This is a genomic window from Pseudomonas petrae (genome assembly GCF_021728295.1).
Classification (GTDB): domain Bacteria; phylum Pseudomonadota; class Gammaproteobacteria; order Pseudomonadales; family Pseudomonadaceae; genus Aquipseudomonas; species Aquipseudomonas petrae.
The window spans coordinates 55237-110772 of record NZ_JAKJXE010000016.1 but is presented as its reverse complement, the minus strand read 5'-3'; the positions used below and the strand labels follow the sequence as shown (position 1 = coordinate 110772).

General features: G+C 58.7%; 58 protein-coding genes, 2 tRNA genes and 3 pseudogenes (2 of these 63 cut by a window edge). 21 read left to right on the top strand and 42 right to left on the bottom strand.

Going from position 1 to position 55536, the window contains the following annotated elements; all coding sequences use genetic code 11:
• The 3 genes in view from mksF to mksB are tightly spaced (each overlapping or abutting the next) and all read right to left on the bottom strand, a layout consistent with a single transcriptional unit that may run on beyond the window.
• A protein-coding gene (mksF, locus tag L4G42_RS22900) for an Mks condensin complex protein MksF (protein WP_237259957.1) crosses the window boundary here: on the bottom strand, positions 1-233 show its 5' end (the start). The gene continues 2602 nt to the left of window position 1, outside the view; only the first 233 of its 2835 coding nucleotides appear in the window; its start codon is at positions 231-233; its stop codon lies off the left edge, out of view.
• Positions 230-937, bottom strand: a complete 708-nt coding sequence (mksE, locus tag L4G42_RS22895) for an Mks condensin complex protein MksE (RefSeq protein WP_237254782.1) — start codon at positions 935-937, stop codon at positions 230-232. The genes mksF and mksE overlap by 4 nt, the downstream gene beginning before the upstream one ends.
• Entirely contained in the window at positions 927-2204 is a 1278-nt protein-coding gene (mksB, locus tag L4G42_RS22890; RefSeq protein ID WP_133772577.1) for an Mks condensin complex protein MksB, read from the bottom strand. Before mksB ends, mksE begins: the two co-directional genes overlap by 11 nt.
• Positions 2205-2347: 143 nt before the next feature.
• Between mksB and L4G42_RS22885 the strand changes: the two genes are divergently transcribed.
• Together L4G42_RS22885 and rimI are read left to right on the top strand one after the other, a co-directional pair.
• On the top strand, positions 2348-3154 hold the full coding sequence (locus L4G42_RS22885) for an energy transducer TonB (RefSeq protein WP_237254781.1): 807 nt from the start codon (positions 2348-2350) through the stop codon (positions 3152-3154).
• The gene (rimI, locus tag L4G42_RS22880; RefSeq protein ID WP_237254780.1) at positions 3147-3599 is read left to right on the top strand and encodes a ribosomal protein S18-alanine N-acetyltransferase; all 453 of its coding nucleotides are present in this window, start codon (positions 3147-3149) and stop codon (positions 3597-3599) included. Before L4G42_RS22885 ends, rimI begins: the two co-directional genes overlap by 8 nt.
• A gap of 58 nt (positions 3600-3657) precedes the next feature.
• Here rimI and L4G42_RS22875 read toward each other — a convergent pair whose 3' ends face one another.
• On the bottom strand, positions 3658-4071 hold the full coding sequence (locus L4G42_RS22875) for a serine kinase/phosphatase (protein WP_237254779.1): 414 nt from the start codon (positions 4069-4071) through the stop codon (positions 3658-3660).
• 160 nt (positions 4072-4231) lie between these two features.
• Between L4G42_RS22875 and can the strand changes: the two genes are divergently transcribed.
• Positions 4232-4873 (top strand): carbonate dehydratase, encoded by a 642-nt coding sequence (gene can, locus L4G42_RS22870; RefSeq protein WP_065991764.1) that lies wholly within the window; start codon positions 4232-4234, stop codon positions 4871-4873.
• A gap of 127 nt (positions 4874-5000) precedes the next feature.
• Here the strand turns inward: can and L4G42_RS22865 are convergent, their stop codons facing one another.
• From L4G42_RS22865 to L4G42_RS22835, 8 genes and pseudogenes are all read right to left on the bottom strand, one after another.
• The gene (locus L4G42_RS22865) at positions 5001-6167 is read right to left on the bottom strand and encodes a hypothetical protein (RefSeq protein WP_237254778.1); all 1167 of its coding nucleotides are present in this window, start codon (positions 6165-6167) and stop codon (positions 5001-5003) included.
• 195 nt (positions 6168-6362) lie between these two features.
• Positions 6363-7151 carry a methyl-accepting chemotaxis protein gene (locus tag L4G42_RS26470; RefSeq protein WP_419789401.1) on the bottom strand — a complete coding sequence of 263 codons (789 nt, stop codon included), beginning with the start codon at positions 7149-7151 and terminating at the stop codon, positions 6363-6365.
• Between the two features lie 69 nt (positions 7152-7220).
• Positions 7221-8036: pseudogene (locus L4G42_RS26465) on the bottom strand (MCP four helix bundle domain-containing protein); the annotation flags it as partial.
• Positions 8037-8178: 142 nt separating this feature from the next.
• A complete protein-coding gene (locus tag L4G42_RS22855; protein ID WP_237254777.1) occupies positions 8179-8829 on the bottom strand; it encodes an HD domain-containing protein in 651 nt (216 codons plus the stop codon).
• A gap of 141 nt (positions 8830-8970) precedes the next feature.
• Complete coding sequence (locus tag L4G42_RS22850; RefSeq protein ID WP_237254776.1) at positions 8971-9858, bottom strand: metal ABC transporter substrate-binding protein; 888 nt, start codon at positions 9856-9858, stop codon at positions 8971-8973.
• 27 nt (positions 9859-9885) lie between these two features.
• Positions 9886-10755 (bottom strand): metal ABC transporter permease, encoded by an 870-nt coding sequence (locus L4G42_RS22845; protein WP_133771835.1) that lies wholly within the window; start codon positions 10753-10755, stop codon positions 9886-9888.
• A complete protein-coding gene (aztA, locus tag L4G42_RS22840) occupies positions 10752-11504 on the bottom strand; it encodes a zinc ABC transporter ATP-binding protein AztA (protein ID WP_237254775.1) in 753 nt (250 codons plus the stop codon). The genes L4G42_RS22845 and aztA overlap by 4 nt, the downstream gene beginning before the upstream one ends.
• Entirely contained in the window at positions 11501-11638 is a 138-nt protein-coding gene (locus L4G42_RS22835) for a hypothetical protein (RefSeq protein WP_237254774.1), read from the bottom strand. Before L4G42_RS22835 ends, aztA begins: the two co-directional genes overlap by 4 nt.
• Positions 11639-11820: 182 nt before the next feature.
• Here L4G42_RS22835 and L4G42_RS22830 point away from each other — a divergent pair, with 182 nt between their 5' ends.
• Positions 11821-12429: a flavin reductase family protein gene (locus L4G42_RS22830; RefSeq protein WP_237254773.1), complete on the top strand. Its 609-nt coding sequence runs from the start codon at positions 11821-11823 to the stop codon at positions 12427-12429.
• Positions 12430-12527: 98 nt separating this feature from the next.
• Here the strand turns inward: L4G42_RS22830 and L4G42_RS22825 are convergent, their stop codons facing one another.
• Both L4G42_RS22825 and L4G42_RS22820 read right to left on the bottom strand, forming a co-directional pair.
• On the bottom strand, positions 12528-14108 hold the full coding sequence (locus tag L4G42_RS22825; RefSeq protein ID WP_237254772.1) for an aldehyde dehydrogenase (NADP(+)): 1581 nt from the start codon (positions 14106-14108) through the stop codon (positions 12528-12530).
• Between the two features lie 141 nt (positions 14109-14249).
• Positions 14250-14954, bottom strand: a complete 705-nt coding sequence (locus L4G42_RS22820; RefSeq protein WP_237254770.1) for a hypothetical protein — start codon at positions 14952-14954, stop codon at positions 14250-14252.
• 189 nt (positions 14955-15143) lie between these two features.
• Here L4G42_RS22820 and L4G42_RS22815 point away from each other — a divergent pair, with 189 nt between their 5' ends.
• Positions 15144-15488, top strand: coding sequence for a hypothetical protein (locus tag L4G42_RS22815; protein WP_237254769.1), 345 nt, complete (start codon positions 15144-15146; stop codon positions 15486-15488).
• Between the two features lie 126 nt (positions 15489-15614).
• On the opposite strand, the gene L4G42_RS22810 is transcribed toward L4G42_RS22815, so the two are convergent.
• Positions 15615-15691 (bottom strand) — tRNA-Met (locus tag L4G42_RS22810).
• Positions 15692-16122: 431 nt separating this feature from the next.
• Between L4G42_RS22810 and L4G42_RS22805 the strand changes: the two genes are divergently transcribed.
• Positions 16123-18180, top strand: a complete 2058-nt coding sequence (locus L4G42_RS22805; RefSeq protein ID WP_237254768.1) for a methyl-accepting chemotaxis protein — start codon at positions 16123-16125, stop codon at positions 18178-18180.
• Between the two features lie 89 nt (positions 18181-18269).
• Complete coding sequence (locus L4G42_RS22800; RefSeq protein ID WP_237254767.1) at positions 18270-18992, top strand: class I SAM-dependent methyltransferase; 723 nt, start codon at positions 18270-18272, stop codon at positions 18990-18992.
• Positions 18993-19108: 116 nt separating this feature from the next.
• Here L4G42_RS22800 and L4G42_RS22795 read toward each other — a convergent pair whose 3' ends face one another.
• From L4G42_RS22795 to L4G42_RS22780, 4 genes are all read right to left on the bottom strand, one after another.
• Positions 19109-19555: an Rrf2 family transcriptional regulator gene (locus L4G42_RS22795; protein ID WP_237259958.1), complete on the bottom strand. Its 447-nt coding sequence runs from the start codon at positions 19553-19555 to the stop codon at positions 19109-19111.
• Between the two features lie 70 nt (positions 19556-19625).
• Complete coding sequence (locus L4G42_RS22790) at positions 19626-20105, bottom strand: nuclear transport factor 2 family protein (RefSeq protein WP_237259959.1); 480 nt, start codon at positions 20103-20105, stop codon at positions 19626-19628.
• A gap of 79 nt (positions 20106-20184) precedes the next feature.
• Positions 20185-20934 carry an SDR family NAD(P)-dependent oxidoreductase gene (locus tag L4G42_RS22785; RefSeq protein WP_237261226.1) on the bottom strand — a complete coding sequence of 250 codons (750 nt, stop codon included), beginning with the start codon at positions 20932-20934 and terminating at the stop codon, positions 20185-20187.
• A 258-nt stretch (positions 20935-21192) separates the two neighbouring features.
• The gene (locus L4G42_RS22780) at positions 21193-22143 is read right to left on the bottom strand and encodes a LysR family transcriptional regulator (protein WP_237250571.1); all 951 of its coding nucleotides are present in this window, start codon (positions 22141-22143) and stop codon (positions 21193-21195) included.
• Positions 22144-22284: 141 nt separating this feature from the next.
• On the opposite strand from L4G42_RS22780, the gene L4G42_RS22775 reads away from it, so the two are divergent.
• Both L4G42_RS22775 and L4G42_RS22770 read left to right on the top strand, forming a co-directional pair.
• Entirely contained in the window at positions 22285-23142 is an 858-nt protein-coding gene (locus L4G42_RS22775; RefSeq protein WP_237250572.1) for an SDR family oxidoreductase, read from the top strand.
• Positions 23143-23365: 223 nt separating this feature from the next.
• Positions 23366-23929 (top strand): annotated as a pseudogene (locus L4G42_RS22770) (transposase); the annotation flags it as partial.
• 148 nt (positions 23930-24077) lie between these two features.
• Here L4G42_RS22770 and L4G42_RS22765 read toward each other — a convergent pair.
• Together L4G42_RS22765 and L4G42_RS22760 are read right to left on the bottom strand one after the other, a co-directional pair.
• The gene (locus L4G42_RS22765; RefSeq protein WP_237250573.1) at positions 24078-24551 is read right to left on the bottom strand and encodes a hypothetical protein; all 474 of its coding nucleotides are present in this window, start codon (positions 24549-24551) and stop codon (positions 24078-24080) included.
• Between the two features lie 617 nt (positions 24552-25168).
• Complete coding sequence (locus L4G42_RS22760; protein ID WP_237250574.1) at positions 25169-25894, bottom strand: SDR family oxidoreductase; 726 nt, start codon at positions 25892-25894, stop codon at positions 25169-25171.
• A 160-nt stretch (positions 25895-26054) separates the two neighbouring features.
• Here L4G42_RS22760 and L4G42_RS22755 point away from each other — a divergent pair, with 160 nt between their 5' ends.
• Complete coding sequence (locus L4G42_RS22755) at positions 26055-26939, top strand: LysR family transcriptional regulator (protein ID WP_237250575.1); 885 nt, start codon at positions 26055-26057, stop codon at positions 26937-26939.
• A gap of 26 nt (positions 26940-26965) precedes the next feature.
• On the opposite strand, the pseudogene L4G42_RS22750 reads toward L4G42_RS22755, so the two are convergent.
• Both L4G42_RS22750 and L4G42_RS22745 read right to left on the bottom strand, forming a co-directional pair.
• Positions 26966-27058 (bottom strand): annotated as a pseudogene (locus L4G42_RS22750) (transposase domain-containing protein); the annotation flags it as partial.
• Positions 27059-27089: 31 nt separating this feature from the next.
• Positions 27090-28064, bottom strand: coding sequence for a LysR substrate-binding domain-containing protein (locus L4G42_RS22745; RefSeq protein ID WP_237250576.1), 975 nt, complete (start codon positions 28062-28064; stop codon positions 27090-27092).
• Between the two features lie 150 nt (positions 28065-28214).
• Here L4G42_RS22745 and L4G42_RS22740 point away from each other — a divergent pair, with 150 nt between their 5' ends.
• The 3 genes from L4G42_RS22740 to L4G42_RS22730 all read left to right on the top strand — a co-directional run bounded on the left by L4G42_RS22740 (position 28215) and on the right by L4G42_RS22730 (position 30542).
• The gene (locus L4G42_RS22740) at positions 28215-29225 is read left to right on the top strand and encodes an aldo/keto reductase (protein ID WP_237259961.1); all 1011 of its coding nucleotides are present in this window, start codon (positions 28215-28217) and stop codon (positions 29223-29225) included.
• Between the two features lie 74 nt (positions 29226-29299).
• A complete protein-coding gene (locus L4G42_RS22735; protein WP_237250578.1) occupies positions 29300-30097 on the top strand; it encodes an SDR family NAD(P)-dependent oxidoreductase in 798 nt (265 codons plus the stop codon).
• Between the two features lie 37 nt (positions 30098-30134).
• Entirely contained in the window at positions 30135-30542 is a 408-nt protein-coding gene (locus tag L4G42_RS22730; RefSeq protein WP_237250579.1) for an SRPBCC family protein, read from the top strand.
• Between the two features lie 482 nt (positions 30543-31024).
• Here the strand turns inward: L4G42_RS22730 and L4G42_RS22725 are convergent, their stop codons facing one another.
• Complete coding sequence (locus tag L4G42_RS22725; RefSeq protein WP_237250580.1) at positions 31025-31939, bottom strand: LysR family transcriptional regulator; 915 nt, start codon at positions 31937-31939, stop codon at positions 31025-31027.
• A 269-nt stretch (positions 31940-32208) separates the two neighbouring features.
• Here L4G42_RS22725 and L4G42_RS22720 point away from each other — a divergent pair, with 269 nt between their 5' ends.
• Positions 32209-32757, top strand: a complete 549-nt coding sequence (locus tag L4G42_RS22720) for a hypothetical protein (protein WP_237250581.1) — start codon at positions 32209-32211, stop codon at positions 32755-32757.
• A 40-nt stretch (positions 32758-32797) separates the two neighbouring features.
• Here L4G42_RS22720 and L4G42_RS22715 read toward each other — a convergent pair whose 3' ends face one another.
• The 12 genes from L4G42_RS22715 to L4G42_RS22665 all read right to left on the bottom strand — a co-directional run bounded on the left by L4G42_RS22715 (position 32798) and on the right by L4G42_RS22665 (position 43699).
• The gene (locus L4G42_RS22715) at positions 32798-33808 is read right to left on the bottom strand and encodes an AraC family transcriptional regulator (protein WP_237250582.1); all 1011 of its coding nucleotides are present in this window, start codon (positions 33806-33808) and stop codon (positions 32798-32800) included.
• Positions 33809-34033: 225 nt separating this feature from the next.
• Complete coding sequence (locus tag L4G42_RS22710; protein ID WP_237250583.1) at positions 34034-34756, bottom strand: NAD-dependent epimerase/dehydratase family protein; 723 nt, start codon at positions 34754-34756, stop codon at positions 34034-34036.
• An 824-nt stretch (positions 34757-35580) separates the two neighbouring features.
• Positions 35581-35814: a DUF2790 domain-containing protein gene (locus tag L4G42_RS26460; RefSeq protein WP_419789400.1), complete on the bottom strand. Its 234-nt coding sequence runs from the start codon at positions 35812-35814 to the stop codon at positions 35581-35583.
• Positions 35814-36425, bottom strand: coding sequence for a reactive chlorine resistance membrane protein RclC (gene rclC, locus L4G42_RS22705; RefSeq protein ID WP_237250584.1), 612 nt, complete (start codon positions 36423-36425; stop codon positions 35814-35816). Before rclC ends, L4G42_RS26460 begins: the two co-directional genes overlap by 1 nt.
• A 436-nt stretch (positions 36426-36861) precedes the next feature.
• On the bottom strand, positions 36862-37962 hold the full coding sequence (gene ychF / locus L4G42_RS22700) for a redox-regulated ATPase YchF (protein ID WP_074883938.1): 1101 nt from the start codon (positions 37960-37962) through the stop codon (positions 36862-36864).
• 21 nt (positions 37963-37983) lie between these two features.
• A complete protein-coding gene (gene pth / locus L4G42_RS22695) occupies positions 37984-38568 on the bottom strand; it encodes an aminoacyl-tRNA hydrolase (protein ID WP_108120616.1) in 585 nt (194 codons plus the stop codon).
• Between the two features lie 75 nt (positions 38569-38643).
• A complete protein-coding gene (locus L4G42_RS22690; protein WP_237250585.1) occupies positions 38644-39255 on the bottom strand; it encodes a 50S ribosomal protein L25/general stress protein Ctc in 612 nt (203 codons plus the stop codon).
• Positions 39256-39395: 140 nt separating this feature from the next.
• Complete coding sequence (locus L4G42_RS22685) at positions 39396-40337, bottom strand: ribose-phosphate pyrophosphokinase (RefSeq protein WP_037018241.1); 942 nt, start codon at positions 40335-40337, stop codon at positions 39396-39398.
• A 47-nt stretch (positions 40338-40384) separates the two neighbouring features.
• Positions 40385-40459: transfer RNA gene (locus L4G42_RS22680), tRNA-Gln, on the bottom strand.
• 36 nt (positions 40460-40495) lie between these two features.
• Positions 40496-41347 (bottom strand): 4-(cytidine 5'-diphospho)-2-C-methyl-D-erythritol kinase, encoded by an 852-nt coding sequence (gene ispE, locus L4G42_RS22675; protein WP_237250586.1) that lies wholly within the window; start codon positions 41345-41347, stop codon positions 40496-40498.
• Between the two features lie 2 nt (positions 41348-41349).
• Entirely contained in the window at positions 41350-41967 is a 618-nt protein-coding gene (lolB, locus tag L4G42_RS22670; protein ID WP_122622592.1) for a lipoprotein insertase outer membrane protein LolB, read from the bottom strand.
• Positions 41968-41971: 4 nt separating this feature from the next.
• The gene (locus tag L4G42_RS22665) at positions 41972-43699 is read right to left on the bottom strand and encodes a tetratricopeptide repeat protein (RefSeq protein ID WP_237250587.1); all 1728 of its coding nucleotides are present in this window, start codon (positions 43697-43699) and stop codon (positions 41972-41974) included.
• Between the two features lie 258 nt (positions 43700-43957).
• Here L4G42_RS22665 and hemA point away from each other — a divergent pair, with 258 nt between their 5' ends.
• From hemA to L4G42_RS22635, 6 genes are all read left to right on the top strand, one after another.
• On the top strand, positions 43958-45235 hold the full coding sequence (gene hemA, locus L4G42_RS22660; RefSeq protein ID WP_237250588.1) for a glutamyl-tRNA reductase: 1278 nt from the start codon (positions 43958-43960) through the stop codon (positions 45233-45235).
• Positions 45232-46314 (top strand): peptide chain release factor 1, encoded by a 1083-nt coding sequence (prfA, locus tag L4G42_RS22655; RefSeq protein WP_237250589.1) that lies wholly within the window; start codon positions 45232-45234, stop codon positions 46312-46314. The genes hemA and prfA overlap by 4 nt, the downstream gene beginning before the upstream one ends.
• The gene (prmC, locus tag L4G42_RS22650) at positions 46315-47148 is read left to right on the top strand and encodes a peptide chain release factor N(5)-glutamine methyltransferase (RefSeq protein ID WP_237250590.1); all 834 of its coding nucleotides are present in this window, start codon (positions 46315-46317) and stop codon (positions 47146-47148) included.
• On the top strand, positions 47142-47915 hold the full coding sequence (locus tag L4G42_RS22645; RefSeq protein ID WP_237250591.1) for a molybdopterin-synthase adenylyltransferase MoeB: 774 nt from the start codon (positions 47142-47144) through the stop codon (positions 47913-47915). The genes prmC and L4G42_RS22645 overlap by 7 nt, the downstream gene beginning before the upstream one ends.
• Positions 47908-48708, top strand: a complete 801-nt coding sequence (gene murI, locus L4G42_RS22640) for a glutamate racemase (protein ID WP_237250592.1) — start codon at positions 47908-47910, stop codon at positions 48706-48708. The genes L4G42_RS22645 and murI overlap by 8 nt, the downstream gene beginning before the upstream one ends.
• A gap of 113 nt (positions 48709-48821) precedes the next feature.
• Positions 48822-49340 carry an acyloxyacyl hydrolase gene (locus tag L4G42_RS22635; RefSeq protein WP_237250593.1) on the top strand — a complete coding sequence of 173 codons (519 nt, stop codon included), beginning with the start codon at positions 48822-48824 and terminating at the stop codon, positions 49338-49340.
• A gap of 207 nt (positions 49341-49547) precedes the next feature.
• Here the strand turns inward: L4G42_RS22635 and L4G42_RS22630 are convergent, their stop codons facing one another.
• The 6 genes from L4G42_RS22630 to L4G42_RS22605 form a co-directional block, all read right to left on the bottom strand.
• Positions 49548-49859, bottom strand: coding sequence for a YkgJ family cysteine cluster protein (locus tag L4G42_RS22630; protein WP_074883972.1), 312 nt, complete (start codon positions 49857-49859; stop codon positions 49548-49550).
• A gap of 53 nt (positions 49860-49912) precedes the next feature.
• Positions 49913-51358, bottom strand: a complete 1446-nt coding sequence (gene phrB / locus L4G42_RS22625) for a deoxyribodipyrimidine photo-lyase (RefSeq protein WP_237250594.1) — start codon at positions 51356-51358, stop codon at positions 49913-49915.
• A 9-nt stretch (positions 51359-51367) separates the two neighbouring features.
• The gene (locus L4G42_RS22620; protein WP_237250595.1) at positions 51368-52306 is read right to left on the bottom strand and encodes a MerR family transcriptional regulator; all 939 of its coding nucleotides are present in this window, start codon (positions 52304-52306) and stop codon (positions 51368-51370) included.
• A 2-nt stretch (positions 52307-52308) separates the two neighbouring features.
• A complete protein-coding gene (locus L4G42_RS22615; RefSeq protein WP_237250597.1) occupies positions 52309-53289 on the bottom strand; it encodes a 2-thiouracil desulfurase family protein in 981 nt (326 codons plus the stop codon).
• A gap of 169 nt (positions 53290-53458) precedes the next feature.
• A complete protein-coding gene (locus tag L4G42_RS22610) occupies positions 53459-53674 on the bottom strand; it encodes a TIGR02450 family Trp-rich protein (RefSeq protein ID WP_237250598.1) in 216 nt (71 codons plus the stop codon).
• Positions 53671-54657 (bottom strand): NAD(P)/FAD-dependent oxidoreductase, encoded by a 987-nt coding sequence (locus tag L4G42_RS22605; protein WP_237250600.1) that lies wholly within the window; start codon positions 54655-54657, stop codon positions 53671-53673. The genes L4G42_RS22610 and L4G42_RS22605 overlap by 4 nt, the downstream gene beginning before the upstream one ends.
• A 297-nt stretch (positions 54658-54954) precedes the next feature.
• Between L4G42_RS22605 and L4G42_RS22600 the strand changes: the two genes are divergently transcribed.
• Positions 54955-55536: the 5' portion of a TIGR01777 family oxidoreductase gene (locus L4G42_RS22600; protein ID WP_237250601.1), read on the top strand. It continues 321 nt past the right edge of the window; only the first 582 of its 903 coding nucleotides appear in the window; it begins with the start codon at positions 54955-54957; its stop codon lies off the right edge, out of view.

Genomic DNA, 55536 nt, shown 5'->3' with positions numbered 1-55536 from the left:
CTGGTGTCGGAAGCGAAATAGAAGCGACGCGATTGATCGAGGCTGTATTTGCCGAAGCTCATGTCCGACATGCGCGCCAGAATCGGGAATTGCAAAGCGTTGATCGACGCACTCTTGCCCAGGTTGTTCGCGCCGTAGACCGACAGCGGATGCTCCAGTGGAAACAACCCGAGGCTGTAACCGGCAGTGTTCAGCAGCGCGAAGCGGCGTATGCCGTAGCGTTCCTGGCTCATGCGTCATGCTCCTGTTCTTCAGCGATCGCCCGGGCTAGCGCTTGTTCTTCGGTTTCTGTGGCTTCATCGAATTCGGTGAGGTCCAGCGGGTCGTCGGTTTCCAGCAGTCGCTCATCGCTGTCGTCGTCGATCAGCACCGGTGCCGGCAACGGCAGAGCGCTGTGCAGACTGGCCGCCAGGTCACGGTCTTGCTGCACCGACAGGCAGACGTCGAGGAAGCGATGCATGGGCGGCAGGAAGCGATAGATGCCGACTTCTTCAGCGGCGAATCCCAGTTGGGTCATGCGACGCATGATTTTTTCTTCCAGCTCTTCCTGGGTCTGTACCTCAGCTTGCAGGAACAGATCGCGGTACTTTTCCAGCAGCGAGGGCAATTCGTCACGGCCCAGACTACCGCCATCGAGCACGGCGACCGGGTCGCGGCCCTGGTCAGCCAAGTGCTCGACGAGGATGAACGTGAACAGCGCCAGACGTTGAGCCGTCTTGTTGACCTGCGCGGCCGCCAGATCAGGCACGAAGTAGTAGAAACCACGGGTGTCGCAGACCAGCTCGAAGCCCAACGCCTTGAACAGGCCGCGGTACTGGTCCTGAAGATTGGACAGTTGTGCGTACAGCTCGGGGTCGCGACGGCTGACGTGGTAGCCCTTGAACAGCTCGCGAAAGATCGGCGCCAGCTGGGTCATTTCGGATAGATCAAGATGCATGGGCGGTGCCCTCGGAATTCTCTGGGGTGGCGTCTTTGCTCGAGAGCAGGGCGAAGGAGCGCAGGCTGACGCGGTGCTCCTGGGTCAGGTATTCGCGGCGCTCAAGGCGCTCGCGCTTGAAGCGTTTGTCCCGCGACAGGCGCGAAAACCAGTACAGCAATTCATCGGTCGCGCCGGTGGGCTCCTGCTCCAGCAACCAGACCATCAGATCCGGCATGGGCAGGGCGTCTTCGCAACGCTCGACCATTTCTCTGACCGTGCGCGGCGCGCGCGGCGGCTCGCCCTTGCGGGTGACATTGGCCTTGGGGAACCGCGCGGGTTTCGGCTCGAAGCGCGCCAGCGCATACACGTACGCTTCGACCTGATTGGCACTGCCAAGAAACGTGCTTTGCGGACGGGTGAACATCGGCATCGCCGCTTGCGGCACGGCGTCCAGGCCTCGTCGACGGATCGCCGACAGCGCCAGGGCAGCACCGCGCGTCACGGCATTGTGGCGACGCGCTTCTTCACGCAGCGGCAGCAGCAGCTCACGTGCATGGCGCAAGGTCAGTTGCGCGCTGGTCTGCATTTCAAGGATGCGCGCGTGGGTGCGCAGGAGCATGTCGTCGTCGACCAGATGGCCGAGACGTTGCTGGTCGGTGAGCATGCGCAGCAGCACGTTCTCTACCTTGCGCACGCCTTGTTCGAAGGCGCCATCGGCGTTCACCAGCTGGATCATCGGCTCGACGTATTCATCCCAGGTTGCCAGCACTTCCGCATAACGCTGACGCAGCGGGATCTGCCGGTCACTGGTCTTGGCACGTTCGGCCACGGCCACCAGCGCCTGCTCGTCGTTGGCGAGCTTCTTCAGGACGTCGCGCACACGCATGTCGAGCAGGCGCAGTTGCCGCGCAAGGTCATTGGCGTCGCGGGCGTCGAACGCTTCCTGTATATAGCCGGCCAGCCGTTCGAGGTGGCGCAGGTACGCTTCGATTTCCAGGCACAGGCCCAGCCGGTGCTCGCGGCGCAGGTAAGACAGGAAATCGTGGATCTGCGCGTTCAGCTCGAAACGGTTCGGGCTTTTCGCCACCGGGACCAGAATGTCGAGCCGAATCCAGACGTCCAGCAAAGTGGTGATGTCCTGTGGCGTGCTTTCCAACTGCTGGGCCGCCAGTTGCAAGCGCAGTTCGCTCAGGCTCAGAGTGCCTTGGTCGAAGTGCTCGCAGAGTGGCTCGAGAAGCGCCCAGTGTTCGGCAAGGGCGCGCAGGACGCGCTTAGGTTCGATCATCGGATGGTCGCTGACTGGCAAATAAAAGCGGCGATTGTACTGCATCGCCGGGCTCGTTTTTCACCCCTAGTCGATCAACAGCGGCGGGAAGCGGTGAAGGCCTGTAGAATCCCCGCCTGACTTTATCCACAGGTAGCTGACCTTTGCTCAACGAGCCTCGTCGTCGCGCTTATCTGACCGCCATGCAGGTGGTCAGCTGGCTGCCGCGCACCGAATTGCCTTTTGCCGCGCCTTCGCGTCCCGAGCTGCTTGCGCCCGTGCCGCAGATAGTGGATGCGCCCGTGCCGGTGATTCAGGCGGATGCGCCTCGCGCGCCGGACCGCGACTCGCCACCCGCCGCACCCACGCCCGTTGCGCGGACGGTGGAGCGGCCGAAGATCGATATACCCCGCCCTTCCAGCGCACCCAAGCCAAAACAGGCGCAGGAAGAAGACGCCGCGCCTGTCGTGGTGAAAGCGCCGGTTGCGCCGCCGCCACGTTTTGCCCTGCAGCTGCTGCGCGCCGGGAGTTGCCTGCTGCTGGTGGAACTGGTGACCGGCGAGCCGTTTCAGAGCCGCGACCCTTCCTATCTGTTGCTCAAAGACATGCTGCGCGCCGCCGGCCTGCCGGACAGCCCGCAGATCATCGGCGAGCCTGTGCGCTGGCCGCTCCTGGTCCGCGGGCAAATGGATCAAGGGCCCGAAGCGGCGCGGGATTTCGTCCAGGGTTTTCTGTACGCCCGCGTCGAAGAACAGCCCTGCACCTGTTTGTGGCTGATCGGACTGCCGGCGCTGCGGTTTGCGGCTGAAACTGACGCCGAATCCTACAATCTTGAACTCCAGGTCGACGGCCTGGGATTAGCCTGGGCGCTGCCGGGTCTGGAACTGTTGATGGACGAGCCGCAGCGCAAGGCCGAAGTGTGGCGCTCCATGCGTCAATTGATGGGCCGTTGGAAGAGCGTAAATGAATGACGCAGTAACGTTTCGCCGCATGACCGAAGCTGATCTGGACGCTGTCCTGAAGATCGAATACGCCGCATTCAGCCATCCCTGGACGCGGGGCATTTTTATCGATGCGCTGAAGTCATACGAAGTGTGGCTGATGTTCGAAGGCAGTCAGCAAGTGGGGCACGGGGTGATCAACGTGATCATCGATGAGGCGCACCTGCTCAACATCACCGTTAAACCGGAGAGTCAGGGTCGTGGCTTGGGGCTGATGCTGCTGGAACAGCTGATGAAGCGCGCCTACGAGATCAATGGCCGGGAATGTTTTCTCGAACTGCGAGACAGTAACCGGTCTGCCTATCGTTTATACGAGCGCTATGGTTTCAACGAAATAGGCCGACGTCGGGATTACTACCCGGCAGTGGGCGGGCGAGAGGATGCGATCGTCATGGCCTGCACGCTGTTCGAATAATCAAGGCGCCTTTGTGTGGGGCGAACCAGGTTCGCTCCCACAAAATTCAGTCCACTGATCAGACGCCGGGCTTGCCGTCCAGCGGATCCAGAATGGCCATTTCCTCTTCGTCCAGACCATCGCCGCTGCCGATGTCATCTTCGTCGACAATGCTTAGACTCTGATCGGCCGGGCCATCTTCGCCGGCTTCACGAGGCGAGCGTGCGCCGTCTTCCCGGATCAATGTTTCAGGGCTCATGTCGTCGTCGGTCGGGTTGTGATCCTCGGTGGAGGCACCGGTCAGCCCGGCCTCACGTGCGCGTTCATCTGGGATCAACGTTTCAAGCTCGTCTTCAGGGATGACGTCGCCAATGCGCCCGCTCGGCTCATTGTTGTCGTTGAAGTTGAGCTCTTCCATTGATCCCATGCGGTCTTCGTTGTCATCGATGGGCTCAGGTTGAGTAGCATCGAATGGACGGCGTGAATTGTTCATGGCAAATCCTCAGTAATGTCGGTCCTAATGGGTGGACCGGACGACATGGCGAAGATTCCATCCGCTTCCTGATCGGTGCCGTCGATCGATCGATCACCCCGCGTGACCCGAAGCGCGGGGCCCCAGTCATAGCTGAGCATCATTTCCGAGGCATCAACGCATGAACGAACTACAAGACTTGATCGACAACAACGAACGTTGGGCTGCCGCCATCAAGGAAGAAGACCCCGAATTCTTTGCCAAGCTGGCGCGCCAGCAGACGCCGGAATTTCTATGGATCGGTTGTTCGGACGCCCGTGTACCCGCCAATGAAATCGTTGGCATGCTGCCGGGCGATCTGTTCGTGCACCGCAACGTGGCCAACGTCGTGCTGCACACCGACCTCAATTGCCTGTCGGTGATTCAGTACGCAGTCGACGTGCTGAAGGTCAAACACATTCTCGTCACCGGTCACTATGGTTGTGGCGGCGTGCGCGCCTCGATGCAGGATCGCCAGTTCGGCTTGATCGACGGCTGGCTGCGCACGATCCGCGACTTGTACTACGAAAACCGCGAGTTGCTGGCCAAGCTGCCGACTGAAGAAGAACAGGTCGACCGGCTGTGCGAGCTCAACGTGATTCAGCAGGTTGCCAACGTCGGTCACACCAGCATTGTGCAAAACGCCTGGCATCGCGGGCAGAAGTTGTCGGTCCACGGCTGCATCTATGGCATCAAGGATGGGCGCTGGAAGAGTCTGAACGCGACCATCAGCGGCCCGGAGCAATTGCCGCCGCAGTATCGGTTGCGTCCGCAGGGGGAGTGATCGGCCAGGCCAAGCGTTCATCAAATTGTAGGAGCGCGCTTGCCGGCGAATGCATTTTTCCAGATATCACAATGGTGTCTGGCAAAACGCGTTCGCGGGCAAGGGCGCTGCTACACAGGCCGAGGCTTTACAGCTTGGTCTGCTTCATCTCCGGCAACGGCTTCTGCAGCTGCTTGATCTGCCGAGACACCTCGCCCGTTCGGCATTTCGCTGCCGCCTGATCCGGCGTCAACTTGCGGACCGTGGTGAAGAACAACTTGCAGGTTTCAACCTTGTTGGTCACCTGCCAGTTGGTGGTGCACTGGTTCAACAACGCCGCTGGATCGGTCGTCGGTTTCTGGCCCATGCCAGCCTGCCAGCACGCCGCGCTCAGGTCCTGGCCCATGACCTTCAAACCGGCTTCATCCGCCTTGGCTTCGTCCCCGCCGTAATTACTTTTGTCCGCCGCATTCCAGATATAGCTCGGGTGATTCGAACCCAGCACGGCGACGCTTTGCCCGCCAGCCGGGCTGATGCTCGCCAGGCCCAACACCGGAACCGTCACGTTGTATTGCTGCTTGAGCCAGGCGCGCACCGGCGCACCGAACGCGACCATCGGCAGCGATGTGCCCGCCGCGCTTTGCGTTAGCTGCTTGACCATGTTCGTCTGGTAATCGGTGAAGTAGCTGTAAACGTTTTCGAGGTCCTTGCCGGCGTTGGATGGCGCAGCAATGGGCGCGATGTCGATGATGGTTTGATAGGCCGGCGTCTGCTCCTTGGGAATGCCGTTATCCGTGAGCAGCTCGGACCAGCGGTCGGTAGTCGCCGAGAAAAGATAGTCCTGGGCCTGCGTCAGCGAATAGTCCGGCGGGAAATGCAGCAGCTCGACGCTCTTGCGGTTTTCCAGCGCCATGCCCAGCGGCAAAAACAGATACCAGTTGTAGGCGAATTTGTTATCGGCGTTGAGTTTGCTCGCGCCGGCGTAGGCCAGATCGCCGGCGTCGAGCAGCGCTGTAAGTGGTTTGTCGTAGCCGTCCGGCACGCCGGTGATGTCGGCGTAGATCACGTCGTTGTCGTTGTGAACCGCGATCTTGGCCGCGCTGTAGCCGTCACGCTGCACGCTTTGCGTGAGGTAGTGCTCGACGGTCTGTTCCAGCGTCCAGTTTCGGAAGCAGATGACATTGCAGTTGTTCGGGTAGGCAAACAGGTGTGTGACGCGTTCCTTGCTCCCCAGTTTGACGTTGACGTCGGCCTGAGCGGTGAGGCTCAGCGTCAATGCGGTAAGTGCGATGCTCAATGCAGCTGTTTTTTTCATGCTCATGTCCTTGTTGGCGTAGACACCCATCTGCGTGGGTGGTGTTTCGATAATGAAACACTTGGACATGACTGGGAATGGGCGGCGGCGGTCTCGGCGACATTTATAACGAAAGGCACGCCGGTGACGCGGCGTGCCAGAACCTACGGAAGGTTCGACCAGGCTTCCTCGATCTACATCAATCTGGCTAGCGCCTCACAACACAAACCGCTGAACCATCGTGTTCAGGTCGGTTGCCAGCATCGACAGCGCATTGCTCGCCACCGTGGTTTGCTGAGCGCCCGATGCCGATTGCGTCGACAGGTCGCGAATGCTGCTCAGGTTGCGATCGACTTCGTTCGCCACTTGCGCCTGTTGTTCGGCGGCGCTGGCGATTAGCATGTTCCGGTCGCTAATGGTCGAAGTTGCGCTGATGATGACGGTCAGTGCGTGACCGGTTGCAGCGGCCTGCTCCAGGGTGAGATTGGCCTGGGCGGCGGTGACGCGTAACGTTTGCGCGGTGTCCTGAGTACTTTTCTGTACATCGTTGATCAGCGTTTCTATCTCGGTGGTCGACGCGCTGGTGCGTTGGGCGAGTGAGCGCACTTCATCGGCGACCACGGCGAATCCGCGACCCGCTTCGCCAGCCCTTGCGGCTTCGATGGCGGCATTCAGTGCAAGCAGGTTGGTCTGGTTGGCAATCGCGCGGATGACTTCGAGAATCTTGCTGATGCTCAGCGTGCGCTCGGCGAGACCGTCGGCCTGATGAGAGGAATCAAGAACGTTGTCGGTCAGCGCCTTGATCGAATCAATGGTGCCGGTCAGGCGCAGACGCCCCTCGGCGGCCGCTTCGTTGGACGCCTTCGATTCGCTCGACGTGCTGCTGGCATTGTCGGCGACTTCCCCGGCAGCCTGACTCATCTGGTTCACGGCCACTGCCGCCTGCTCGATCTCATCGTTCTGCAGTTGCAGATTCCTGGCGCTGGCTTCGGCGATCGCGCCCATTTCCTGGACGGACTGGCCTAGCTGTCCAGCCGCGGCGTAAATCTGATCGATCGTGCCGTGCAGATTGGCGCGCATCAGGCCCAGGGTTTTCAGCAGTTGAGCCGTTTCGTCCTTGCCTTCCGGAATCGGCTGCGGGCTTAGATCTCCTTGAGCAATGGTGTTGGCGATGTGCAGCGACTGACGCAGGGGGCGGATGATGCTCAGGCTAAGTCGCCACGCGAGCAACAGGGTGAGCACCAGCGCCACCACGATGGCGCTGACGGCGATGATTCGAGTCTGTTGGAACCGCGCGCCTGCAGCGTCGACGGTGCCCGCAGCACTTTGCTTGTTCAGCTCACGCAGCAACTGCACCTGCATGTCCATCAGATCACCCTGCAAGCTCAGCGTGGTATTGAGCAGCATGCGCGCGTCGTCGAGCTTGCGTTGTTCGATCAAGGCGATTTCGTCGTGCAGCCCCGGCATGAAAGCGCCATAGGCGTCTTGAAGGGCCTTGATGGAGTCACGCTCGGTGCTGTCGGTGGCGTGGGCGAGATAATCGACGAAGCCTTTTTCGACCTCGTTCTTAAGCTGTTCGACGTTGATTTTGCTGGTCACCACCGCGCCGGGGTCGTCGGCATTGGCGATCAGCCTGGCGCTCTCGCCGCGCAACTTGATCAGGTCGATGGCGATCGCGTCGGCCATGGCAATGCTGGGCAGCGACCCACTCTCAACCGCTTCACCCTGATCGCGGATGCTCTGCATCTGCAACAGGCAAAACACACCGAGCGCCACCAGCAACAGCGCAGTCACGCCGAAGCACAGCACCAACCGCTGGGTAATCCTGAAGCGGCGCAGGAAAGCAGGCCTGGAAGAAGGACGGACTACACGACGCAATAACCTTTTCACTGCCAATCATCCCATCGACGAAAACACCGGAGAGATGGTTATAGAGGTGTTCCGTGATGTCTTTGTGACATTGCTGGAAATATTTCGGAATTGTTGCGACTCGCGTATTAACCGCTAAGCATCAGCGTGGACGTTGAACATCCTACGCACCAATCTCTTCCATAAACTCGCGCAAGAACCGCTCCGCGCGTGCATGCCTGACCTGCGCCATGTGCTGCCCCGTGGCCGTTTGAAACCCCTGCGCCAAAGTGAAAATCTTGGTTGTGAAGTGATCGACGGCGAAGCGTTTGTCGTCCAGAGCACGCTGTTGCGCCTGCGGGTCGGCCGGGTCGTAGAGGTGGCTGCCCATGCGCCCTGACACGTAGAAGAGCCTCGCCACGCCGACCATGCCAAGGGCGTCGAGACGGTCGGCGTCCTGCAAAATCTTCGCTTCCAGCGAGGTGGGCGTGATGTCGGCGGAATAGCTGTGGGACTCGATGGCGTGGGCGACGGCCTGGGTGCGCTCTTCGTCCCAGCCCATTTCTGCGAGCAGCTCGGTCGCTTTTGCTGCGGCCAGACGCGAGGCGCTTGAGCGAAAGGGCGAGTTCTTTTCCACTGAAACGCAGTCGTGGAGCAGGGTGGCGGCAAGCAGAATCTGGTGATCACCGCCCTCAGTGTCACGAATGGCGCAGACGTTGCTCCACACCCGGTGCAGGTGGGAAACGTCGTGGGAGCCGTCGAGCCTCTCCGCCACGGTGTGGGGAATCAGGAGGTCGGCGAGGGACTGAAAAGGCGCGAAGGAGAGAGCGGTCATGGATCATCCTGTCGATGTCGGCGGACGGTGCGCCAGCATACAGATTGACCCGCGCCTGCGCTGCCGGTTCGCTGAGCCGGTTCGCTGATCTCTGCCACGCACGTTGCGCGGCAGAGGTCAGTTCAGCCGTCGCGCAATAACTCACTGGCCTTTCATGGCCGCCGCCAGCTTGTTCACGTTGTAACGAAACATCGTCACGTAGGTCGCCGCCGGACCATCTGCGGGTGACAGCGATTCCACGTACAGCTCGCCGCCCGGGTGCGCGCCGCTGGCTTTGGCGATCTGTTGCACCAGGCGCGGGTCGCCGGAGTTTTCGAAGAAGTAGGCGCTGACATGCTCCTGCTTGATCTGGTTGATCAGCTTGCCGACGTCAGCCGCCGAGGCTTCGGTTTCAGTCGAAAAGCCCAGTGGCGAGAGGAAGGTCACGCCATAGGTATCGCCGAAATAGCCGAAGGCGTCGTGGGACGTCAGCACCTTGCGCTGTGCGACCGGGATGGCGCTGATCTGCGCGCGGGCGTAGGCGTCCATGTCCTGCAGCTGGGCGATGTATTTTTCACCGTTGGCTTTGTAATCGGCGGCATTGTCCGGGTCGGCTTTCTGCAGGGCCTTGATGATGTTTCTGACGTAAACAATGCCGTTTACCGCGCTGTTCCAGGCATGGGGGTCGGTGATCTTCTTGCCGTCTTCTTCCATGCTGCGGGTCATGATCCCGTCAGACAGCACGACGGGCTGGCCTTTGTAGCCGGAGGCGGTGATCAGCCGATCCAGCCACCCCTCCAGATGCAGGCCGCTGACGAACACCACGTCGGCTTTCTTCAGCGCCTGGGCATCAGTGGGGGTGGGCTCGTAGACGTGGGGGTCGCCGTTGGGACCGATGAGCGCGGTCACGTGCACGTGATCGCCACCCACGTTGTGCACCATGTCGGCGATGACCGTGAACGATGCGACGGTCTCCAGGGTTTTTGCCTGGGCGAAGTTGGCCAGGCCCGACAACGCCAGCGCGGCGGTCAGAAGCGTGAAACGTTTCATGGTGGTTTCCTTACGGTAAGGGGACGATCAGCCGGACAGATGAACCCTCGGGAACAGCCGGCGTACAAAACCGCTGCGTCCAAAGAACAGTGAGAACCCGTAAAAGGCGCTGGCGGTGAGCACGATGGCCGGGCCCGAAGCGACGCTGGCGTGGTAGGAGACGATCAGGCCGATGAAGCCCGAGAGCGTCGCCACTGCGGTCGAAATCACGATCATGCCGGTGAGCGAGCGTGCCCAGAACCGCGCGACCGTGGCGGGCAGCATCATCATGCCGACAGCCATCAGCGTGCCCAACGCCTGAAACCCCGCCACCAGATTGAGCACCACCAGCAGCAGAAATAGCACGTGATACAGCGAACCGCGACCGCCCACCGCGCGCAGGAAACCCGGGTCGAAACATTCGAGGATCAACGGGCGGTAGATCAGCGCGAGCAGAATCAAGGTGAATGAAGCGATGCCGCCGACCATGAAAATCGCTTGATCGTCGATCGCCAGAATGGTGCCGAAGAGTACGTGAAGCAGGTCAACGTTTGAGCCGTGCAGGGAGACGATCAGCACGCCGGCGGCGAGCGATGTCAGGTAAAAACTGGCGAAGCTGGCGTCCTCACGCAGGGTTGTGTAGCGGCTCACCAATCCCGACAGCAACGCCACGGCGAGACCTGCGATCAGGCCGCCAAAGCCCATCGCCGGGAGCGACAAACCGGCGAACAGAAAACCCACGGCGGCACCCGGCAATACCGCGTGACTCATGGCGTCGCCCACCAGACTCATGCGCCGCAGCATCAGCAGCACGCCGACCGGACCGGAGCCGATGCCCAGCGCCAGACACGCCACCAGGGCGCGGCGCATGAAACCGAAATCAACGAAGGGCTGGATCAACAGGCTATAGAGCGTCACAGCGTTTGCTCCGCATCGGCGTCGCACGGTTGTGCGTCAGGGTTCCAGTGCTCGGCCATGTTCTTGGCGCGGCGCAGGTTGTCGTCGTTGAGGATGTCGGCGGTGTCGCCCCAGGCAATGATTTCCCGCGCCAGCAACAGCGTGCTTGGAAAATGCTGGCGCACCTGCTCGATGTCATGCAGCACAGCAATAACGGTGCGGCCTTGGTCGTGCCAGGCGTTGATCAACTGCAGCAAGTCCCGCGTGGTGCGTGCGTCGATGGCGGTGAAGGGCTCGTCGAGCAAAATTACCGAAGCGTCCTGCAATAACAGCCGGGCGAACAGCACGCGCTGAAACTGACCGGACGACAGCGAGCTGATGCTGCGTTGCTCGAATCCCGCCAAGCCCACAGCCCCCAGCGCCTCTTGAGCCTGTTGAGCGTGCTTTCGCGTGGCGCCTCGGAACGCCCCGATGCTGCGCCAGGCGCCCATCATCACGGTGTCGGCCACGCTGAGCGGAAAGCTGCGGTCGATCTCGGCTGCTTGCGGCAGATAACCGATGTGCCGCGTTGCCAGCTGGTTGCGCTCGACGCGCCCGACGGCGGGTTTGAGCGTGCCGGCGATCGCTTTGATCAGCGTGGATTTACCAGCGCCGTTGGGGCCGACGATCGCCGTCAGGCTGCCCGCCGCGAATCGGCCGTTCGCGTGATGCACCGCTGGCCGGCGTTCATAGGTCAGTGTCAGGTCGTGGAGGTCGATGGCGGCACTCATGGAATCGCCACCGCCCAGACAACGCCGATCCACAGCAGGACCAGCATGGCGAGGGAAATCAACACGCGTTTGCCGGCCGATTGAGCCAGTGCGGACGTTGCAAGGGAAGGAAGAAGCCGGGAATCGCGTTTCACAGAAAGGACTGCCTGAAATACTTTGTTATAGTATTACATCACCTTTGGCTTGATCTGCAAAGCGCGATTTGGGCGAAGTTCAGGGAGGCGACAGTTTGCACCACGCTACGGAGAGTGGCGTTTCCCCGCCGCGATAAACCCTGTAGTTTTCGATCACTTTTCTCTTTGCCAGGATGATTTCCATGACCGCTTCCCACCGGCGTTCGGTACCCCTCGCCAAATGCTATCGCCTGCTCAACCACGGCCCGACCGTGCTGATCAGCGCCGCTCACGAGGGTCAACGCAACATCATGGCAGCGGCGTGGGCGATGCCGCTGGACTTTCAGCCGCCCAAGGTGACCGTCGTGCTGGATAAATCCGTGTGGACGCGGCAGTTGCTCGAAGGCTCCGGCACGTTCGTGATCAACGTGCCGACCGTCAGCCAGATCGATATCGTCGAAACGGTCGGCTCGACCTCAGGGCAGGACATCTCTCAGGAGCAGGGCCTGGATAAATTCAAAGCTTACGGGCTTGAGACCTTCGCAGGCTCCCACGTTGAAGCGCCGCTGCTGGAAGGCTGCGCAGGCTGGCTGGAGTGCCGATTGATACCCGAGCCGCACAATCAGAGCGCGCACGATCTGTTCATCGGCGAAGTGGTCGCGGCGTGGGCGGATGAGCGCGTGTTTTCCGAGGGGCACTGGCATTTCGAGGGGCATGACGGGTTGCGCACCCTTCACCATGTGGCGGGCGGGCATTTTCTGGTGATTGGCGATGGCGTTGACGGCAAGGTGTTGCAGCGATCCGCTGAATGACCCAAGCCGGGCTGCATGGGACCGCGCCCCTTGGCTGAAGGGGCGCGGCGAAGCAGTTTTCAGTTGCCAGGCTCGCGCGGGGCGGGCACCGATGCAGCTCAGTCCTTTGACAGTTCGCCGTTCATCAGACGCCAGGTCTTCAACGGATTGCTGGCTTTCAACGCAGGTGGCAGCAGCGAGTCCGGCACGTTCTGGTAACAAACGGGACGCAGGAAGCGATCAATTGCTGTCGCGCCTACCGAGGTGCTGCGACTGTCGGAGGTTGCCGGGAACGGCCCGCCGTGGACCATCGAATAACTTACTTCGACGCCGGTCGGGAAGTCATTGAACAGAATCCGTCCTGCCTTGCGCTCCAGGATCGGCAGCAGCGACTGGGCGGTCGCTTCGTCGCCGTCGTCAAACTGCAGCGTAACGGTCAGTTGCCCATCGAAGCTGGCGGCAACCTTCTGCAGATCGGCGACGTCGGTGCAGACGATCAGCAGCGCGCTTGGCCCGAAGTTTTCGTCCTCCAGCGCAGGGTTGGCGAGGAAGGTAGCCGAGTTGGTGCGGAAGAAGGCCGGGCGGGCCTGGAATGAACCTTCGGCCTCCCGACCTTCCGCTACCAGCGTCACGCCGGATGCGCTGTGCAGATTATTCAGGCCGTTGCAGTAAGCGCCGTGGATGTTCGGCGTCAGCATGGTGGTCGGCAGCTTGTCAGACAGGGCTTTGGCCGATGCGGACACGAACGTTTCCAGCGCGTCGCTTTCAAGTGCAAGCAGGATACCGGGGTTGGTGCAGAACTGCCCCGCGCCCATGACCAGCGATTCAACAAAACCCTTGGCGATGGTTTCCGCACGGGCCAGCAAAGCGGCGGGCAGCAAGAACACCGGGTTAATGCTGCTCATTTCGGCATACACCGGGATCGGCACCGGACGCGCTTGAGCCGCCGCCACCAGCGCCAAACCACCGCGACGCGAACCAGTGAAGCCCACGGCTTGAATCAGGGGGTGACTGACCAGCGCCTGGCCGACAGCAATGTCCTTGTCGATCAACAACGAGAACACGCCTTCCGGCATGCCAGTGTCGCGCGCCGCTTTCTGAATCACCCGTCCCACCAGCTCGCTGGTGCCCAGGTGAGCCGGGTGCGCCTTGACGATGACCGGGCAACCGGCCGCCAATGCTGAAGCGGTATCGCCGCCGGCAACAGAGAAGGCGAGGGGGAAGTTGCTCGCGCCGAAGACCGCCACCGGGCCGAGGCCGATGCGCCGTAGGCGAAGGTCGGCGCGGGGCAAGGGCTGGCGCTCCGGCATTGCAGTGTCAACCACGGCGCCGTGCCAGCGCCCATCACGCAGCAGACTGGCAAACAGTTTCAGCTGATTGACCGTGCGCATCCGCTCGCCTTCAAGGCGTGGCTTGGGCAGGCCGCTTTCCACATGGACGCGCTCGGTGAGCACATCGCCCAGATCCACAAGGCCTTGTGCGATGGCGTCAAGAAAGGTCGCGCGTTGGTCGTCACTCAACTGCCGGTAGCGGTCGAATGACGCCTCGGCCAGTTCGCACGCAGCGTTGACGTCTTCCAGCGTGCTGGCGCCAAACGACGGCGTCAGGGGTTCACCCGTGGCGGCGGCGAGGGCAAAAACCTCTCCGGCCTGGCCACGCACAGCGTGTTGTCCGATGATCGTTTCACCAAGAATCTGCATTGCTCAACACCTCTCGAGGGCGGCGACCGTCAGTTGGCACCGCTGTGGCCAGCCCTTGAGGTTACATCATGGCGCTACGATCGCCACCGGTCCGGGTGTTGAGCTTGCTGGTGAGCTCATGGTCGCGCTTATTGCTGCAGCTTATTGCTGAACGGCGCTGAACCCTTCAAACGCAGTCTGTTGCTGGATCGCGCTGACGATGTTCTTGCGCGTGGCGGGCTGTTGGTTGCCGTCCCTGTCCACGAACACCTCGCTCTGCAGCTCGGCCTCATCGTCTTCACCGACAAACGAGAAACCGAGGAATTCAAAGGCTTCGCGGTCCGCGTTGGCTTTCGAGCGCGGTGTGCGCAGAGGCAGGGTGACGCTGGCGCCGTCCTTGCTGATGACGAAAACCTCGGCTTCCTTCTTCGGCCGTGCCGCTTTGCTCTTGCCGCCGCTCGGGTTGCTGACCGCTTGATGGGTCTGGTTCAGCACCTTCAACGCCAGGCTGTAGACGAGCTCCTGAAAACTCGGGTCGTCCTTGTAGCTGGAGAGAATCCGGCTGATCGGAAATTTCGAGCTTAAGTCTTCGAGCGCGGCCATGTCGGCGGCTTCTGCGTCCTTGAGCTGTTTAAGCTGACCCATCAGCGCATAGGCCTGGTCGTCATCGAATCGGTCATGGGCGGCGCGTATGGCCAGGCGCAGGTCGCGAATCTGGTCGCTTTCCTTGGCGCTCTGGAAGGCGTCGAGCACCATCTCGCTGATGGTTTTGGCCTGTGGCACATGTTGTGAAAGGTTGATGGCTTCTTCGTAGGCTTGCTTCGACGACACGGCGTTTGTCGCCGGATCGGTATGGGAATCAGACATTGAACATCCACTGCTTCGTTAACTGGGGTTGAGGCGCGAAAAGCTCGGGGCGTTTCGAGGGGCGTAATCTATTGGACGAGGGCTCGGTTGTCACGGATTGCCGCTTGCGCCCGGACCACAGGACAACATCCCGCTGTCCTGTCTTGGGCGCGCTACGCTATGAGTTCATCAAGCCACAGGCGCCAGGCCATGCGACGAATCTGGGTGCGCTACATCGATTTGCTGGAACACGATCTCAGCACGCAAATCTTCGACAATATTAAAAACCTGCTGGTGTGCGCTTTGTTGTTCGCGGCGGGCACCAGTGCGCTGAGGGCTGATTACCAGCAGTTCATCGGAGTGGTGGTGTCGGGCGCAACCGGCTGGGGTTTGATTGGCGTGTCCGCCGTGCTTATGTTTCTGAACGTCAGCGACGGCATTCGCAGGCTCGGCAAGCTGCGGTATCACGTGGCTATCCAGATTCTGGTGTCGCTGGTGTACTTGCTGATCGCCGCCAGATTGGTGGAAGTGGTCTGGGCGTTTCGGGCTGGTTGAGGGGCGATTGGCCTGAAGGCGCGCCAAGGTGCGGAGCAGGGTTAATGAGGGTTCCGAGACAGTTCGGGATAAACCTGAACGCCAGAAACAACAAAGCCCGCACAAGGCGGGCTTTGTTGAGGTACTTGGTGGCTACACAGGGACTTGAACCCCGGACCCCAGCATTATGAATGCTATGCTCTAACCAACTGAGCTATGTAGCCAAGTGGCGCGCATTATTCGCTCAGATCAGATATGTGTCAAGCGTCTCTTTGAAAAAAATTATCCACACGATCAATCGGTTAGCCCCCCGGCCCTTCAACCATTCTTCATCTCTGCACCTCGGTGACAGTTTCACTCCTCACGCTGAGTGCTTTTGCCCCACTTTCTCGCACGCAGTATGCACCGTCGTCGATCTTGTGCCCGATTTGATGGCTTCGTGCTATCGGTCCGGTTCTTGCTTATGCCTGCCGCAACGCTGCCGTTATAGAGGTAGGCGGCCGTAGATTTCGAGAAGCCTAAACGCGCCTATTGTTCAAAAGATGGGCGGTTATCGTTTTCAAAACACAGACATGGCATTTTGCCGGTAAGAATGTAAGGCAGCGCAGCGACGGTCATTCGTCATGCAGCGTTTGTCGGTGAGGAGTAGTCGGCTATGCAGAGTCTTTTGTCGCCAGGCATCCGCCTGCTCGGACGTCTCGGGTTCGCGCGCAAGTTTCAGGTGCTCTTCTTTCTGTTCATTCTGCCGCTCGCGGGCAGCCTGTGGATGATCGGCCAGGATTACCGCAGCAAGCTGGCGGTGATCACTCAAGAGCAAGCCGGTGTGCGCCAGCTCATGGCCCTCGATGCGCTGGATATGCAGCTGACAGCCCAGCGCAACCGCGCCGCGCGCTGGAAGGCTGCTGACATTCTTCGAGATCCGACGCCGGCCGCGAAGGCAGCCATGAACGCGCTGGATGCTGCGAACCCTGATCTGACCCGGTCCCTGGCGTCCCTGGGCGATGAACTCAAGGCACAGAACGCCAGCGCGGACATCATGACGCGCTATCAAGCGCTGCAGGCGTTGGTCAAAGGCATGGATTCGGAATCCTTGCGAACGGTCGGCTGGTGGCCTGACGGCTACGACCGTTTTACCTCAGCCCTCACGGCGCTGCAGAGTCTGCGTGAACAGATCGCCATGGACAGCGGCTTGATCCTCGATCCCTGGCTCGAAACCTACCTGCTGATGCAAATTGCCACGCAACAGGCGCCGGACCTTGTCGAACGGGTAGGGCGCATGGCGAGTATCGGCCAATCGTCGATCGCATCCGGTCAGTTCACGCTGCAGAGCCGTCTTCAGATGCGCGACCTGCGCAGTCGCATCGGCGACGCCCGCGATCAGTTGGTCAAAGCAGTAGGCTCGCTAAAAGCCAAGGCCTACCCAGGCATGGAGATCTGGACGCGTCAGTACGACGACAGCCTTCAGCGCCTAGACACCGAACTGAAAGTGCTCGACGACGGCGTATTCGGTGGCAGCATCAAGCTCGACCCAGCCGCCTTCGAGCGCAGCGTGGACAGCGTGAGCGAAGGCCTGGCCGCGCTGCGCAATCAGTCACTCTCGTCACTGAATGGCCGTCTCGATTACTACCACGATCAGGCCATCCAGCAGTTCGTACCGGTGGCGGCGATTTTCAGCATTCTCGCGCTGGCGGCGCTTTATCTCTTCATGTGCCTTCAAACGTCGATTCAACGCAGCGCCAAGGGCATCACCACCCTGGCCGAGTCGCTGCGTGACGGCAATCTGTGCGTCGAGGTCGCCGTGGAAGGGCGTGACGAACTCGCTGCCATCAGTACCGCGCTTAACGTCGCGGTGGTGCAACTGCGCACCAGTCTGTTGGGCGTCAACCACGAAACCCAGCAACTGGGCTCTGCGGTGCTGACCCTCAATGCGCAGTCCGGCAGCACGCTCAACGAAGTTGAAGATCAACAGCAGCAGATCAGTCAGATCGCAGCCGCAGCCACCGAACTGGCTGCGACGTCCATGGGCGTCGCCCGCAGCTGTGAAGCGGCGTCCGGCAGCGCCCAAGCCACTCGGCGCATCGCCGAGGACAGCAGCCGCGACAGCCAACGCACCACGGCGAGCATTCAGCAGCTGAACCAGAAACTGACCGACACCGCCAATGCGCTGGGCAAGGTCAGTGAGCAGGGGCAGCAGATCCAGTCCGTGGTAGACACCATTCGCGGCATCGCCGAACAGACCAATCTGCTGGCGCTCAATGCCGCCATCGAGGCGGCGCGTGCGGGCGAGCAGGGCCGTGGCTTCGCCGTGGTCGCTGACGAAGTGCGCAGTTTGTCGCAGCGGACCCAGGCGTCGACCGCGCAAATTGCCGGGACCGTGGACAGCTTGCGTTCGACCGTCAGCCAGGCCGTCAGCCTGATGGAGGCGGCGTGTGGTCAGGCGGTAAGTGATGCGCAGTCGGTGACCGGGCTGGGCGAGCGGCTGGAAGAGATTGCCAGCGCCGTGCAGATCGTCACTGACACGCTGGCGCAGATCGCTACCGCGGTTGAAGAGCAGGCCGCGACGGCGGACGAGGTCAGCGGCAATATCCAGCAAGTGGATCAGGCCGCTGGCCGTTTGCTGGACGGCGCGCGTGCAGTAAATCAGGCCGCAGACACCCTGACCAAAGGCAGCCGGGCCTTGAGCGACAACACCGCAAGATTCCAGTTGGGGTAAGCCGCGCAGGCAAAGCATGAGAGCGGTCAGTGCGCGATCGGCGCACCTATTCATGCGCCAGCGTGCGGCGTGGGTTGAAAGACGAAAGCATGGCGACGTATAAGATTCGTCGCTTTCTCTTCGTATTCGACATCAACGCCGTAAGGGATTTTTCCATGACCGACAGCAGTGCCGCGGGTGCGGCAGTTTATTCGCCTCTGACGTTAGCGTTGTACGACGCCTGGGTGCTGGGCATTTCCAATCGGTATGCCTGGCGTTGCCCTACCGATGAGGTGCTGTTGCCGTTCTTCCGCGCCAATGTTCGTGCCCGTCATCTGGATATCGGTGTCGGTACGGGTTATTACCTGGCTAAGGCGAAGCTGCCAACGGGCACCCGAATCACCCTGATGGACCTCAACCCGAGCAGCCTGGCCGCTGCCAAGCGCAGGATCGGCCGGCCAGAGACGCGCACCCTTCAGCATGACGTGATGACGCCGATCCCCGGCAACGAACGCTTCGACTCGATATCGCTGTTTTATTTGCTGCATTGCCTGCCAGGTCCGCTGGACGCGAAGGCGGCGATCTTCGCTCATCTCAAGCACAACCTGAACCCGGACGGCGTGTTGTCTGGTGCGACGATTCTGGGGGACGAGGCGGGTCACAACGGTTTCGGCCGCAAGCTGATGGCGGTTTACAACAAGAAAGGCATCTTCGGAAACAGCCAGGACAATCAGGCCGGTTTCGAGGCGCATTTGCGGACGCACTTTCGCGAGGTAACGCTCAAGCGTGAAGGGGTGGTGTTGCTGTTTCGCGCAGCGCAGCCGATCGTCTGAACCGTGCCGCAGTGGCGGCGTCAAACAGTCCGGGGTCGGCAGAGCGTTTGGCGCCTTTGGGCTGGAAGCGTTTCTCGAAGCCAAGACCGTCGCATCAGCGTAGAAACCTGCGTTTTTTACGGTTGAACGAGTGAGGCTCCTTCCAGCACATAGTCGTCCAGGCACTGTTGCAACGTGCGCGATTGCAATGAACCCAGCAGTGCTACATGAGCGCGTTCGGACACATCGGCCAGCAATCGATCAATGTTCGAGGTCACCATGCAGCAGTGTTCGATATCATTGCGCGCGGCAAACATTTTCTTGTCAGGGCTGACGGCAAGGTAAATGTCGGCCAGGGTGATGTCCGCGGTTGGTCTGGTCAGACGCAGGCCGCCCAACTTCCCGTGTACCCCTGTGACCAGCCCGGCCTCGGCCAGCGGCGCCATCAGTTTGCGCACGAACGAGGGGTTGGCGTTCAACCCACTCGCCAATTGCGCAGAGCTGATGACCTTCAAGCCTTCATGATGAGCGTAGGCAATGCTCAACAGGCTTTGCAGGGCACTCGAGAATCTTAGATCGACCATGCGGCCTCCCGGAATGAAGGCCGCAATAGTACCCGGACTTCGTCGGCTTCGGTCGCAGTAATAGTGAGTTTTACGCGGTGGGAAAGGCGTGGGGCAGGTCGAGGGTGATGCGATGCACGGCAATTTTCCAGCGGCCGTTCACACGTTTCAGGGTGGACTGGTAGTAACCCGCTTCGATGGGTTCGACCCGCCCTTGGGCGCCGACTGCGCCTTGAGGCCAACCCGCCGCAGGTTGTTCAAAGCCCACAGTGTTGTAAACGATAAATTGGGCGTCGAGGGTGGCCTCGTCACCGGTGACTTCAATGATGGGATCGTGGGTCGTGTGATGGCTCCAGCCACGAGCGGGATGGGATGCCATCATACCGGCGGTGGCTTGCCCTATGGTCTCGGCTCCTTGCAAGGCACCGAGCGCAATCGGGGCGAGTTGCCCCTGGAAAATCTCGACCCGACCGTCGTCCATAAATAATGCGCTCATGGCCGTAGCATCTCGCCTATCGGTCGCGCGCACGTACTGGGCTAGTACCTGTTGAACATCTCTTGCGTCGCTCATGCTACATCCTCGCCTATATGTGTTAATCAATAATACACATAAGCGAGTAATTGTATCTATCATTGTTGCTTATTGGCTCTCAGCGCTGACCACCGGAAGCAAAAATCACCTCGCCGGTCACCCACGCCGCATCGTCCGAGGCCAAAAATACCGCTACCGGCGCGATGTCTTCGGGCTGCCCTAGGCGACCCAGCGGTGGTTGCGCGATCATGCCGTTGAGAAAGTCGCTGCCGAAAATACCCAAGGCATGCAGGCCTTCGGATTCCGTCGCCCCAGGTGCAACGGCGTTCACGCGTATGTGGCGTGGCCCCAGTTCTTTGGACAGGACTTTGGTCATGGCCACGATGGCGGATTTGGTTGCGGTATACAGCGCGGTACCCGGACCGTTCATTTCGACGGCCGCCGAGGCAATGTTGATGATTGAGCCGCCGTTGTCGCCGAAGTGTTGCGCGGCAGCCTGCATGGTCAAAAAGGCCCCTAGGACGTTGGTGTTCATCTGACGGTGAAATTCGTCCTCTGTGACTGATTCGAGAGGGCCGAAGGAGTACACACCCGCGTTGTTGACCAGCACGTTGATCGTCCCAAAGGCTGCTTGGGCTTCTTGAAACAGGCGTTGGATATCTGCTGACTTCGAGACATCTGCCTGGATGGCAATGGCACGTCCGCCCCGGCTTGTGATCTCTTCGACCACGCGATTGGCGTCCACTGTGCTCGACGCGTAATTGACTACCACTGCGGCACCTTCAGCCGCCAATCCTTTTGCAATCGCTGCACCGATACCTTTCGAAGAGCCTGTAACGATTGCTACTTTTCCGTTCAACCTAGCCATTAGCTGTACCCAAATGATCTGATGTGTGGGCAAAACTATAGACGCTTCACTGTTAATGATAAGTACTGTAATAGACGAAGAATAGTTAATAAATAATTGACAGTTGGGGGGCGCTGGACGGCAAAGTTGACGGCTACTGATTTCCGGCTCCCGGATCCTTGGTAACGGTTAACCGCATGTATCAACCACGAAGTAAAAGTCAAAAATGTTCCGCTTGAGGGTTTTACGGTGTGGGAAAGACCAGCGGATAAACAACCTTCAACCTTCAACCTTCATTCGCGACGCTGGGTTCAGCAACGTTGGCATCAGGCCACGAGGATCGTTCATCTCGCGAACCAAGTCGATAAAAGCTCGAAGTCCGGCTGGCACATGGCGGTTGGCAGGGTAAAACAGACACAGACCGGGATACGCCGGCGTCCAGTCCTCTAACGTACGTATCAGGCGACCAGCTTTCAAATGTTCAGCAATTGAAGACTCGTTTACACAAATGACGCCGATGCCCTGGAGCGCTGCATCGACGATCAAATGCTGGCTGTCGAGGGTCAGCGTGCCTTCAACATCGATAATTTGCTGCTGGCCTCGCTTAACAAACTCCCATCGGTAAAGTGCCCCGCTGGCAAATCGAGTGCGAATGCAGTTGTGCCTGCTTAGATCATCTGGGGTTTTCGGGAATGGGCGCTGGGAAAAGTAGGCGGGTGAGCCGACTACCGCAAATCGTAATGGCGGGCTACAAGGCACCGCAATCATGTCCAGTGGCACGCTTTCGCCCATTCGGATCCCGCCGTCAAAGCCCTCGGCTACGATGTCCACTAACGCCGTACTGGTAACGACCTCAAGGCGCATATCGGGGTAGCGCCGAAGAAATTCCGCGACCACAGACGTCATGATCATCTGAATTGCACCTTCGGAAGCATTGATTCGCAAATTGCCGCTCGGGGTATCGCGGAACTGATTGATCGCCTCCATGGCACTGGAAATGTCAGCCAATGCCGGCCGGACCCGCGCCAAAAACTGTTCCCCGGCTTCAGACAATGAAACGCTGCGGGTTGTGCGATTGAACAACCGCACGCCCAGCCTCTGCTCGAGCGTTGCAATCTTGTGGCTCATCGCTGATGGGGAGAGACCAATCTCGGCGGCGGCTCGACGAAAACTTCTGTGGTGAGCCAAGGCGACTACAGCGTTGAGTTCAATTAATCCGGTCTTTTCCATTGTGCTAATTCATGCATGAGTTCATCAAATAATAGCCTGATTGTCCCTACGATTGCCTGGAGTTAAGGTGTTTGCAGCCCCCAGTGGAGCCCTGATAGCAATGTCTCCGGGGCATACATCAAATCAATCGAGAGATTATTCATGACCTCAACCGTACTCATCACCGGTGCCTCTACCGGATTCGGTCGTTCCACCGCACAGTTATTTGCGGCTCAAGGCTGGAACGTTATTGCCAGCATGCGCAACACCGACGCCGGTGTTGATCTTGGGATGCTGGCGAATGTGCTGGTCACCCGCCTTGACGTGCAAGAGCCCGCCAGTATTAAGGCGGCAATCAGCGCCGGTTTAGCCCGCTTCGGCCAGATCGACGTTCTGATCAATAACGCCGGATTCGGTCTGTTTGGGGTGTTCGAAGGGACCTCAAGTGCAAAAATTCGAGAACAATTTGACGTCAATCTTTTCGGTGCAATGGATGTCACAAGGCAAGTCCTGCCGCATATGCGCGAGCGTAAGTCCGGTGTGATCATCAACGTCAGCTCCGGCGCTGGAGTGTTCGGCCTGCCCATGCTCTCGATCTACACCGCCAGCAAATTCGCCCTAGAAGGTTTTTCAGAATCGTTGTCGTATGAGCTGGCTTCCCAAGGCATCGTGGTGAAAATCGTCGAACCTGGTGGGGTGATCAGCACCGGGTTCGGTGATCGTTCGGCGGGCGAGGTGGCGCAAGTATCGTCTCCCACGGATTACGATGTTTTTATCAGCCACACGGCGCAGGCATTCGAAGGCCTGCGTGAACAGAGCCTTTCAACCTCCGAAGACGTAGCACGGGTGATTTTCGATGCGGCGAGCGATGGCACCGACCGACTGCGTTATGTAGCGACGCAGGACATCGAACCAATGGTGCGGGCCCGCCGTGAAACCGCAGAAGAGTCGTACATGGCCATGATGCGCGAACGGTTTGGCTTGTGTGTTTGTGACGGTGACGGCCGTCTCGACAGTTAACGTGTTGGCTAGGCCTGCTTTCCCCCCCAAGATTTTGAATCCTGTCGCCCTTTGTTTTTTAAGGATTTTTGAACACTGCACGGCTAAAGGGACGTGCAGGTTAGAGGCGGCAAGCGAAGGGAAAATGCGTAGCAAAGGAGTGACTGCTTTTGGCCCAGATGTGTAAAAACCCCTTCGCCAACCCTTGCGATGATTTCTGAGGATTTCATCGAAAGGATCGCCCATGAAGCGTTTCATACAAGGTGAGCATCCGGGTCAAAGCACGTTGTTCCCCGAAAGCCTCGACGACCACGTCAGCGATACCAACCCGGTGCGCATAGTCGACGTCTTGGTCGATGAACTCGACCTGGTCAATTTGGGTTTCGACGGTGCTGTTCCTGCTGAAGCTGGCCGGCCTGCTTATCACCCTGAAGTCCTGCTGAAGATGAAAATCTGCTCGCCATTATTGGCAGCAAGTTTAAAGCCGCCAACAACCGTGACCTTAGACAACGTGCAAACAGCAGTCGATGCTCAGCGCCATTTGATCGTTGATCATGAGGTGACCAATGTCGGTTCCGACCGTGATCAGCTCAGCTCAATGGCCAAGCAGGCGTGCGAGGCCATTGCATCGGATTCGCTATCGGTGGTGGCTGACCGAGGCTATTTCAAAAGTGAGAAAATCCTGGCTTGTCACAACGCGGATTTCACCGCGTATGTGCCCAAGCCCATGACATCAGCAGCCAAAGCTGATGGGCGTTTTAACAACGACGCTTTTATCTATGACGAGGCCAAAAATCAGTATGTCTGTGCAGATGTACTCAATCGCCTGCCGACACAGCGGGCGAGCGAGATTGTTGAGTTGCTGCCACACAGGTGGACGCCCGTTTAATAACGTAAGTTGTTCGGACGGACGCTTACCCTAGACGCGCATGCTCATGCGACCAATGCCGATATCATTAAGGTGTTTTGGACATCACTGTCCTAAGCGCCTGGGTCACCAGGTCAGTTAAAATCGGCTTGGATGTCGATTCCATCTGCTTACCAATCACGCCTTGCTGGGCTAAGACTTTAGATGCGTATTTAGAGGAACGCCCTTCAGAGGCTAAAGAAGACAGCTCCTCTTCAGTGAAAGATTTTTCGTACGCCTGCGCGATGTTCTCATTCCATTTCGGTTGGTACAGAGGGAGCAGCGCGTTGATTTCGTCAGATACGGCTTTCACGGCACCCGCATTACCCAGCTTGGAAGCGATAGTCGTGAAGGTTACGGTTTGCTTTGCAATCGAAAGAGCAATAACGGGAAGATTTTGTCCGATCTTTGCCTGATCAACGAACGCTACCGCATCCCTGTGTGAGGGCGTATCAGCGAGCACTGCATTTGAAGTCGCAGCTATCGCCGCCATCGCTATAGCGGCAAACAAAGTCCTTTTCATCTTTTACTTCCTACGTCTAGCGCTCAAGTTTTTGGAGAATAATTCATTTGTACCCTAGCCGCGAGAGATTGCTGAAAGACGATCAACGAGTGTGACTTGATGCGCAGAGGGAGCTGCATGCGCAGTTCATGATTCGACTTCCGCAGGTGACATGGCCGGACGCGTACTTAGCATATTGTTGGATTGCATCATGATGTTGAGATATCTGCGGGCGACGGTAGCGCGCCAATCACGATGCGCAAGAAATCAAGAAACAACAGGCGGGCGTTATGAACGCGAGAGAGGCAATTCAGGCCTGAGTTCTCCACATGCCCCGCCGTGCTGTGACGACGACGTGGCAGTCCAGCTAACCGTTACATCCGGTCACTCCAAAAAATACCGCGTAGCGCTTAGCCAATCTTGGAAAAACTCGACGGCCTGTTGAGCAATTCTCCATGGCCATGCTCAGGCGAAATTCACTTCCCTCGCAGAATGCGGAGAGTGCAATAGGGCTTCAGCAGGGTAAGCGTCCGGCCAACCCACCTTCCAAACTTCAGCATTAAAGGCGATAGTGGAAATTAGCGAGCAGCTGAGTAGATTGATTTGTCCCACGCGTCGACCTTAACGTCAGGTAACGATCACCACGGCGCACTTTCTTGATCAAAAAAGAATTTGCCAGTGATGGCTGATGAATCAAGGCAGGCTAGCCATACGATACCCGAAGCTGCCTCAGCAACTGTTCGATAACCCGAATGCCCATTGAAATCGGTGGCGGTATAGCCGGGATCAACCGCGTTGACGCTGATACCAAAAGCAGCGAACTCTTTAGAGAATGCAATGGTCACCGCATTCAAGGCGGATTTTGAACTGTTGTAACCCATCGCATCGACCCGTGAGTAAGGATGCGCTGGATCAGAAGTCCAGCTCAGCGAACCCAACCCGCTACTGACCATAACCACACGGGCTTTTTGCGCTGCTTTTAAAAGAGGAAGAAAAGCTTGAGTCACCCGGATCGGGCCGAACACGTTGGTCTCGTAAACGCTCTGGATGTCGCCGATCTCTTGCTCACTGGGCGGGATGGGTTGAGCGCCAGATATACCCGCATTATTGATAAGAACATCCAGCTTTCCATCTTCCTTGAAAACCAGCTCAGCCGCCGCCCTAACGCTCTCTGTGTCGCGTACATCCAGAATGACCAGGCGGGCATCTATGCCATCGGTCACCAAGCGGGATACCGAAAGCGTACCTAAGCTTTTGTCGCGGCTCCCAAGCCACACTCGATAACCCAGCAGGCCCATTTCACGAGCGGTTTCGAACCCTATGCTCTTGTTCGCACCGGTGATAAGAACATTTTTTTTACTCATTCCAGAACTCCATCGGCTATCCATCGAGGCAGATCAGCACACGCTTGATTGGGCGCGCATAGGCTGTACACGCCCTTTGTACCGCGCGCCTGGGTGATTGATAACCGGGTCGAATCCGAATAGCCTGATCGCTATGGCGAACAATATTGATCAATGCTCTATGGATGACCTATCGATCTTTCTTGCGGTCTTCCGCGAAAATGGATTTCGTGCGGCTGCCAAGCGACTTGGCTTGTCGCCATCAACCGTGAGCGAACGTATTTCGGCGCTGGAATCAGGCTTGGGCGTTCCCCTGCTCGTGCGCACCACCCGAAGCGTTGTAGCAACTGCGGCGGGGCGTGAGCTGGCAGAGCGAATGTCTCCGCTTCTCGGGGAAATGAGAGCCGTGTTCGAGGATGTCGCCAGTTCCCTTCAAGACCTAAGAGGCGTGTTGAAGTTGAACGTGACCGGCGCGGTCATGGTCGACATTCTGCCGCCACTGATTGATCGCTTTCTCGCACGCTATCCGCAAGTGCGGATAGAAATAATGGTCGAAGATCGCCTTGTGGACGTTACCGCCGCAGGGTGCGATGCCGGGATACGTTATGGAGAGCACCTTGCACAGGACACCATTGCCGTCCCTATCGGGCCAAGGTCGCAGCAACTGGCTTTGGCTGCCGCCCCGTCCTATCTAGCGTCGCGCGGCACCCCCTCACATCCAGGCGAATTGATGAATCACGATTGCATCCGTCTACGGTATTCCAGTGGAGCAATGGTCAACTGGGATTTCGTGAAGAATGGGGAAACCGTAAGCATTGATCCCCCAGGTCGATTGGTCATTGGAGTCGATGGAGTTGCAGCGGCTATCAATCTTGCGCGAAGTGGCAGAGGAATTATTGCAACCTTCGAAAATTGGCTACATCCGCATTTCCAGAGTGGTGATCTCGAGCCGGTTCTAGACGAATGGTGGGACACGTTTGAGGGGCCGTGGCTCTATTTTTCCAGCAGATTCATGTCCGCTCCGTTGCGGGTATTCGTCGATTTCATTGGGCAAGAACGTGAATAGAAGGTGAGCATTTTACTTTATGTAGATCAGGCGGCCATCCGCTGATGCGGCAGCAGTTGATTAATCTCATTCGCCCGCTGCGTCGGCAACCGCCTCAGCACATCGTTGAGATAGGCATGCTTCAGCTCTGGCTGGCGCCAAATGTTCAAATTATTTCGTTGTCTGCGCAATTGCTGTCGGGGGCAGATCCACGGCTACCGGGTTTTCGGGGCCCAGGCCTGAACTCTCCCCACTGAGCAGCACTTCCCGCGCCATCGCCACCAACGGACGCAGGTTGATGCGGTGCCATGCGGCCCAAACCGGCGTGGCATATTGCATCCACGGTACTTCCCGCAAGACCACGTTGTCCGGCGCACTGGAGCGTAGATTACGTTGCAGCATGGCGATGCCCAGGCCCGCGCCGACCAGCCGCAATGCGGTCATCGGCTCGGTGACTTCCAGGTGAATGTCCGGGGAAAATCCGGCCTTCATGCACGCCGCCACGAAGCCTTCCTTGTGAGAACCCACAGCGCGTTGCGCCAGTCCGCTGGTCACGCAAATCCACTGCGCAGCCTGCAAGTCCTCGGGAGTCAGCACCTTCTTCTGCGTAAGCGAGTGATGCTCGGGCATCGCCAGCAGCATCACTTCGTTGAGAACCAGTGCGCTGTCCAGATCCGGGTCATCGGCCGCAGGCGGCTCGCTCACCAGAGCAATGTCCAGGCTGCGTTGGCGCAGACCTTCCAGTTGATCGGCAGACGCCTGGCTGTAAAGCGCGATATGCAGATCGTGCCGCGCCGTACGCAGAATTTTCAGCGCGTCAGGCAATACCGAAGTGTGCATGGCGTTTTCGATGTAGCCGATGCACAGACCGCCTTCTTCCCCTCGGCCCAGCCGCTTGCCCAACGATTCCAGGCGTTTGGCGTGGGTGAGCAGCGCTTTGGTTTCGGCGAGAAATGTGCGGCCATCCACCGTCAGCCGAATACGCTGTTGGCTGCGCTCGAAGAGGTTGAGGCCAAGGAACTCTTCCAGCTGGGCAATCTGCCGGCTCAGCGGTGACTGGGAGATATGCAGCCGCTCCGCAGCGCGACCGACGTGTTCTTCCTCGGCGACGGCGACGAAGTAGCGAAGCTGGCGTAAATCGATCATGGCGTGTAAGACCTGCAGGGACTTAAGTTAGCCAAATTATGTCTTGGACGGTCTTTACTGGTCAACTTAACCTCGCTTCATGGTCACTTGAGGGTGACGAGTTGGCGGGAGGCCATCTCCTGTTCATTGCAGATTTATAGAGGATCAATCATGAGCATAAGAGACAAATTGCCTGGCGTGCTGGGCTTCGGTGGAGCGCCATTGGGCAACATGTTCCGCGCGATTCCTGAAGATGAGGCGCTGGCCACAGTGCACGGCGCCTGGAATGCCGGTGTGCGCTATTTCGACACCGCGCCGTTCTATGGATCGGGGCTTTCCGAGCTGCGCATGGGCGAAGCGCTCAAGCAATACGACCGCGACCAGTATGTGCTGAGCACCAAGGTGGGGCGTCTGGTGCTGGACGAAGTCGAAGACGTTTCTGCCCGTGATATGGGCGACAAGGGTGGGGTGTTCGACCACGGCCGCCCGAACAAAATGGTCAATGATTACAGCGCCGATGCGACCCTGCGCTCCATCGAAGACAGCCTCAAGCGCTTGCAGACTGACCGTCTGGACATCGTCTGGATTCACGACATCGCCCAGGATTTCTATCGCGATGAGTGGCTGGAGTATTTTAACGCCGCGCGCAAGGGTGCTTTCAGGGTTCTGACGCGATTGCGCGAAGAAGGCGTCATCCGCGCCTGGGGCCTGGGCGTCAACCGTGTCGAGCCGTGTGAACTGACCCTGGATCTGGAAGAAGCCCAGCCGGACGGTTTCTTGCTGGCCGGTCGATACACCTTGCTGGACCACGACCGCGCGCTACAACGCTTGATGGCCTCGGCCCACGCGCAGAACGTCGACATCGTGATCGGTGGCCCTTACAGCTCGGGCATCCTGGCGGGCGGTGAGCATTTCGAATACCAGAAAGCCTCGCCGCAGGTCGTCGCCAAAGTCGAAGCGATCAAGTCCATCGCCCAGCGTTTCAAGGTTGATATCAAAGCCGCAGCGCTACAATTCTCCCTGGCCAATCCCGCTGTGGCAGCGGTCATCCCTGGCTCCAGCCGCCCCGGCCGTATCGAGCAAGACGTGGCGGCGCTGACCCAGCGTATTCCGGGCGAATTCTGGCAGGAGCTGGTCAAGGATGGCCTCGTTTCACCTTTGGCGCCGTTGCCCAAAGCCTGATCCTATACGCCTCGCCGCGGTCCTTACTGTGAACGGCCTCGACGGGGCACTGCTCACCTCAGCGGAAGCTACATATGAAAATCGATTTAAGCGGCAAACTCGCCATCGTCAGTGGCTCCACAGCAGGCATCGGCCTTGGCGTCGGCAAGGCGCTGGCGTCCTGCGGCGCCACTGTGGTGATCGTCGGGCGTGCACCGGCCAAAGTGGATGAAGCGATTGCAGCGATCAAGCGGGAGATTCCCGGTGCGCAACTGCGCGGATGCGTGGCGGATCTGGGAACAGCTGAAGGCGCACAGCGGCTATTCGACGCTGAGCCGACCGCAGACATTCTGGTTAACAACCTGGGTGTGTTCAATGAAGTGGATTTCTTCGACACGCCGGATGATGAGTGGGAACGCTTTTATCAGGTCAATGTGATTTCCGGTGTGCGCCTCTCGCGGCATTACCTGAGCGACATGGTCGCGCGCAAATGGGGCAGAGTGATCTTTGTGTCATCGGAATCCGGCATTGCGATCCCGGCCAACATGATCAATTACGGCACTACCAAGGCGGCGAACCTTGCGGTTTCCCATGGTTTGGCCAAGCGCCTGGCGGGCACCGGTGTCACCGTCAACGCCATCTTGCCCGGTCCGACCTTTACCGATGGCGTCGAAGAGATGCTCAAAGATGCCATCGCTAAATCAGGCCGCAGCGCCCGGGAAGAAGCGGACCATTTCGTGCGCAATGCGCGACCTACGTCAATCATTCAACGTGCAGCAGAGGTCGATGAAGTCGCCAATCTGGTGGCCTACCTTGCTTCGCCCTTGTCATCTGCGACCACCGGTGCCGCATTGCGTGTCGACGGTGGCGTAGTGGACAGTATGGCCATCTGATTGGCCCGTTACTGACATGCATCCTGGAGAATTTCTTATGGCAACAGCATCTGCATCCCTGCGGCTTCCGATCGCGGCCGATACCGTATGGCAATTGGTGGGCGGCTTTTTTTCATTGCCTGACTGGCTGCCGTTCATCGCCAGCAGCGAGCCCGCCGAAGGCGGACGTCTGCGCAAGCTGACAACCGCGGACGGCGCGGCGATCATCGAACGCCTGGAAACCTACGACAATCAGGCGCGCACCTACAGCTACTCAATTAGCGAGGGGCCGTTTCCGGTCACCGATTACCTCGCCACGTTGAACGTCGAAGCATCTGGCGAGAGCGAAACGCTGGTGACATGGTCCGGACGCTTCACGCCCAATGGCATTTCCGACGCCGAGGCTCATGAGTTGTTTCAGGGGATTTATGAGGGTGGCCTAGAAGCGTTGAGAGGCAATTTCTAACCCTCAACAAGGTTCGTCCAGCTATCCGGCCATGAAACGCAAATGGTGAACCTAGCGTGGAGCGGTAGGCGTTTTTAGGGAGACCGTTGTGTCGTCACTGAACCCCCGATATTTAGACTCAGGAAAATCAACCTGAGAGACCGGCCGGACTGAGCGGTAGGTCACATCCCAACAGTTAGATATCGACCAGAAGCGGCTGATTTCGGCTACTAAGCGGCAATCGCGGCTGTCCGCTCAAGATCAGCTGACGACCTTGCCCGGAGCCTAAGTTCGGTTATTTCTTCAGCTCCCAGAGCCCATCGTTCACAAATTGTCCGGTGACTGCCTCTGACCGGACAGTAACCGGGCGCTCTTGGACCGTCGGCTTCTTGTGGGTAACGCTCGGCAATGGAGTTGGCATGCGAACAATAAGGTTCATTAGTCTGTTGCTCTATTTATCGGTTGTATGTTGTACGCCGGTCCCATGGCTTACTCCCTTCAAGTCAGATGCCTTTTTCTGACGGCTGAAAATCGCGGAAAAAATCAATAAAAGAGCGCACCTTGGTTGGAACATGCTGAGTATTTGGAAAGACGGCATACGCGCCTTGTTCGGGCCAATCATATTCCGGCAGCACGCGTACCAGACTGCCTTCTCGTAACAGCTCACCAATCATCCACTCTGGTAGCGGAGCAATTCCGCTATGGAGCAGTACGAGTTGGAGTACAGCCGACGCGCTATCGGTCTGAATCAGGCTTGGCGCTGTGAGCGATATTCGTGCAAGTGGGGTGTCTCGCTTCGATAGCTTCATTTTTGCATTGAAACCGGTAAGCATTACCCAGTTCAGCGACTGCAGTTCGGTGGGGTTGCCGCTCCAATTTCGAGAAGCGAGATAGCTGGGCGTCGCGACCAGGACGATGGAGAACTTGCTCAACGGCAACGCGCGATAGCCCGAGTCGCCTAAGTGCCCCATTCTAATGGCTAGGTCGAAGCGTTCAGACACTAATTCAGCCAATCCCGTTGAGGCAGAGAAATTAATTTTCAGCTGTGGATGCAATTTTGAGAAGGCAGCCAGTGCATTGACCAGCACATGAGCACCGAACTCTTGCGTGGACGTGATCCTCAGTTCCCCGGTCAGTGAGGCATGCCCCTGCCTTGCTTGGTCGATGGCTGTGCGCGCCCGCTGCAGGATATCTAAACAGTCCGCATGAAAACGCGCGCCCACGTCGGTCAGGGACATCCGCCTTGTGGTGCGGGTCAACAGTGAGCATCCCAATTCCGCCTCTAGCAATTTCAAGCTCATGCTGACCATCGCCTTGGTCGTACCGATGGTTTGCGCCGCTCCGGTCAGCGAACCACATTCGACGATCGCCACAAAGGCCTCCAGGCGGTTGAGGTTGATATTAACCAAGCTAGACATTGAAAAATTATCCTTAGGTGTAACAAGTAATTCTACTACCAATACAAATGGCGATTTTATTAATCTTTTTTTGGGGCGGGTTCAAGGTATTTTCACTTTGCTCTAATGGCCGAGTCAGGGCAAAGGATTGTCAATCTTTGTCTGACTGTGTGTTTCTTTTTTTGCTACTTAACCCCATTAGCCAACTGGCTGTATGCTTAAGCGGCTGCTGATAAAGTTAGGTGTTGGGAAAAGCTGTCTGTCTGAAGTTCATCTGAAGGAATCGCTACGTGAAAATATCGACCGGCCCCTCTCTTACGTCTGTCAGTATCAGATCACCGCAATCCAGTTCTACCTCCAGCAACTCCTATCTGACTAACCAGATCATGCAGCAAATCGGAACCAAGGACGGAGTGCTCGATACCGACGCCTTGAAACAGGCTGGGTTGGGACCCAGTTTTGCAGAGTTCGACATGACCTCAATTACACCTGCTGAGTTAGGTCTTGTCAGTAAAAACCTCTACGCGCTGGGGTTAATTGACAAAACGACGGCGAATCTAATGATCTCGGCAGGGACCAATCTTGATGCTGTCGGGAATCAGGCGACCCCGGATGTCAAGATGAACGCTTTGGACTATTTCGCGGCTCGTATTGATAACCTCAGAAGCGCGAATCTGGAAAGTAACGAATATGGTTTTCAAGTGGTCCCGGACTATATCAACACCGTCTATGTCATACAGAACCTGAATGATTTCGCCAAAGCGCAACGAGCCGAAAGCGATCCGCAGGCCTCAGTAAAAGACCAAGCCAGCTCCCCAGGTATCAATATACGAGTATGACCCCGAGATTAGTTGCCAGCTTGTTTTCGAAACCGGGTGACTAGTGGCTGCTACGCGAAAATCGCCACTGCGCGGGAGTGACTCCCTCCCAAGACCGAAACGCGCGATAGAAAGAGTTTGCATCCTCAAACCCTACCAGATAGGCCACTTCATTGATCTCTATGGCCGAATCCAAAAGCAAACTTCGCACCATGTCCTGACGTGCCTCCAGGGTGAGCCGTCGGAAGTTGTTACCTTCTCCTGTGATACGCCTTTGAAGCGTTCGCTCGCTGGTACCCAATTCACGGGCAACATAGGCCAGATCTGGGCGCCCGCTTGCCATTGATCGCTTGAGCACGACCTTGACCTCGTCACTTACGGAGCTGCAGGCTTCTTGCTCCTGCAGCGCCGAGGCCAGCGCAGGAACGAGCATCTCAAGCAGCTCCGCATTGTGGGTTCTAAACGGACGATCGAGGTCTGCACTGTCCAGCACGAGGGTATTGCGTGATGACCCAAAACGAACGCTGCACCCAAAGTAATGCTGATATGCACTGTCATCCATATTTGATCGCATCAGCTCAATCCGTTTAGGAACGATCCTTTCGCCCGTTCCCTGCCGGCCTAACTCAACGAACGAGGTAAAGGCGACGTCCGCCAGTGCCGCAGGCTCCGCGCACCGGCTATGCAACCACTCGACCGTGATGCTGCATTCATCGCCTTCGCATCTCATGTCGACTCGCTCAGGCGCGCACATTCTTTTGAAGCGTGCAGTTCGAGCGAGACCATCTCGGTAGTCGCGTGCGTAGAAGGCCACTAAGCTTGATGGCGGCAGCAGGGCCGTCTGCAGACTCGTGGCGAAACGAATGCCCACGGTCGGATCTTCGCTGAGTGTTTCTATGGCCTGCCACAGCCTGAAGAGCTGGGCAGTTGTCACTTGGCTATTGTCACGAATGTGCAACGTGATGGGCAGCCCGGCCTGGCGGAGAACGGAAGTCGGTGACAGTCCAATAGCCTTCAGCCCGTGCCAGAAGGCGTTCGGCATCTTGAATCGTTCATCTATTATGCTGTTCATAGTTCTACCTGAGGTACCGACCCAAGCCGGCGCCTGCTTCAAGTTTGGGGTCAAGGAATAAGCCCGAGGTCGATAGACCGGGCTGACTTCAGCGAGCATCTGATGTCAATTGCGCCTCCGCCCCACGGCCTGCATTTAACGCCTCGGAGCTGATAACCGCCGCAGTAGCTCATCGTCGCTTTGCACCACAGCTCGATTGTGCAACCGAAACCCCGCAAACTAATGTCACATGCCAGACCTCAGGCGTTCAGTTTCACTCTTTGAAATGAGGTGTGAAGGATGTAGCGACGCTACATTCCGAATGTCCGGTGGCTCCAGTACCGGTGTGGGCCAACCGTTCCGCCCTACGTTCAGCATCGCCCGGCCCACTTCCTCGGTGGTGAGAATGTAGCCCTTGGTGAATGGGCGAAGCGAACGAAACAGCCATCCTGTCAGTTGATATAAGTAATGTAGCGCGGGTGTACTTGAGCGCTCGCCATGCATGGGCAGGATTGCGGCCGGACGGAACAGGTGAACTGAACGGAAGGGCAACTGGGACAGTGCGTTCTCGGTACGGCCTTTCACCCGTGCCCACATGCTCGATCCCTGCTCGCTTCCATCGGTGCCGACACCTGAAATGTAAATGAAGATCATGTCTGGATTCATTTTGGCCAAAGGCCGTGCGAGGGCTAAGGTCAGCTCGTAGGTAAGTCGGTTATAGCGTTCTTCGTTCATGCCTGCCGACGAAACTCCGAGGCAGAAGAAGCACGCATCGAAACCGGCCAGCTCCGCTACGCTGCTATCCAGCGCAAACAGGTCACTGTGGATCAGTTCACTCAAACGCTCATGGCGCACCCCTGTGGAGCGCCTGCCGACAGCCAGCACTTGGCTGACATGTTGGTCAGCCAGGCATTCGCGCAACACACCTTGGCCCACCATGCCAGTCGCGCCGAATAACAAGACTCTCATCTGAAGCACCTGCAGTAAGGATAAAAAGTGAAGCTACGGCAGGATCCTTAACCGCAGCATATTCAGATGCCGATTGCCTTGTTACGCAAGTAGTCGCCGAGTCCGTGGACCACGAATACACGGCCGATGCTGCTCCCTTAGCCGCGAGGGGGTCTGAAAGCCAGCTAATGTGTCGTTTATCTAGACGGCGGCGGTGTGCCGGAGCCTTAAAAGCCAGAGGTGCTGGACACAGACCATCGCTGAACAGCTTGCCATACGAGGTCCTGGATAATGCTTGCGTGTTGCAATCCGCTGAAGTGAGACGCTGACCTGCAGAGAATTATAGCGTTGTGTCTAGCTATGTGTGACTAGCAGAATCGAGCCATATAACTTGCAGAGTACGCCAATTGTCGAGCAGTCGAACCCGTCAGATGCAAGGCTGTTGGGTCTGCTTTAGCCGACATCGCTTATCATCCATCAGGGTCCAGGCCGAAGGTTCCTACCCATCCCCATACTGAGGATCGCTTCGCGTCGCATACCCAGGGGCAGGAGCTGTATGCGGTAGTTCCGCACGTAGGGATCTGTGAGAGCGACTGGTAACTGGCGTTGTTATCGCAGCCCAATAAGCTAGCCCCTGGCGAAGACGGGCTTGTTTCCCTTCACGAGCTTGAGTTGCAGGCGAACTGAATGCAAAAAAGGCTGTATTCCCAGGCAATCGTGGTTACCCGGAAAAACAGCCGAGGCGCAGAGGACGCGCGAAGCAGCCGAAAATAGTGCAGTCGATCAGCTTTTTGAAGATACCGGCGTATCTCGTTCATATAGGAACTATCTAAACTTCTGCCGGCTCAACCGTTTGAACAGCCGCTCCCGACGATCATGTAGTCAAGTGTGTGGACAAGGCCGTGCGAATCTTGGTAAACCAAATGCATAAGCTCCATACCGCAACTTCCATCGTCGGGCGTCTGACTGATGACCTTCGCGATATCGAGCGGTGGTGTACCGATTTTGGTTGTCGAGTCTTCCGCGAAGACTGACGGCGCAGTAAGGCTCAACACTACGAGGAATGCGAGGTACTTCATCATGCTCGCCCACCCCTATCAACGTTCAGGGCCTGTGCAGGCTTCAATAGCGCGCGTGCAGAGTCGGCAATCATCACAACTCCACCCGCAAGCATCAGCACATCCTTGAGTACCAATCGCCCGCCGCCTGAAAGATAAGGAAACCCAAAGTCTGCATCACCGAGATTGGGCACCCATGCCTCGGGCGTGGTGAACAGAAAAGACAAGGTTACCAACGGAGTGAGAAACGCCAGAATTGAGCCCAGCATCCCGAGACGACGCGAAAAGGCGTATGAAAGAACCATCAGCCCTATGAGAATTTCCACGGTGCCAAGCCCTTTGGAAAATTCATATGTGTTGTTTTCCACCTGCCATTCGCGTTTGACCGGGTCCAGCTGGCCTTCGTGAGTTAGGTGTTCTTTGTAATCGTGTGGGTGATGGTAGAAGAACGACATGACCGGACTGTTTGCCACGAAAGGCGTAATGCTATCGGCCTCGTACGGCACAAATTTCAGCGCGCCGATCCACAGAAAGATAATGGCAACTCCTATCCTGATCAGGTGAATTCCAAGCTTGTCTAGTTTGCTGGCCCTTTCAAGCGATGTACGAAGTAATGATGGGAAGGAGTTCATGGGTAAGCCCTTGAGTTTTGAGAGCGCTCAAGGTTAAAGAGGGCAAAGCGCAAGGTCCGTCGAGATCGGCTCAGTGATTTGTGCAATCGTCTCAATCATGTACTGAGCGTGTCGCACTGGACAGTCTGGATGTTTCGACCATCTTCGTAGAGTTTTTCCAATGCCCACAGGTTGGCCTTTGACCATCCTGTCCCATCGTTCCAAAAGATCTGCGGGAGCTTGGGGATTTAAGCGCGGAATCTATCGACCTCCCATGCAACAGCTCTCCCCGTTATGGTCTCACGCCACGGATGAAATGCTACATGGTCTAGGTACGCCATCTGCGCCCCTTCGATCATTGGCGCTGTGATCGTAGAAATCCGCGCCGCTGATGATCCGTAACCACGCTGAATGTCCATAGCATGGCAAGGGAAGGGTGGATGTGAATGCCCTCGCGCTATACGTTAAAACGGAAGTGCAGAACGTCGCCGTCCTTGACGATGTAATCCTTGCCTTCCAGGCGCCATTTGCCCGCTTCCTTGGCACCGGCTTCACCCTTGTACTGGATGAAGTCGTTGTAGGCGACGCATTCGGCGCGGATGAAGCCTTTTTCGAAATCGGTGTGGATCACGCCGGCAGCCTGTGGCGCGGTGGCGCCGACACGGACGGTCCAGGCACGAACTTCTTCGACGCCGGCGGTGAAGTAGGTCTGCAGGTGCAGCATTTCGTAGCCGGCACGGATCACGCGGTTCAGACCAGGCTCTTCAAGGCCCAGGGCCTCCAGGAACATGTCCTTTTCTTCGCCGTCGTCGAGCTCCGCGATTTCCGCTTCGATCTTGTTGCAGACCGGCACCAGCATTGCGCCTTCTTCTTCGGCGATGGCGCGAACCACGTCCAGGTGCGGGTTGTTCTCGAAACCGTCTTCAGCGACGTTGGCGATGTACATGACCGGTTTGGTGGTCAGCAGATGGAAGCCCTTGATGACGGCTTTCTCATCGGCGTTCATGCTCTTCATCAGGCTGCGCGCGGGTTTGCCCAGCGTGAAGTGAGCGATGAGTTGTTCCAGCAGGCCTTTCTGGACTACTGCGTCCTTGTCGCCGCCCTTGGCGTTGCGCGTGACTTTCTGCAGTTGCTTCTCGCAGCTGTCGAGGTCAGCGAAAATCAGTTCCAGGTCGATGATTTCGATGTCGCGCTTTGGGTCGACGCTGTTGGAAACGTGAATCACGTTCTCGTCTTCGAAGCAGCGCACGACGTGAGCGATGGCGTCGGTCTCGCGGATGTTGGCGAGGAACTTGTTGCCCAGGCCTTCACCTTTGGATGCACCGGCAACCAGCCCGGCGATGTCGACGAATTCCATCGTGGTCGGCAGGATGCGCTTCGGGTTGACGATGTCGGCCAGGGCCTGCAGGCGCGGGTCCGGCATGGGCACGATGCCGGTGTTCGGTTCGATGGTGCAGAAGGGAAAGTTCTCCGCCGCGATACCGGATTTGGTCAGGGCGTTGAACAGGGTGGACTTGCCGACGTTGGGCAGGCCGACGATGCCGCAGTTGAATCCCATGGTGTTTCCCCTCGAGTGATGTCAGGCCTTCTGGCTGTGCAGGACGCGCATCGCCTTGGCGAAGTCGCCAGCGAGTACATCCGGCAGCACGCCGAGGGCAAAGTCGATGCTGGCGTCCAGTTTTTCCTGCTCGGCGCGTGGCGCGCGACCCAGGACAAAGTTGGACACCAGACTGGCGTCGCCCGGGTGGCCGATGCCAAGCCGCAGGCGGTGGAAGCCGTTCTGGTTGCCGAGCTGCGCAATGATGTCACGCAGCCCGTTATGCCCGCCGTGCCCGCCACCCAGTTTGAGTTTGGCGACGCCCGGAGGCAGGTCAAGTTCGTCGTGGGCCACCAGAATGGCTTGCGGAGGAATCCGGAAGAAACCCGCCAGAGCTGCGACGGACTGGCCGCTGCGGTTCATGTAGGTGGTGGGAATCAGCAGACGAACGTCTTGGCCCTGATGACTGAACTTAGCCGTCAGGCCGAAATATTTGCGGTCAGCGGTCAGGTTGACACGCTGGGCGCTGGCAATGCGCTCAACGAAAAGAGCCCCTGCGTTATGCCGGGTCTGTTCGTATTCGGGGCCTGGATTTCCCAGGCCGACGATCAGTTGGATGGCGGTCACGTCAGGGGCTCTTCCTTGGGTCGAGTGTGATGATGGCTAGCATCATCACGGGTTCAACCGGCTAGCGAGTAATAATTACTCTGCTTCGCCTTCTGCGGTGCCTTCTTCTTCGTCCTGGACGATGCGAGGAGCGTGGACGTTAGCGATGTCCAGGTCCTTGCCGTGCGCCAGAGCAACGAATTCAACACCTTTAGGTGCCTTGACGTCGGACAGGTGAACGTTGTCGCCGATTTCCAGAGCGCCCAGGTCAACTTCGATGAACTCAGGCAGGTCTTTCGGCAGGCAGGTCACTTCCAGTTCAGTGGCAGTGTGCGAGATCTCGCCGCCTTTCTTGATCGGTGCTTCTTCGTTGATGAAGTGCACTGGAACGATAGCGGTCAGTTTCTGGCCAGCTACGACGCGGATGAAGTCAGCGTGCATGATGAACTGCTTGGCAGGGTGACGCTGCATCGCTTTAACGATGACGTTCTGCTTGGCGCCAGCAACGTTCAGCTCGATTACGTGGCTGTAGGCAGCTTCGTTTTCGAACAGTTTGGCGAGTTCCTTGGCTTCGATGGTGATCGAAGTCGCTTCCTGGCCACCACCGTAAACAACGGCTGGGACGGAGGCGGCGAGACGACGCAGGCGGCGGCTCGCACCTTTCCCCAGGTCAGTACGCGCTTGGGCGTTCAGAATAAAATCAGTCATTTTGTATCTCCAATATAGCCATGACCGAGCGGCGTTTGCGACCAGCGCCAGACACGGTATGGGCAAAAAAGCCCCGCCCCGGCATTGAGTGTCGGGGCGGGGCGCTTTTCGTCAACGGATGGTTCGGCAGGGCAGGGCCCTTATCGGAACATCGCGCTGATCGATTCTTCATTGCTGATGCGACGCATCGCCTCAGCGACCACCGGTGCGATATCCAGTTGACGGATACGGTCACAGGCCTGTGCTGCAGCGGACAACGGGATGGTGTTCGTCACCACCAGTTCGTCCAGCACGGAATTTTCGATGTTCTCGATTGCACGGCCCGACAGAACAGGGTGTGTGCAATACGCGAAGACCTTGGCAGCGCCGTGTTCTTTCAGCGCTTTGGCCGCATGGCACAAGGTACCGGCGGTATCGACCATGTCGTCGACAAGAATACAGGTACGGCCTTCGACATCACCGATGATGTGCATCACTTCGGAGTGGTTCGCCTTCTCGCGGCGCTTGTCGATGATGCCCAGATCGACGCCCAGGGATTTGGCAACAGCACGTGCACGCACGACGCCACCGATATCCGGGGAGACAATCATCAGGTTTTCGAAACGTTGGTCTTCGATGTCATCCACCAGAACCGGGGAGCCGTAGATGTTATCTACCGGGATATCGAAGAAGCCTTGAATTTGGTCAGCGTGCAGGTCGACAGTCAGCACACGGTCGATACCGACGACGGTGAGCATGTCCGCAACCACTTTAGCGCTGATAGCCACACGGGCGGAACGCGGACGACGATCCTGGCGGGCATAACCAAAGTAAGGGATTACAGCAGTGATACGAGTAGCCGAGGAGCGACGGAAGGCATCAGCCATCACGACGAGTTCCATCAGGTTATCGTTGGTCGGAGCGCAGGTCGGCTGAATAATGAAGACGTCTTTACCGCGAACGTTTTCATTGATCTCAGCGGTAATCTCACCGTCGGAAAACTTTCCAACAGATATGTCACCGAGAGGGATATGCAGCTGACGTACGACACGCCGAGCCAGATCGGGGTTGGCGTTCCCCGTAAAGACCATCATCTTGGACACGCGCAGTACCTGGAGGCTTAGGGTATGCCTGGATGACTATAGGAAAATGGCAGGGGCGGCTGGATTCGAACCAACGCATGGCAGGATCAAAACCTGCTGCCTTACCGCTTGGCGACGCCCCTGTATCTGTTGCACGAGTGCCTGGCACTCGGTTCCTTTTAGAGCAGTGCTTGTAACTTCCGGTGCAACATCGAGATGTTTGCGCCTTTTGCTACAAACCCTGTAAGGGTCTCTGTAAGAAGGGCCGAGACTTTATCAGCTTCAGCTTTGCTTGGGAAGGCCCCAAACACACAACTTCCAGTTCCGGTTAATTTTGCTTCGGTGAATTTACCTAACAAATTCAAAGCGTTACCAACTTCTGGATACCGCCTCGTTACAACCGGTAAGCAGTCGTTTCGACTGTTTCCCTTGGGAACGGGGCGCACTTTAATGGGCGGAGTGTCACGTGTCAACAGCGGATCTGAAAAAATTTCTGCTGTACTTACAGATACTTGCGGCACTAGCACCAGATACCAAGGTTCTTCGGGGGTTACAGGGGTCAGTATCTCGCCGATGCCCTCAGCAAAAGCAGCGTGTCCACGCACGAAAACCGGCACGTCAGCCCCGAGCTTGAGGCCCAGCCCCGCCAGACGATCTTCATCCCAGCCAAGCTGCCAGAGATGATTCAGGCCGAGCAGTGTGGTTGCCGCATCGGAGCTTCCGCCGCCAATGCCGCCCCCCATGGGCAGGACTTTTTTCAGCCAGATATCAACGCCGAGCGGGCAACCGGATTGTTCCTTGAGGGCGCGAGCCGCTCTGACGATCAGATTACTGTCGTGGGGGACGTCGGCAATTTCCGTCTGCAGGCGCACTTCACCGTCGTCGCGAAGCGCGAAACTGAGCTCGTCGCCGTAATCGAGAAACTGAAACAGCGTCTGCAGTTCGTGATAACCGTCGGCACGCCGTCCGGTGATGTGCAGCATCAGATTCAGTTTGGCAGGGGCGGGCAGTGTCAGTCGTGCTTGCGACATGCTCATTGCCCCAGTTTGCGTGGTTGCCAGTCCTTGATGACCAGCGTGACGTCCAGATCCTGCCCGTGCAGCTTCATGCGCTCAGGCAACCAGAAACCGTTCTGCTGGGTGTAGCTCAGGTATTCGATCTGCCAGCCATCCTGTTCAAGGCTGGATAGGCGACTGTCACCGTCAAGCGTCAGGCTGCTTTTGCTGTCCGGCGCCGGCAGACCGCGCACCCACCAGACCAGATGCGACACTGGCAGTTTCCAGCCCAGTTGATCCTTGAGCAGGGTTTCCGGGTCCGGCGCGTCGTAACGGCCCTGATTGGCGACTTCCAGCGACACTGCGCCAGGGCGACCGGTCAACCGGGCAGCACCGCGACCCAGCGGGCCGGACAGGCGAATGTCGTAGTAATCCTGGCGTTGTAGCCAGAACAGCGTGCCGCTGCCGGAATCCTTTGGCGCGCGGATGCCCACCTTGCCGTTGATCTGCCAGCCGTCGAGGCTGCTGAGTTGTTCTTTGTTCACACGCCATTGATTGGCGTCGCCCTTGCCTTGTACGGCTTCGCGGGAGGACATGCCGGCACAGCCGGCAAGCAGGGCGATCAGACTGAATACGAGTACGTGGCGCAATTGCATAAATTCAAAGGGTCTCGGCGCCGGTCAGGCGTTTGATGGTGCTGCGCAAGACCGGGCTGTCAGGTTGTTGTTCGAGGGCCTTGGCCCACACTTTGCGCGCTTCGCGCTGCTCGCCTTTGGCCCACAGGACTTCGCCCAGGTGCGCGGCGACTTCGTGATCCGGGAAGCGCTCCAGCGCCTGGCGCAGCAGACGTTCGGCCTCATCCAGATTGCCCAGGCGGTAGTTGACCCAACCGAGGCTGTCGAGCACCGCCGGGTCTTCCGGATTGAGCTGGTGCGCGCGCTCGATCAATTCCTTGGCCTCGGCGTAACGCGTCGTGCGGTCCGAGAGCGTGTAACCCAGGGCGTTCAACGCCATGGCGTTGTCTGGCTCGCGCTTGAGAATGGCCCGCAGGTCGCTTTCCATCTGTTTCAGATCGTTGCGTTTCTCGGCCAGCATCGAGCGGGTGTAGAGCAGGTTCAGATCATCCGGGTACTGCTTGAGCGCCTGATTCAACACCTGCCAGCCGCGATCGCTCTGGTTGTTGTTGGCCAGGGTCTCGGCTTCGATCAGGTACAGCTGAATGGCGTAATCGGGTTGATCGGCGCGTGCCTGAGCCAGCCGCTTCGAGGCTTCAGCGGTGTTGCCGTTGCTCATGAGGATATCGGCCTGACGCAACTGCGCAGGCAGGAAGTCATTGCCGGGGCCCACTTGGGCGTATTCGGCCAGCGCGGTTTGTGGGTCGTCGCGTTCTTCGTGGATGCGCCCGAGGTTTACGTGGGCGGAGTCGACGTGACTGCCGCGGGCGACGAGGTCTTCGAGGTAACCCTGCGCCTCGTCCCACGCCTTGTTTTCCAGGCACACGAGGGCGAGCGAATAACGCAGCTCGTCATCATCCGGGTACTGCTGAACCAGGCTGGAGAACTGCACTTTGGCGTCTTCCATGCGGTTCTGTTCCACGAGCATGCGCGCATAGGTCAGGCGCAGACGCTTGTCGTCCGGGTATTTCTTGATGCTTTTTTCCAGCAGCGGGATCGCCTCCTTGCCGCGGTTCATGCTTTGCAGCAAGCGAGCGCGCAGCAGGATCGGCGCCACTTCGCCTTCACCCGGCGGGTTGTCTTCGAGCAGTTTCAGGGAGGCGGCACTGTCGCCTTCCTGCTGGAGGAGAAGCGCCTTGCCGAAGATCAGCTGGCCGTTTTTCGGGTACTTCATCAGCAGACGATCAAAGCTGGTGATCAGCCCTTTGCGCGTATTGGAATCGGTTTCCGACGCCGACAGCGCGAGGAAATCAAAATGCGTGTCGCCCTGGCCCTGAAGGACCTTCTCCATATAGCGCATGGAATCGTCGTAGCGCCCGGCCCGCGCCAGCTGGATGGCTGCCGCGCGCTGTGCCTCGAGATTGCTCGGGTCGTTTTTCGCCCAGATCATGGATGTGTCGAGGGCGGCCTGATCGGCGCCCAGGTACTCGGCGATGCGGAAGGCGCGCTCGGAAATCCCAGGATCCTGAGTCTGGATCGCCTGGGTCACATAGTTGTCCAGCGCGATGTCGAAGCGGTTGCGCTGGCCGGCAAGCTCGGCAGTCAGCAGGCTGACGACGGTTTCCTGAGTAAACGAGCCGTACACCTGAGGTTTGGCCTCGGGTGCGGGCGGCGCTTCTTTCGCCGGAGCGGAGGGCTCCGTAGAAACGGAGGCCGTAGACTGGCAGCCACTCAGAGCGACAAGGGCAAGGAACAGCGCGGAGGATTTATTCATATAGAGGAGGGGCGGCTTACCTGCGGTTTGGAAGCATCATGACACAAGGCCGGGAGCAAACCCACAGCCCGCACGAAATCTGGATACGCTCAATCTACAGCCTGCCCGCGGACATTTTGTCGCAGGCCGGACGCGCTGATACGCAACCTGTATAGGGACAATAGTGCGCTGCGGACGTTCTGAATGTATTGCGGTGGTTGTCCTGAATCTATTGAAGTAGGACAATTGCCGGCTTCACGTCACCATCAGCGACCTTGAATGGCCTTTCTTGCTCTGGGTATCAACCATAAGACTGCATCAGTTGATGTCCGCGAGCGCGTGGCATTTACGCCTGAGCAGCTGGTTGAGGCGCTGCAGCAGCTCTGCCGCCTGACCCGAAGCCGGGAAGCGGCCATTCTCTCCACTTGCAATCGCAGCGAGCTGTATATCGAACAGGATCAGCTGACCGCCGACGTCGTGTTGCGCTGGCTGGCGGATTATCACCACCTGAATGTCGATGAGCTGCGCGCCAGTGCCTATGTGCATGAAGACGACGCGGCGGTGCGTCACATGATGCGCGTGGCATCGGGGCTGGATTCGCTGGTGCTCGGCGAGCCGCAGATCCTCGGTCAGATGAAATCGGCGTATGCCGTTGCCCGGGAGGCTGGCACGGTCGGCCCGTTGCTCGGGCGGCTGTTTCAGGCCACCTTCAGCGCTGCCAAACAGGTGCGCACCGACACGGCCATCGGCGAGAACCCAGTGTCCGTCGCCTTTGCCGCCGTCAGCCTGGCCAAGCAGATTTTCAGCGACCTGCAGCGCAGTCAGGCGCTGCTGATCGGGGCAGGGGAGACCATCACCCTGGTTGCCCGCCACCTGCATGAGCTCGGGGTCAAACGTATCGTTGTTGCCAACCGCACCCTCGAGCGCGCGAATATTCTCGCCGAGCAGTTCGGTGCCCACGCGGTGCTGTTGGCCGACATCCCGGCCGAGCTGGTCAACAGCGACATCGTGATCAGCTCCACGGCCAGTCAGTTGCCGATTCTGGGCAAGGGCGCCGTTGAAAGCGCGCTGAAACTGCGCAAGCACAAGCCGATCTTCATGGTCGACATCGCCGTGCCGCGCGATATCGAGCCCGAGGTCGGCGAGCTGGACGACGTCTACCTCTATACCGTGGACGATCTGCACGAAGTCGTCGCTGAAAACCTCAAGAGTCGCCAGGGCGCGGCGCAGGCGGCCGAAGAACTGGTCAGCGTGGGCGTCGACGATTTCATGTCGCGGCTGCGCGAGCTGGCGGCGGTCGACGTGCTCAAGGCGTATCGTCAGCAGAGCGAACGCCTGCGCGACGAAGAATTGCAGAAGGCCCAGCGCATGCTCGCCAATGGCAGCAACGCCGAAGACGTCTTGATGGCGCTGGCACGTGGCCTGACGAATAAATTGATGCACGCTCCCAGCGTGCAACTCAAAAAGCTCTCCGCTGAAGGCCGCGTCGATGCGCTGGCCATGGCCCAGGAACTCTTTGCCCTCAACGAGGGCTCCACGGATAAATCCCCGCAATGAAAGCTTCACTGCTTAATAAGCTGGACGTGCTCAGCGACCGTTTCGAGGAATTGACCGCGCTGCTCGGCGATGGCGAAGTCATCTCTGATCAGACCAAATTTCGCGCGTATTCCCGTGAGTACGCCGAAGTCGAGCCAGTGATCCAGGTGTACCGGCAACTGCAGAAAGTGCAGACCGACCTCGAAGGCGCGCAGGCGTTGCTCAAGGACAGCGACCCCGACATGCGCGAAATGGCCGTCGAGGAAGTGCGCGATGCCAAGGATCAGTTGCTGGTGCTCGAGGCTGACCTGCAGAAAATGCTGCTGCCCAAAGACCCGAACGATGGCCGCAACGTGTTTCTGGAAATTCGCGCCGGCACCGGTGGCGACGAGGCGGCGATTTTCGCCGGGGACCTGTTCCGCATGTATTCCCGCTATGCCGAGCGACGGGGCTGGCGTGTCGAGATCCTGTCCGAGAACATAGGCGAACATGGCGGCTACAAGGAAGTCATCGCGCGGGTCGAAGGCGAACACGTCTACGGCAAGCTGAAATTCGAGTCGGGTGTGCATCGCGTTCAGCGCGTCCCGGAAACCGAATCCCAAGGGCGCATTCACACCTCTGCGTGTACGGTAGCGGTGTTGCCAGAGCCTGACGAACAGCAGACCATCGAGATCAACCCGTCAGACTTGCGCGTTGACACCTATCGCTCATCCGGCGCCGGTGGTCAGCACGTCAACAAGACCGATTCGGCCATCCGCATTACGCACTTGCCGTCCGGCATTGTGGTGGAGTGTCAGGAAGAACGTTCGCAGCACAAGAACCGTGCGCGGGCCATGTCCTGGCTGTCGGCCAAGCTCAACGACCAGCAGACTGCTGCGGCGGCCAATGCCATCGCCAGCGAGCGTAAATTGCTGGTAGGTTCCGGGGATCGCTCGGAACGCATTCGTACGTACAATTTCCCACAGGGGCGAGTCACGGATCACCGGGTGAACCTGACGCTCTATTCCCTTGATGAAGTTCTGGCCGGCGGGGTCGATGCAGTGATAGAACCGTTACTTGCCGAGTATCAGGCAGATCAACTTGCGGCACTGGGTGATTAAATGACCATCATCGCCAGCTTGTTAAGAAGCGCCGAGTTGCCGGATTCTCCGACAGCGCGTCTGGATGCAGAATTGTTGCTGGCCGCTGCCCTGGGCAAGCCGCGCAGTTTTCTGCACACCTGGCCCGAGCGTATTGTCAGCACCGAAGCGGCGCAGGCCTTCGACGGTTATCTCAAGCGTCGTCGAACCGGCGAACCCGTCGCATACATTCTGGGCCTGCAAGGGTTCTGGAACATCGACCTGGAAGTCGCCCCCCATACGCTGATCCCGCGGCCCGAAACCGAGATGCTGGTGGAAACCGCGCTGGAGCTTTTGCCCGGTGCGATTCCTCACACGCTGCTCGATCTCGGCACGGGCACCGGCGCCATCGCGCTGTCGCTGGCCAAGGATCGTCCGCAGTGGAGCGTCACGGCGGTGGACCGCGTTGAGGAAGCGGTCGAGCTTGCCGAACGCAATCGCCAGCGCCTGCATCTGGATAACGCGAAGATTTTGCACAGCCACTGGTTCAGCGCTGTCGAGGGTCAGCGTTTCGACCTGATCCTGAGCAACCCGCCTTACATTGCCTCCAACGACCCGCACCTGGTCGAAGGTGACGTGCGCTTCGAGCCAAGCAGTGCGCTGGTCTCCGGCGCCGATGGCCTGGATGATCTGCGTTTGATTGTGTCGCAAGCGCCCGCCCACCTTGAAGCCGGCGGCTGGCTGTTGCTGGAGCATGGCTACGACCAAGGCGCGGCGGTGCGCGAGCTGTTGCTTGAGCACGGATTCGAAGAGATCAAGACCCGACGCGATCTGGGCGACCACGAACGCATCACCTTCGGGCGAGTGCCGTGCTGACGGACGAAGAACTGCTGCGCTATAGCCGGCAGATCCTTCTGCAACAGGTTGACATCGACGGTCAGCTGCGCCTCAAGCAAAGCCGCGTGTTGATTGTCGGCCTCGGCGGACTGGGTTCGCCGGTGGCGTTGTACCTGGCGGCGGCGGGCGTCGGAGAATTGCATCTGGCGGATTTCGACAGCGTCGATCTGACCAACCTGCAACGCCAGATCCTTCACGACACCCCAAGCGTGGGGCTGAGCAAAGTCGATTCAGCCATTATCCGGCTGACGGCCATCAATCCACAGATAACACTCGTACCTCATCGCGCGGCCCTTGATGTCGACTCTCTGGCGGCAGCCGTTGCCGGGGTCGAACTGGTCCTGGACTGCTCGGACAATTTCTCGACGCGTGAGGCGGTCAATGCCGCGTGCGTCGCCGCGTGCAAGCCATTGGTCAGCGGCGCCGCGATTCGCCTCGAGGCGCAACTGTCGGTGTTCGATCCGCGCCGTCCGGAGAGCCCCTGCTACCACTGCCTGTACGGGCACGGTAGCGAGACCGAACTGACCTGCAGCGAGGCGGGCGTGATCGGCCCGTTGGTGGGCTTGGTCGGCAGTTTGCAGGCCCTTGAGGCCCTTAAGCTGTTGGCCGGCTTTGGCGAACCGATGGTGGGGCGACTGCTGCTGATCGATGCCGTGAGCACGCGATTCCGCGAATTGAAAGTTAAACGCGATCCCGGCTGCAGCGTGTGCGGTACCGGGCTCCGAGCTGCCGCTGAGCATGAGTAGAGACAGCGATGCGCCGGTGGCGGTGTTTGACTCCGGTGTCGGCGGGTTGTCGGTGCTGGCGGAAATACATCAGTTGCTTCCACGGGAATCGTTACTCTACCTCGCCGACTGCGGCCACATTCCCTACGGCGAGAAAACCCCCGAATTCATTCGCGAACGCTGCGCGACGATTGCCGAGTTCTTCCACAATCAGCGCGCCAAGGCGCTGGTGATCGCCTGCAATACGGCGACGGTGGCCGGCATCGCTGACTTGCGCGTCCGCTATCCTGACTGGCCGCTGGTGGGCATGGAGCCTGCGGTCAAACCTGCCGCCGCGGCGACGCGAACCGGTGTCGTCGGTGTGTTGGCAACTACGGGCACTTTGCAAAGCGCCAAGTTCGCCGCATTGCTCGATCGCTTCGCGGCAGACGTGCAAGTCATCACGCAGCCTTGTCCGGGGCTGGTCGAGTTGATCGAAACGGGCGATCTGGTCAGCCCGTCGATTCGGCAATTGCTGCAGGGTTACGTCGCGCCGTTACTCGCTGCGGGATGCGACACCATCATTCTGGGATGTACCCATTACCCGTTTCTCAAGCCATTGCTGCGGGAAATGATCCCTGCGTCCATCACGCTGATCGACACCGGCGCCGCGGTAGCCCGACAGTTGCAACGCTTATTGAGCGAGCGTGAGCTGCTGGCGAGCGGTCATCCTCGCACTGCGCAGTTCTGGACGACCGGCGATCCAGAAGATTTCAGAAACGTCCTACGCGTGCTTTGTATCAACTCCGACAATGTGCGAAGCTTCGTTTCGTGAAAAAAACGTGAATCGCTTCGGCTGTGGGTGAACTACAGTTCAGCGGCCGGCTTCTACAGCACTTCTGTCGATATAAAAAATTTCTAACTGCTTTCGAAAATAGGATGTTTCAGATGAAGCGACTGTTTTGTTTGGCTGCGATTGCGGCTGCGTTGTTGGGGCAAAGCGCAATTGCTCAGGCTGATGGGGTCGAGTTTTCCGTAGGACACACTGGCGAATCCACGATGACGTATCGTCTGGGCGCGCAATTTGATTGGGATCAAAGCTGGTGGCAAACCGGTGTCGGTCGCCTGACCGGTTACTGGAGCGGCGCTTACACGTATTGGGAAGGCGACAAGAGCTCCAGCAACAACAGCCTGTCGTTCTCCCCGGTATTCGTTTATGAGTTTTCGGGTGAGAGCGTCAAGCCTTACATCGAAGCCGGTATCGGCGCCGCTGTATTCCAGCGCACCGAAGTGGAAGGCAACAAGCTGGGCAGCGCGTTCCAGTTTGAAGACCGTCTGGGGTTTGGTCTGCGCTTTGCGGGCGGACATGAAGTTGGCCTGCGCGCCACTCACTACTCCAACGGTGGCATGACCGCCAACAACGACGGTATCGAAAGCTACGCTATTCACTACACGATGCCGTTCTAAGCGCTACATCGCTTTATTGCAGTCGCGGGCTAACCTGCATTGCAACGTACCACCCGGTTCTTCCCGGCTGAAGCCGGTCCTACTGACACAGCGTGCACTTGGTTGGATTGGCTGAAGCCGGTTCTACTGACACCGCGCGTGCTCTTGGCAGGACCGGCTTTAGCCTGGAATGTGTCAGTCAAAGCGGCTGACTCAGACAAATAGCAATCACAAATAAGCCGTCGCGATCCCTTCTCGTTCGGCAATACACTCCGGCGCACCCATTTCGAATTCCCTGCAAATCAACGGCCGACGGTCGTAGATCGTGCACATCATCGTGTCGCGATCCAGTGCCGCGCACCAGCCATCGTCCAGGCGCAGCATGACTTCGCCGCCCCAGTCATCGGTGTCGATGTAACGCTCGGGCACGCCGGTGTCAGTGATCAGCATGACTTCCAGCTGACAGCAGCAGGCCGCACAAGTGGAACACGTGATTGCGGGTTCGGCAGGGAGTTGAAGCGAAGGGATCACAGTCGTCATGAGCGGCAGTTTAAATCACCGCGCAGCGGACACCTAACCGGTGTGACGAATGCTCACCCATTCTCCTGCGTTTCGGCCTGCCGCTGTGGCAGCGACTTGAACGCTTGCAGTGCGCGTTCGCGGCTGGCTTTCAAATCAACGATGGGCGCGGGGTAACTTTCCACGCCAAACAGCCCGCCCAGCGCGGTGGGGTTATGAATGTCGCGCTTGTTCAACTCAGCCAGTTCAGGCACCCACTGCTTGATGAATCGACCTTCGGGGTCGAAGCGTTCCGACTGGCTTTGCGGATTGAAGATCCGGAAGTAAGGCGACGCGTCGGTGCCGGTTGATGAGCTCCACTGCCAGCCGCCATTGTTCGACGCGAGATCGCCGTCGATCAGGTGCTGCATGAAGTAGCGTTCACCCTCGCGCCAGTCGATCAGCAGATTCTTGGTCAGGAACATGGCCGAAATCATCCGCAGCCGGTTGTGCATCCAGCCGGTGTCCAGCATCTGGCGCATGGCTGCATCGACAATCGGCAGCCCGGTTCGACCCTGTTGCCAGGCTTCGAGATCCTTTGGCGAATTGCGCCATTTCAGCGCTTCGGTTTCCGGGCGGAAGGCGCGATGACGGGAGACACGGGGAAAGCCCACCAGCACATGCTTGTAGAACTCACGCCAGAGCAGCTCAGTGATCCAGGTCACCGAACCCGAATGACCGGTTTCAAACTCGCCATTGTTGCTGCGCAGCGCCGAATGCAGGCACTGGCGAGGCGAAATCACACCGGCCGCCAGGTACGCAGACAGCTGGCTGGTGCCCGGCTTGGCGGGGAAATCGCGCTCTTGATCGTAGTAATGCACTTGCTCGTCGGTGAAGTTCTGCAGGCGATCACGCGCCTCATCTTCACCGGCAGGCCAGAGCGAGCGCAGGGTCTCGGTCGGCGCGGCGAAACCGTTGACCGCATCCGGGACGACATCGCGTCTGATGGACAGCTTCTGCTGCGCCTTGGGCAGTGCAACCAGCGCCGGGATCGAGTAATGCAAGCGGGCGTAACAGACCTTGCGGAATTGCGTGAAGACCTTGAAATAGCCGCCGCTTTTAGTCAGCACGCTGCCCGGCTGAAAGAACAGCTGGTCGAGGTGACGATGAAATAGGATGCCGGCGCCGTCGAGCGCTGCCTCCACTTCACGATCACGTTTGGTCTCGTTGTTGCCGTACTCGTCGTTCACGTGCACGCTTTCGATCCCGCGTTGCTGACACAACTCGAGGATCGCCTTGGGCGCCTGAGCCCACGTGTCTGCATGGACGATCAGCAGCGGTACGTTGAGCACTTCAAGCGCCTTGCTCAGCTCGCTGAGGTTGCGCAGCCAGAAATCGACTTTGCATGCGGCATCGTCGTGGCTCTGCCACTGGCCTGGGCTGATTATGTACACGGCGAGGGTCGGTCCCTGCTCCATGGCAGCGCTCAGCGCGGTGTTGTCGTGCACACGCAGATCGCTGCGCAGCCATATCAATTGCATAGTTATTCCTTAGATGAGCCCCAGCCTTTGCAAAGCGGCTTGGGCGGTCAAAGGGTCTTCAGCCAGAGAAAGGCCGGAGACTTCACCCTCGGCTGCGAATAATTCCGTCGAATGAATGCGCACCGCGGGCCCGACGATCAACTTCGGGCACTCAATGTTGTGCAGCAGGCGAGGCAACTGTCCGACGTTCAGTGATTTACTGGAGTACAACAACACTGCGCGCGGCTTGAGGTATTCGCAGGCCAGGGCCAGCTCGCCTGCCGGCAACGGCCAATCGAACACTTCCACCGGGCAATCGGCGCTGCTGAGCAGCCATGCGGTCAGCCACAGATGCGGCTCAAGCGGCAGATCGGACTGGTTGACCAGCAGCAAAGGCGCGCCGCTGACCTGACGATTGTTGTGGTACAGCCGGGCGCCAAGCTTGCTGCGCAGCCACGAGTAGAAAAACACGCGTTCCAGCTGCGCGCCGAACTGGCCCTGCCAGCGCTGCTCAAGGGAAGTCAGCAGCGGCAGTAACAGTTGCTCACAGAGGGTGCGCGGCGGATACAGCGACATCGCGCGGTTGAGCGAATCATCAAGGCGTCGCTCGGCCAAGGCGCCGATGGCTTCCTGAAGGGTCTGGCGAAGAACGTCCCAGTCGTTCTCGACACTCGGCGCTGGCGCCTGCTGATCGTCGATCAACTGCTTGACCTGACTGACCGACACGCCGCGGTTCAGCCACGTAAGGATGGTCAGCACGCGGTCCACATGCTCGTTGCTGTAAAGGCGATGGCCCTTGGGCGTTCGGTGCGGAACGATGAGGCCGTATCGGCGTTCCCACGCACGCAGGGTTACAGCGTTCACGCCGGTCAGGCGGGCGATTTCGCGAATCGGCAACCAGCCGTTTTCAAAGGCGCTGGCGGGGTCTTGCGGATCGCCTTCCGGCGGTTCTTGCTCATTAGGGGTCATGGTCAAATCGCGTTGCGCAGACTGAGGTTTTCCGGATGCGGCTGCAGATAAACCTGCAGCGCAATGTACGGATCGGGGTGTCGGCGGAAATGGTGTTTGAGCAGCGTCAGCGGTACAACAAGCGGCACAATGCCTTCGTGGTACTGATTGATGACGCCCTGGATTTCTTTCTTGTCGGACGCACTGAGTGTCTGGCGCAGATAGCCGCACAAATGCTGCAACACGTTCGTATGGGTGCGCCGCGTCGCCGGTTTCTTTAGCGCGCTCATCAACTGACTGAAGTAGCGCGGGGCAATTTCGGCAGGGTCATCTCGGCCCATGGTGCCCAGCAGATTGCCCAGCGTCTTGTACTGGACAGGATCGTTGGCCATCAGCTGATATTTATAGCGGGCATGAAACTCGGTGAGCGTACGGCGGGTGATGCCGCTTTTCAGCAGCGTCTGCCAGGCGGCATAGGCAAACACACGGGTAATGAAATTCTCCCGCAGGACCGGGTCGTTCAAACGGCCGTCTTCTTCGACGGGCAGATCAGGGTGACGCGCGCAGAACGCTTGGGCGTAAATACCGCGCCCGCCGGTCTCGAACGGCACGCCGTTATCGCGGTAAACCTTGACGCGCTCCAGGCCACACGATGGCGATTTCTGCATAAAGATGTAGCCGCAGATGTCGCTCATCTCGGTGGCCATATGCTCGCCATAATCGGCCAGTTGCTCGGTGACGTTCATGGCGTGGTGGACACTGCCGACCGCCTGAGGATGATCCGGGTCACCCACCAAACGGATAGCCTCGCGAGGAATGCCCATGCCGATGGCGACTTCGGGGCACGCGGGCACGAAATCGAAATATTCGTTAAGGGCACGGGTCAGCAGGTGCGATTCCTTGTGCCCGCCATTGAACCTGACCTCCACACCCATCAGGCAGGCGCTGACGCCCAGCTTGGGTTTGGAGGCTTGCTCTGATGAATGATCGAGTACAGCAGACATGACAGACCCTCGATGGACTTCTTATACAGATCCGTTTCTCTGTACAATATTTGCCCATGATAGGTTTGTAGCAGTGCAAGTCAAATAATTTGTACAACATCAGGGAATGAAGCGACAAGGTGCGGGGATTTAGCCGCAAAGACAGGATTGCGCGGTGATTTAGAGGTGTTTACTTCCAGCCCATTTGCCAGCTCTGTTCATTCTGCAGTGTCTGCCAGACCATCTTCTGACTGCGCTTGGTCATCACGGCTTGCAGTTCAATCTCCAACACCGTGCCTTCCTCATCACAAAACAGCTCAGTAACCAGAAAGTGCTTTTCACGGTTGTGAGGGGACGCTGCCGTCCATTTCGACAGCAGCAGCTTGCGCGGATTGAGTCGATTCATTTGAGGTGTTCCAGCAGGCGCCGCGCAGCTTCCTGACCGCTCAGCCATGCGCCCTCGACGCGGCCCGACAGGCACCAGTCGCCGCAGACGTACAGGCCCAGATCCGCGTCAGAAAACGCGCCGACTTCGCGCCCGCCAGCAGGTCTTGCATACAGCCAGCGGTGGGCGAGGGTGAACGCCGGGGCCGGCATCGCGCAATTCATCAGCTCGGCAAATGCGCCATGCAGCTGATCGATGACCTCTTCCTTGGGCATGTCGACATGCTGGCGGCTCCAGGCGCTGGTGGCGTGCAAGATCCAGGTGTCCATCTGACTGTCACGCCCGGGTTTGCTGCGATTGCGGGCCAGCCAGTCGATGGCGCTGTCTTGCACGAAGCAGCCTTCGAGTGGAGTGTCCAGTGGGGTGTCGAAGGCCAGCGCGACGGCCCAGGTCGGTTCCATTTTCACGCCGGCAACAACGCTTGCCAGTTTCGGTGCGTCCGCCAGCAAGGTAGTGGCCTGGGGCGCGGGGATGGCGATCACGACCTGACTGAACGGGCCATGGCTTTGGCCGTCGGCGTCCAGCAGATTCCAGTGTTGTTCGCCACGAAAGACTTCGGTGATGCGGCAGGAAAAGGTCACCGGCATGTCGCCGAGCATGGCCCGGGTGATTGCACTCATGCGCGGCGCGCCGACCCAGCGCACTTGCTCGTCGGGTGACAGACTGAGTGTTCCGCCGTGATAGTTGTAGAGCAGCGGTTTCCACTCGGCCACATGGCCCTCAGCCTGCCATTGCTGCACGGCAGTGGCGAAGCGGCGGTCGCGGGCGGTGAAGTACTGGGCGCCCATGTCCAGTGCGCCGGCATCGCTGCGTTTGCTGGACATCCGGCCGCCACTGCCGCGGCTCTTGTCAAAGAGATGAATGCTATGCCCGGCGGCTTGCAACGCCTGGGCGGCGGAGAGTCCGGCGATGCCGGTACCGATGATTGCGATGGGGACAGTCATAGGGGCCTCGTTACCTGTCTGCACAGACTACGCCTCAGGCAAAAGCTGTACAATGCCGTTTTTCGGTATAAGTTGTCGCCCTGCACACGCAGGACGCTGACCTTCCAAGGGCTCGTTGACAAGTCTGACGCTTTACTTCAATCGTTCAACTGCACGATCGGGCTGTCCTAAAGAACAGCAGTGGAGTGGACCGCCGTAACCTGACCTAAAGTTGAGTGATCACTCCGCGCACGAGCTCATGGCTTGTGAAGAAATAGACTCCGCAATTGCGATGAACGCCACGTAAGGAACTCAGTCATGCACATCTTGCTGACCGGCGGTACAGGCTTGATAGGGCGTCGTTTGTGTAAACACTGGCTCGCGCAGGGCCATCAACTGACGGTCTTGAGTCGCAAACCCGAGGATGTCGCGCGGCTCTGCGGCGCCAACGTTCGCGGGATTGCACACTTCGATGATGTAGGCAGCCAGCACGTCGATGCGGTGGTCAATCTGGCCGGCGCGCCCATCGCCGACCGCCCGTGGACCCGCAAACGCAAGATACTGCTGTGGGACAGCCGCATCACCCTGACCGAGCAATTGGTCACCTGGCTTGAGCGCCGCGAGCAAAAGCCTGACGTGTTGATCTCCGGTTCCGCGGTCGGTTGGTACGGCGACGGCGGTGAGCGCGAACTCGATGAAAACGCGCAACCGGTCAGCGAAGATTTCGCCAGCCGCCTGTGCATTGCCTGGGAAGAGACCGCACAACGTGCTGAAGCGCTGGGCATTCGCGTGGTGCTGGTGCGCACCGGCCTGGTGTTGGCCGATGAAGGCGGCATGCTGCAACGCCTGTTGCCGCCGTTCAAAATGGGCATGGGCGGGCCGATTGGCAACGGACGCCAA

Excerpts from the sequence above, each read along its gene's own strand:
- mksE (WP_237254782.1), bottom strand. The coding sequence starts at position 937 with ATGCATCTTGATCTATCCGAAATGACCCAGCTGGCGCCGATCTTTCGC.
- mksB (WP_133772577.1), bottom strand. The coding sequence starts at position 2,204 with ATGATCGAACCTAAGCGCGTCCTGCGCGCCCTTGCCGAACACTGGGCG.
- rimI (WP_237254780.1), top strand. The coding sequence starts at position 3,147 with ATGAATGACGCAGTAACGTTTCGCCGCATGACCGAAGCTGATCTGGAC.
- L4G42_RS22875 (WP_237254779.1), bottom strand. The coding sequence starts at position 4,071 with ATGAACAATTCACGCCGTCCATTCGATGCTACTCAACCTGAGCCCATC.
- can (WP_065991764.1), top strand. The coding sequence starts at position 4,232 with ATGAACGAACTACAAGACTTGATCGACAACAACGAACGTTGGGCTGCC.
- L4G42_RS22865 (WP_237254778.1), bottom strand. The coding sequence starts at position 6,167 with ATGAAAAAAACAGCTGCATTGAGCATCGCACTTACCGCATTGACGCTG.
- L4G42_RS26470 (WP_419789401.1), bottom strand. The coding sequence starts at position 7,151 with ATGGGCGCGATCGCCGAAGCCAGCGCCAGGAATCTGCAACTGCAGAAC.
- L4G42_RS22855 (WP_237254777.1), bottom strand. The coding sequence starts at position 8,829 with ATGACCGCTCTCTCCTTCGCGCCTTTTCAGTCCCTCGCCGACCTCCTG.
- L4G42_RS22850 (WP_237254776.1), bottom strand. The coding sequence starts at position 9,858 with ATGAAACGTTTCACGCTTCTGACCGCCGCGCTGGCGTTGTCGGGCCTG.
- aztA (WP_237254775.1), bottom strand. The coding sequence starts at position 11,504 with ATGAGTGCCGCCATCGACCTCCACGACCTGACACTGACCTATGAACGC.
- L4G42_RS22830 (WP_237254773.1), top strand. The coding sequence starts at position 11,821 with ATGACCGCTTCCCACCGGCGTTCGGTACCCCTCGCCAAATGCTATCGC.
- L4G42_RS22825 (WP_237254772.1), bottom strand. The coding sequence starts at position 14,108 with ATGCAGATTCTTGGTGAAACGATCATCGGACAACACGCTGTGCGTGGC.
- L4G42_RS22820 (WP_237254770.1), bottom strand. The coding sequence starts at position 14,954 with ATGTCTGATTCCCATACCGATCCGGCGACAAACGCCGTGTCGTCGAAG.
- L4G42_RS22815 (WP_237254769.1), top strand. The coding sequence starts at position 15,144 with ATGCGACGAATCTGGGTGCGCTACATCGATTTGCTGGAACACGATCTC.
- L4G42_RS22805 (WP_237254768.1), top strand. The coding sequence starts at position 16,123 with ATGCAGAGTCTTTTGTCGCCAGGCATCCGCCTGCTCGGACGTCTCGGG.
- L4G42_RS22800 (WP_237254767.1), top strand. The coding sequence starts at position 18,270 with ATGGCGACGTATAAGATTCGTCGCTTTCTCTTCGTATTCGACATCAAC.
- L4G42_RS22795 (WP_237259958.1), bottom strand. The coding sequence starts at position 19,555 with ATGGTCGATCTAAGATTCTCGAGTGCCCTGCAAAGCCTGTTGAGCATT.
- L4G42_RS22790 (WP_237259959.1), bottom strand. The coding sequence starts at position 20,105 with ATGAGCGACGCAAGAGATGTTCAACAGGTACTAGCCCAGTACGTGCGC.
- L4G42_RS22785 (WP_237261226.1), bottom strand. The coding sequence starts at position 20,934 with ATGGCTAGGTTGAACGGAAAAGTAGCAATCGTTACAGGCTCTTCGAAA.
- L4G42_RS22780 (WP_237250571.1), bottom strand. The coding sequence starts at position 22,143 with ATGGAAAAGACCGGATTAATTGAACTCAACGCTGTAGTCGCCTTGGCT.
- L4G42_RS22775 (WP_237250572.1), top strand. The coding sequence starts at position 22,285 with ATGACCTCAACCGTACTCATCACCGGTGCCTCTACCGGATTCGGTCGT.
- L4G42_RS22765 (WP_237250573.1), bottom strand. The coding sequence starts at position 24,551 with ATGAAAAGGACTTTGTTTGCCGCTATAGCGATGGCGGCGATAGCTGCG.
- L4G42_RS22760 (WP_237250574.1), bottom strand. The coding sequence starts at position 25,894 with ATGAGTAAAAAAAATGTTCTTATCACCGGTGCGAACAAGAGCATAGGG.
- L4G42_RS22755 (WP_237250575.1), top strand. The coding sequence starts at position 26,055 with ATGGATGACCTATCGATCTTTCTTGCGGTCTTCCGCGAAAATGGATTT.
- L4G42_RS22745 (WP_237250576.1), bottom strand. The coding sequence starts at position 28,064 with ATGATCGATTTACGCCAGCTTCGCTACTTCGTCGCCGTCGCCGAGGAA.
- L4G42_RS22740 (WP_237259961.1), top strand. The coding sequence starts at position 28,215 with ATGAGCATAAGAGACAAATTGCCTGGCGTGCTGGGCTTCGGTGGAGCG.
- L4G42_RS22735 (WP_237250578.1), top strand. The coding sequence starts at position 29,300 with ATGAAAATCGATTTAAGCGGCAAACTCGCCATCGTCAGTGGCTCCACA.
- L4G42_RS22730 (WP_237250579.1), top strand. The coding sequence starts at position 30,135 with ATGGCAACAGCATCTGCATCCCTGCGGCTTCCGATCGCGGCCGATACC.
- L4G42_RS22725 (WP_237250580.1), bottom strand. The coding sequence starts at position 31,939 with ATGTCTAGCTTGGTTAATATCAACCTCAACCGCCTGGAGGCCTTTGTG.
- L4G42_RS22715 (WP_237250582.1), bottom strand. The coding sequence starts at position 33,808 with ATGAACAGCATAATAGATGAACGATTCAAGATGCCGAACGCCTTCTGG.
- L4G42_RS22710 (WP_237250583.1), bottom strand. The coding sequence starts at position 34,756 with ATGAGAGTCTTGTTATTCGGCGCGACTGGCATGGTGGGCCAAGGTGTG.
- L4G42_RS26460 (WP_419789400.1), bottom strand. The coding sequence starts at position 35,814 with ATGAAGTACCTCGCATTCCTCGTAGTGTTGAGCCTTACTGCGCCGTCA.
- rclC (WP_237250584.1), bottom strand. The coding sequence starts at position 36,425 with ATGAACTCCTTCCCATCATTACTTCGTACATCGCTTGAAAGGGCCAGC.
- ychF (WP_074883938.1), bottom strand. The coding sequence starts at position 37,962 with ATGGGATTCAACTGCGGCATCGTCGGCCTGCCCAACGTCGGCAAGTCC.
- L4G42_RS22690 (WP_237250585.1), bottom strand. The coding sequence starts at position 39,255 with ATGACTGATTTTATTCTGAACGCCCAAGCGCGTACTGACCTGGGGAAA.
- ispE (WP_237250586.1), bottom strand. The coding sequence starts at position 41,347 with ATGTCGCAAGCACGACTGACACTGCCCGCCCCTGCCAAACTGAATCTG.
- lolB (WP_122622592.1), bottom strand. The coding sequence starts at position 41,967 with ATGCAATTGCGCCACGTACTCGTATTCAGTCTGATCGCCCTGCTTGCC.
- L4G42_RS22665 (WP_237250587.1), bottom strand. The coding sequence starts at position 43,699 with ATGAATAAATCCTCCGCGCTGTTCCTTGCCCTTGTCGCTCTGAGTGGC.
- hemA (WP_237250588.1), top strand. The coding sequence starts at position 43,958 with ATGGCCTTTCTTGCTCTGGGTATCAACCATAAGACTGCATCAGTTGAT.
- prfA (WP_237250589.1), top strand. The coding sequence starts at position 45,232 with ATGAAAGCTTCACTGCTTAATAAGCTGGACGTGCTCAGCGACCGTTTC.
- prmC (WP_237250590.1), top strand. The coding sequence starts at position 46,315 with ATGACCATCATCGCCAGCTTGTTAAGAAGCGCCGAGTTGCCGGATTCT.
- murI (WP_237250592.1), top strand. The coding sequence starts at position 47,908 with ATGAGTAGAGACAGCGATGCGCCGGTGGCGGTGTTTGACTCCGGTGTC.
- L4G42_RS22635 (WP_237250593.1), top strand. The coding sequence starts at position 48,822 with ATGAAGCGACTGTTTTGTTTGGCTGCGATTGCGGCTGCGTTGTTGGGG.
- L4G42_RS22630 (WP_074883972.1), bottom strand. The coding sequence starts at position 49,859 with ATGACGACTGTGATCCCTTCGCTTCAACTCCCTGCCGAACCCGCAATC.
- phrB (WP_237250594.1), bottom strand. The coding sequence starts at position 51,358 with ATGCAATTGATATGGCTGCGCAGCGATCTGCGTGTGCACGACAACACC.
- L4G42_RS22620 (WP_237250595.1), bottom strand. The coding sequence starts at position 52,306 with ATGACCCCTAATGAGCAAGAACCGCCGGAAGGCGATCCGCAAGACCCC.
- L4G42_RS22615 (WP_237250597.1), bottom strand. The coding sequence starts at position 53,289 with ATGTCTGCTGTACTCGATCATTCATCAGAGCAAGCCTCCAAACCCAAG.
- L4G42_RS22610 (WP_237250598.1), bottom strand. The coding sequence starts at position 53,674 with ATGAATCGACTCAATCCGCGCAAGCTGCTGCTGTCGAAATGGACGGCA.
- L4G42_RS22605 (WP_237250600.1), bottom strand. The coding sequence starts at position 54,657 with ATGACTGTCCCCATCGCAATCATCGGTACCGGCATCGCCGGACTCTCC.